Annotated in this window: 51 protein-coding genes and 2 tRNA genes; 50 read left to right on the top strand and 3 right to left on the bottom strand. The window is 37.7% G+C overall.

Features of this window, described 5'->3' with window-relative positions; translation table 11 throughout:
- Positions 1–196 precede the first annotated feature (196 nt).
- The 10 genes from SB717_RS29840 (at position 197) to rsmI (ending at position 7,180) form a co-directional block, all read left to right on the top strand.
- A complete protein-coding gene (locus SB717_RS29840) occupies positions 197–379 on the top strand; it encodes a sigma factor G inhibitor Gin (RefSeq protein WP_013054842.1) in 183 nt (60 codons plus the stop codon).
- A gap of 153 nt (positions 380–532) precedes the next feature.
- The gene (locus tag SB717_RS29835; protein ID WP_410906195.1) at positions 533–1,957 is read left to right on the top strand and encodes an aminotransferase class I/II-fold pyridoxal phosphate-dependent enzyme; all 1,425 of its coding nucleotides are present in this window, start codon (positions 533–535) and stop codon (positions 1,955–1,957) included.
- Positions 1,958–1,973: 16 nt separating this feature from the next.
- Positions 1,974–2,600, top strand: a complete 627-nt coding sequence (gene tmk, locus SB717_RS29830; protein WP_074683605.1) for a dTMP kinase — start codon at positions 1,974–1,976, stop codon at positions 2,598–2,600.
- A gap of 63 nt (positions 2,601–2,663) precedes the next feature.
- Positions 2,664–2,993, top strand: a complete 330-nt coding sequence (locus SB717_RS29825; protein ID WP_074683602.1) for a cyclic-di-AMP receptor — start codon at positions 2,664–2,666, stop codon at positions 2,991–2,993.
- A gap of 33 nt (positions 2,994–3,026) precedes the next feature.
- Positions 3,027–4,019: a DNA polymerase III subunit delta' gene (gene holB, locus SB717_RS29820; protein ID WP_410906193.1), complete on the top strand. Its 993-nt coding sequence runs from the start codon at positions 3,027–3,029 to the stop codon at positions 4,017–4,019.
- A gap of 4 nt (positions 4,020–4,023) precedes the next feature.
- Positions 4,024–4,851: a PSP1 domain-containing protein gene (locus SB717_RS29815; protein ID WP_028410357.1), complete on the top strand. Its 828-nt coding sequence runs from the start codon at positions 4,024–4,026 to the stop codon at positions 4,849–4,851.
- 14 nt (positions 4,852–4,865) lie between these two features.
- Complete coding sequence (gene yabA, locus SB717_RS29810; RefSeq protein ID WP_013054848.1) at positions 4,866–5,231, top strand: DNA replication initiation control protein YabA; 366 nt, start codon at positions 4,866–4,868, stop codon at positions 5,229–5,231.
- Between the two features lie 78 nt (positions 5,232–5,309).
- Complete coding sequence (locus tag SB717_RS29805) at positions 5,310–6,056, top strand: tRNA1(Val) (adenine(37)-N6)-methyltransferase (RefSeq protein WP_410906191.1); 747 nt, start codon at positions 5,310–5,312, stop codon at positions 6,054–6,056.
- The gene (locus SB717_RS29800; protein ID WP_074683594.1) at positions 6,043–6,330 is read left to right on the top strand and encodes a GIY-YIG nuclease family protein; all 288 of its coding nucleotides are present in this window, start codon (positions 6,043–6,045) and stop codon (positions 6,328–6,330) included. Before SB717_RS29805 ends, SB717_RS29800 begins: the two co-directional genes overlap by 14 nt.
- Entirely contained in the window at positions 6,308–7,180 is an 873-nt protein-coding gene (gene rsmI / locus SB717_RS29795) for a 16S rRNA (cytidine(1402)-2'-O)-methyltransferase (protein WP_144647132.1), read from the top strand. The genes SB717_RS29800 and rsmI overlap by 23 nt, the downstream gene beginning before the upstream one ends.
- 32 nt (positions 7,181–7,212) lie before the next feature.
- On the opposite strand, the gene abrB is transcribed toward rsmI, so the two are convergent.
- Positions 7,213–7,503, bottom strand: a complete 291-nt coding sequence (abrB, locus tag SB717_RS29790; RefSeq protein ID WP_170836841.1) for a transition state genes transcriptional regulator AbrB — start codon at positions 7,501–7,503, stop codon at positions 7,213–7,215.
- Positions 7,504–8,068: 565 nt separating this feature from the next.
- Between abrB and metG the strand changes: the two genes are divergently transcribed.
- From metG to SB717_RS29665, 25 genes are all read left to right on the top strand, one after another.
- Complete coding sequence (metG, locus tag SB717_RS29785; RefSeq protein ID WP_410906189.1) at positions 8,069–10,051, top strand: methionine--tRNA ligase; 1,983 nt, start codon at positions 8,069–8,071, stop codon at positions 10,049–10,051.
- Positions 10,052–10,122: 71 nt separating this feature from the next.
- A complete protein-coding gene (locus tag SB717_RS29780; RefSeq protein WP_074683588.1) occupies positions 10,123–10,893 on the top strand; it encodes a TatD family hydrolase in 771 nt (256 codons plus the stop codon).
- 223 nt (positions 10,894–11,116) lie between these two features.
- Positions 11,117–11,680, top strand: coding sequence for a ribonuclease M5 (rnmV, locus tag SB717_RS29775; RefSeq protein ID WP_074683587.1), 564 nt, complete (start codon positions 11,117–11,119; stop codon positions 11,678–11,680).
- Positions 11,674–12,552: a 16S rRNA (adenine(1518)-N(6)/adenine(1519)-N(6))-dimethyltransferase RsmA gene (rsmA, locus tag SB717_RS29770; protein WP_013054856.1), complete on the top strand. Its 879-nt coding sequence runs from the start codon at positions 11,674–11,676 to the stop codon at positions 12,550–12,552. Before rnmV ends, rsmA begins: the two co-directional genes overlap by 7 nt.
- Positions 12,553–12,629: 77 nt before the next feature.
- Positions 12,630–13,502, top strand: coding sequence for a sporulation peptidase YabG (gene yabG / locus SB717_RS29765; RefSeq protein WP_074683584.1), 873 nt, complete (start codon positions 12,630–12,632; stop codon positions 13,500–13,502).
- A gap of 273 nt (positions 13,503–13,775) precedes the next feature.
- Positions 13,776–14,009 (top strand): biofilm formation stimulator Veg, encoded by a 234-nt coding sequence (gene veg, locus SB717_RS29760; RefSeq protein ID WP_013054859.1) that lies wholly within the window; start codon positions 13,776–13,778, stop codon positions 14,007–14,009.
- Between the two features lie 194 nt (positions 14,010–14,203).
- Complete coding sequence (locus tag SB717_RS29755; RefSeq protein ID WP_057242729.1) at positions 14,204–14,374, top strand: small, acid-soluble spore protein, alpha/beta type; 171 nt, start codon at positions 14,204–14,206, stop codon at positions 14,372–14,374.
- Positions 14,375–14,572: 198 nt separating this feature from the next.
- Complete coding sequence (gene ispE, locus SB717_RS29750) at positions 14,573–15,442, top strand: 4-(cytidine 5'-diphospho)-2-C-methyl-D-erythritol kinase (protein ID WP_013054861.1); 870 nt, start codon at positions 14,573–14,575, stop codon at positions 15,440–15,442.
- Positions 15,443–15,498: 56 nt separating this feature from the next.
- Entirely contained in the window at positions 15,499–16,320 is an 822-nt protein-coding gene (purR, locus tag SB717_RS29745) for a pur operon repressor (protein WP_013054862.1), read from the top strand.
- A gap of 21 nt (positions 16,321–16,341) precedes the next feature.
- Positions 16,342–16,719, top strand: coding sequence for a RidA family protein (locus SB717_RS29740; protein WP_045294819.1), 378 nt, complete (start codon positions 16,342–16,344; stop codon positions 16,717–16,719).
- A 155-nt stretch (positions 16,720–16,874) separates the two neighbouring features.
- Positions 16,875–17,165, top strand: a complete 291-nt coding sequence (gene spoVG, locus SB717_RS29735; protein ID WP_013054864.1) for a septation regulator SpoVG — start codon at positions 16,875–16,877, stop codon at positions 17,163–17,165.
- A gap of 194 nt (positions 17,166–17,359) precedes the next feature.
- Complete coding sequence (gene glmU / locus SB717_RS29730) at positions 17,360–18,739, top strand: bifunctional UDP-N-acetylglucosamine diphosphorylase/glucosamine-1-phosphate N-acetyltransferase GlmU (protein WP_014462060.1); 1,380 nt, start codon at positions 17,360–17,362, stop codon at positions 18,737–18,739.
- 18 nt (positions 18,740–18,757) lie between these two features.
- Entirely contained in the window at positions 18,758–19,711 is a 954-nt protein-coding gene (locus tag SB717_RS29725; protein WP_013054866.1) for a ribose-phosphate diphosphokinase, read from the top strand.
- A gap of 186 nt (positions 19,712–19,897) precedes the next feature.
- Positions 19,898–20,527 carry a 50S ribosomal protein L25/general stress protein Ctc gene (locus tag SB717_RS29720; RefSeq protein ID WP_098623019.1) on the top strand — a complete coding sequence of 210 codons (630 nt, stop codon included), beginning with the start codon at positions 19,898–19,900 and terminating at the stop codon, positions 20,525–20,527.
- A 139-nt stretch (positions 20,528–20,666) separates the two neighbouring features.
- Positions 20,667–21,224: an aminoacyl-tRNA hydrolase gene (pth, locus tag SB717_RS29715; RefSeq protein WP_098623020.1), complete on the top strand. Its 558-nt coding sequence runs from the start codon at positions 20,667–20,669 to the stop codon at positions 21,222–21,224.
- A 59-nt stretch (positions 21,225–21,283) separates the two neighbouring features.
- The gene (gene fin, locus SB717_RS29710) at positions 21,284–21,514 is read left to right on the top strand and encodes an anti-sigma-F factor Fin (RefSeq protein WP_013054869.1); all 231 of its coding nucleotides are present in this window, start codon (positions 21,284–21,286) and stop codon (positions 21,512–21,514) included.
- 69 nt (positions 21,515–21,583) lie between these two features.
- Positions 21,584–25,114: a transcription-repair coupling factor gene (gene mfd / locus SB717_RS29705; RefSeq protein ID WP_410906185.1), complete on the top strand. Its 3,531-nt coding sequence runs from the start codon at positions 21,584–21,586 to the stop codon at positions 25,112–25,114.
- Positions 25,115–25,363: 249 nt separating this feature from the next.
- Positions 25,364–25,900: a stage V sporulation protein T gene (gene spoVT / locus SB717_RS29700; RefSeq protein WP_028412643.1), complete on the top strand. Its 537-nt coding sequence runs from the start codon at positions 25,364–25,366 to the stop codon at positions 25,898–25,900.
- Between the two features lie 229 nt (positions 25,901–26,129).
- Positions 26,130–27,734, top strand: a complete 1,605-nt coding sequence (locus SB717_RS29695) for a putative polysaccharide biosynthesis protein (protein WP_410906183.1) — start codon at positions 26,130–26,132, stop codon at positions 27,732–27,734.
- Between the two features lie 12 nt (positions 27,735–27,746).
- Positions 27,747–29,207, top strand: coding sequence for a bifunctional methyltransferase/pyrophosphohydrolase YabN (yabN, locus tag SB717_RS29690; RefSeq protein WP_074683568.1), 1,461 nt, complete (start codon positions 27,747–27,749; stop codon positions 29,205–29,207).
- A gap of 20 nt (positions 29,208–29,227) precedes the next feature.
- Positions 29,228–29,494 (top strand): RNA-binding S4 domain-containing protein, encoded by a 267-nt coding sequence (locus SB717_RS29685; protein WP_013054875.1) that lies wholly within the window; start codon positions 29,228–29,230, stop codon positions 29,492–29,494.
- Positions 29,495–29,593: 99 nt separating this feature from the next.
- Complete coding sequence (yabP, locus tag SB717_RS29680; RefSeq protein WP_013054876.1) at positions 29,594–29,899, top strand: sporulation protein YabP; 306 nt, start codon at positions 29,594–29,596, stop codon at positions 29,897–29,899.
- Positions 29,896–30,519 (top strand): spore cortex biosynthesis protein YabQ, encoded by a 624-nt coding sequence (gene yabQ / locus SB717_RS29675; protein WP_410906181.1) that lies wholly within the window; start codon positions 29,896–29,898, stop codon positions 30,517–30,519. Before yabP ends, yabQ begins: the two co-directional genes overlap by 4 nt.
- 4 nt (positions 30,520–30,523) lie before the next feature.
- Positions 30,524–30,895: an FtsB family cell division protein gene (locus tag SB717_RS29670; protein ID WP_013054878.1), complete on the top strand. Its 372-nt coding sequence runs from the start codon at positions 30,524–30,526 to the stop codon at positions 30,893–30,895.
- A gap of 88 nt (positions 30,896–30,983) precedes the next feature.
- Entirely contained in the window at positions 30,984–31,451 is a 468-nt protein-coding gene (locus tag SB717_RS29665; RefSeq protein WP_013054879.1) for a S1 domain-containing RNA-binding protein, read from the top strand.
- 119 nt (positions 31,452–31,570) lie between these two features.
- Here the strand turns inward: SB717_RS29665 and SB717_RS29660 are convergent.
- Both SB717_RS29660 and SB717_RS29655 read right to left on the bottom strand, forming a co-directional pair.
- Positions 31,571–31,642: transfer RNA gene (locus SB717_RS29660), tRNA-Glu, on the bottom strand.
- Between the two features lie 10 nt (positions 31,643–31,652).
- Positions 31,653–31,726 (bottom strand) — tRNA-Met (locus SB717_RS29655).
- Positions 31,727–32,038: 312 nt separating this feature from the next.
- Between SB717_RS29655 and spoIIE the strand changes: the two genes are divergently transcribed.
- The 15 genes from spoIIE to lysS all read left to right on the top strand — a co-directional run bounded on the left by spoIIE (position 32,039) and on the right by lysS (position 48,971).
- Complete coding sequence (gene spoIIE / locus SB717_RS29650) at positions 32,039–34,516, top strand: stage II sporulation protein E (RefSeq protein ID WP_013054880.1); 2,478 nt, start codon at positions 32,039–32,041, stop codon at positions 34,514–34,516.
- Positions 34,517–34,587: 71 nt separating this feature from the next.
- On the top strand, positions 34,588–35,328 hold the full coding sequence (locus tag SB717_RS29645) for a VWA domain-containing protein (protein WP_074683567.1): 741 nt from the start codon (positions 34,588–34,590) through the stop codon (positions 35,326–35,328).
- On the top strand, positions 35,297–36,262 hold the full coding sequence (locus SB717_RS29640) for a protein kinase domain-containing protein (RefSeq protein ID WP_074683565.1): 966 nt from the start codon (positions 35,297–35,299) through the stop codon (positions 36,260–36,262). The genes SB717_RS29645 and SB717_RS29640 overlap by 32 nt, the downstream gene beginning before the upstream one ends.
- A 96-nt stretch (positions 36,263–36,358) precedes the next feature.
- On the top strand, positions 36,359–37,735 hold the full coding sequence (gene tilS, locus SB717_RS29635) for a tRNA lysidine(34) synthetase TilS (RefSeq protein WP_074683564.1): 1,377 nt from the start codon (positions 36,359–36,361) through the stop codon (positions 37,733–37,735).
- 27 nt (positions 37,736–37,762) lie between these two features.
- Complete coding sequence (gene hpt / locus SB717_RS29630; RefSeq protein WP_013054884.1) at positions 37,763–38,302, top strand: hypoxanthine phosphoribosyltransferase; 540 nt, start codon at positions 37,763–37,765, stop codon at positions 38,300–38,302.
- Positions 38,303–38,395: 93 nt separating this feature from the next.
- Complete coding sequence (ftsH, locus tag SB717_RS29625; protein ID WP_013054885.1) at positions 38,396–40,306, top strand: ATP-dependent zinc metalloprotease FtsH; 1,911 nt, start codon at positions 38,396–38,398, stop codon at positions 40,304–40,306.
- A 217-nt stretch (positions 40,307–40,523) separates the two neighbouring features.
- Positions 40,524–41,291, top strand: a complete 768-nt coding sequence (locus tag SB717_RS29620; protein ID WP_013054886.1) for a type III pantothenate kinase — start codon at positions 40,524–40,526, stop codon at positions 41,289–41,291.
- Between the two features lie 12 nt (positions 41,292–41,303).
- Positions 41,304–42,182, top strand: a complete 879-nt coding sequence (gene hslO / locus SB717_RS29615; protein WP_074683563.1) for an Hsp33 family molecular chaperone HslO — start codon at positions 41,304–41,306, stop codon at positions 42,180–42,182.
- 201 nt (positions 42,183–42,383) lie between these two features.
- A complete protein-coding gene (gene cysK, locus SB717_RS29610; RefSeq protein ID WP_074683562.1) occupies positions 42,384–43,322 on the top strand; it encodes a cysteine synthase A in 939 nt (312 codons plus the stop codon).
- 97 nt (positions 43,323–43,419) lie between these two features.
- A complete protein-coding gene (gene pabB, locus SB717_RS29605; RefSeq protein WP_410906177.1) occupies positions 43,420–44,835 on the top strand; it encodes an aminodeoxychorismate synthase component I in 1,416 nt (471 codons plus the stop codon).
- 2 nt (positions 44,836–44,837) lie between these two features.
- A complete protein-coding gene (gene pabA, locus SB717_RS29600) occupies positions 44,838–45,419 on the top strand; it encodes an aminodeoxychorismate/anthranilate synthase component II (protein WP_013054890.1) in 582 nt (193 codons plus the stop codon).
- 4 nt (positions 45,420–45,423) lie between these two features.
- On the top strand, positions 45,424–46,287 hold the full coding sequence (pabC, locus tag SB717_RS29595; RefSeq protein ID WP_074683610.1) for an aminodeoxychorismate lyase: 864 nt from the start codon (positions 45,424–45,426) through the stop codon (positions 46,285–46,287).
- Between the two features lie 21 nt (positions 46,288–46,308).
- Positions 46,309–46,668, top strand: a complete 360-nt coding sequence (gene folB / locus SB717_RS29590; RefSeq protein WP_410906175.1) for a dihydroneopterin aldolase — start codon at positions 46,309–46,311, stop codon at positions 46,666–46,668.
- A complete protein-coding gene (folK, locus tag SB717_RS29585) occupies positions 46,669–47,214 on the top strand; it encodes a 2-amino-4-hydroxy-6-hydroxymethyldihydropteridine diphosphokinase (RefSeq protein ID WP_410906173.1) in 546 nt (181 codons plus the stop codon).
- 272 nt (positions 47,215–47,486) lie between these two features.
- Complete coding sequence (lysS, locus tag SB717_RS29580) at positions 47,487–48,971, top strand: lysine--tRNA ligase (protein ID WP_013054894.1); 1,485 nt, start codon at positions 47,487–47,489, stop codon at positions 48,969–48,971.
- Positions 48,972–49,298 lie beyond the last annotated feature (327 nt).

Genomic DNA, 49,298 nt, shown 5'->3' with positions numbered 1-49,298 from the left:
CTTTAGCGCCAATGGTAGTTGGGACTTTGTCCCTGTGAGAGTAGGACGTTGCCAGGCACCTGAAAAAGGACTAGCTAAAATAGCTAGTCCTTTTTTTATTATTCACAGAGTATAAGCTATCTACATAAAATGGGGTAAATGAACTGCATAAAGAAGTTACATTTTGTCGATACTTATTTAGTGGAGGTGGAGAGTAATGGAAAAACAAATTAAAACATGTTCCGTTTGTCATGAACAGCATACAAAGGGTATTGAGGTGTTTTCCAGCTTTATATGCCAACACTGCGAGGTAGAGATTGTAGAGGTGGATTCATCTCATTTTCGTTATCAATTGTTAGTAGATCAATTAAAGAGAATATCAGGAGCGTTTTCTTACTAAAAGCCCTTTTTTATAAGGGCTTCTTTATATGGCTCAAAAAAATCATCTAAGTTTGTTATAATGAAAGAAAAATGAATGTTAATAGGAAAAATACTTACATATTCTTTTATCAAGTTAACAATGTTATATTTACAAAAAGTAAGGAATGGATGTATGGATACATATTTACCTTTATATAACCGTTTAGTAAGGCATAGTGAAAAGAGGTCACTCTCTTACCACGTGCCCGGCCATAAAAATGGTCAAATTCTACCTTCACATATTCAGTCTTCTTACGCAGATTTTTTGCAATACGATCTAACAGAAATTAGCGGATTAGATGATTTACATGAAGCAGAATCTGTTATTAAAGAAGCACAAGAGTTAACGGCAAAGCTGTATGGAGTAGATGAAAGCTTTTTTTTAGTTAATGGTTCTACTGTAGGCAATCTCGCAGCAATTTTATCTCTTTGTCAAGAAGGAGATAAAATTGCTGTTCAGAGAGATTCTCATAAATCTATTTTTAATGCTATTGCTCTATCAAAGGCATCACCTATTTTTTTAGCTCCTGAAATAGATTCAAAAACACATCTTAGTACAGGTGTATCCATTGAAACAATTAAAGCGGCTTTAGAGCGTTCTGAGGATATAAAAGCATTTGTATTAACAAATCCTACTTACTACGGGGTGGCACGAGATTTAAAGGAGACCATTGACTTTATTCATAGCTACAATATTCCTATAGTTATTGATGAAGCTCATGGAGCCCATTTTATTTTAGGAGATCCTTTTCCTTCTTCAGCTGTTACGTATGGAGCCGACCTTGTCATTCAGTCAGCACATAAAACGCTGCCAGCTATGACAATGGGTTCCTATTTACATATGCAAGGAACATTAGTAAATAAGCAAGCGGTGCAGCATTACCTACAAGTACTGCAGTCAAGCAGTCCTTCATACCCTATTATGGCTTCTCTGGATGTGGCACGGTATTATCTGCAACAGTTTACACAGCATGATATCGATAGAATGACTGACAATATTCATTCGTTTGTTGAAAAAATTAATAAGATTGATACACTTTCAACTATTGATGTGGAAACAGATCAAACTGCTACCGACCTTTTGAAAATGACATTGACTTGTTCGGCGGCAACAGGATATCATTTGCAAAAGGAACTGGAAAAGCAAGATATTTATACAGAACTAGCTGACGTTAACTACGTATTGTTTGTTCTACCGTTAAGCAGCAGTTGGGATTTTAATGATACAATTAAGCGGGTTAGACAAGCAGTAGCGAATATACAGCGTAAGTCATATGAAAAACCACTAATCAAACCATTTCGTTTTTCAAGAGCAACGGTTCTCCTGTCTATGGAAGAAAGAAAATTAAGGACAAAGCATATGTGTTCGTTTGAAGAAGCGATTGGGTGTGTAAGCGCACAATCTATTATTCCATATCCTCCTGGAATTCCTATTTTAATGGAGGGAGAAACGATTACGAGCAATCATATTGACTATATTTTGCACATTCAAAGGTTAAATGGTCATGTTCAAGGCGGCTCTTGTATGGGAGAAGGAAAGATAGAAGTATTTAAATAGAGAAAGGAATTTATACATGTCAGGAACGTTTATTACATTCGAAGGGCCAGAGGGTGCTGGCAAGACAACCATCATTCATATGGTTCAACAAAAATTAATACAAGATGGTTATAACATTGTATTAACAAGAGAGCCTGGAGGCATACGAATTGCTGAACAAATTCGTGAAATCATCTTAAATCCATCGAACACGGAAATGGATGCCAGAACCGAAGCACTCCTTTACGCTGCGGCTAGGAGACAACATCTTGTAGAAAAAGTGATTCCTGAGCTAAATAAAGGGAATATAGTATTATGTGACCGTTTTATTGATAGCTCACTTGCTTATCAAGGAAATGCGCGGGGTATAGGTGTAGAAGATATTTTTGCTATCAATCAATTTGCTATTGAGCAAACAATGCCACAGGCCACTTTATATTTTGATATTGAGCCTGAGGTAGGATTAGAAAGAATTAATAAAGGTCGAAAAGATGAAATTAATCGATTAGATTTAGAATCCTTAGACTTTCATTACAAAGTACGAGATGGATATTTATCTCTTTTGAGTGAATTTCCAGAACGTATTCGCCGAATTGATGCAAATCAATCCGTTGAAAAAGTCTGTGCCGAAGCTTATAAACAGATACAATCGATTTTAAAATAAATACACATGATCGTTATTCTTGCTATACTATTCTTAACAAAAAAGTAAAATGAGGTGTTATTCATGAAATTAGTAATGGCTGTTATTCAAGATTCAGATAGCTCAAAGCTTTTAAATGCACTTGTGGAAAGAGGGTTTCGTTCAACCAAATTATCAAGTACGGGCGGATTTTTAAAATCAGGGAATACAACAATTATGATTGGTACAGATGATCATAAAGTAGATGAAGTACTTGAAATTATTAAGGGCCAATGTGAAAATCGCAGACAGATGATTTCTCCTGTGGCACCGATGGGCGGTAATGCAGATTCATACATTCCGTACCCTGTTGAAGTTGAAGTGGGCGGAGCTACAGTATTCGTACTACCAGTAGATCAATTTCATCAATTTTAAGAGAGAAGATTTTAAATAGAAAGTGATGATTGAATGGGAAACACATGGGAACAGCTTGAAGATCTTCAGCCGAACGTATTAAAGATTTTGCAAAACAGCTTACTTAAAGAGCGAGTTGCTCATGCCTATTTATTTGAAGGAAGCAAAGGAACAGGTAAAAAACAAATTAGTTTTTTGTTTGCTAAAGCACTGTTTTGCCAAAATCCAGTTAATCATAGGCCCTGCCATGAGTGCAGTAATTGCCGGCGAATTGATTCAGGTAATCATCCAGATATTCACTTGATTGAGCCAGCTGGTTTATCGATTAAAAAAGAACAAATTCAATTCTTGCAATCAGAATTCACAAAAACCGGTGTTGAATCTAATAAAAAGTTATATATTGTGAATCATGTTGATAAAATGACAGTAAGCGCAGCAAATAGTTTACTGAAATTTTTAGAAGAGCCTGGCAACGGGACTTATGCAATTTTATTAACAGAAAATATACATCGCTTATTAGATACGATTATCTCACGTTGCCAAGTAATATCATTTCGATCTCTTACACCAGAACAGTTAGCTGAAAAACTAGTAGAAAATGGCCTTTCCGCAGTAGATGCGTCCATCTTGTCTAATTTAACAAACAGCATTGATGAAGCAATTGGACTAAGTAAAGATGAATGGTTTGGACTTGCAATAAAGTTAGTGATACAATTATATGAAGTGTTAACAACAAGACCTCAACAAGCTCTTCTTTTTATTCATGAAAAGTGGGTAACACATTTTAAAGAAAAAGAACAAGCTCATATTGGTTTAACTTTATTGATGCTTCTTTATCGTGATTTGTTGACGCTGCAAGTTGGACAAGAGTCTAAAATCGTCTATCGTCATAAAATAGAAGAATTAAAACAGCAAGCTCTTCAGACAACGCAGGAAAAAGCGATTTATCGCTTAGAGGTTATCTTGAAGGCCAAAAATAAATTAAATTCAAATATGAATCTACAGTTATTAATGGAACAGCTGGTGTTGGATTTGCAGGAGGGATAAAAGCTTGTATGATGTAGTAGGCGTTCGCTTTAAAAAAGCGGGAAAAATATATTATTTTGACCCTGGAGAACTTACAATTCCAGATGGTGAGTTTGTTATTGTAGAAACAGTTCGTGGTGTTGAATTTGGCAGAGTGGTTATTAACAAAAAGCAAGTAAGTGAAAACGATGTCGTACTTCCTTTGAAAAAAGTAATCCGCATTGCCGAACAAAAAGACAGGCTGATTGTGGATGAAAATAAACAAGCTGCTAGAGAAGCGTATGACGTATGCGTGCAAAAAATTCAATCACACGATTTAGATATGAAGTTAGTAGATGTAGAATATACGTTTGATCGTAATAAAGTCATTTTTTATTTTACAGCAGACGGCCGTATTGATTTTAGAGAGTTAGTTAAAGATTTAGCTGCTATTTTCCGTACGCGAATTGAGCTTCGTCAAATTGGTGTACGAGACGAGGCAAAACTGTTGGGCGGGATAGGTCCTTGTGGACGTATGCTATGTTGCTCAACGTTTTTAGGTGATTTTGAGCCGGTTTCTATTAAGATGGCCAAAGATCAAAACCTATCGCTTAATCCAACGAAAATTTCTGGTTTATGCGGACGTTTGATGTGTTGTTTAAAATATGAAAATGATGAGTATGAAACGGCAAAAGAACAGCTTCCTGATATAGGCTCAACAATTAAAACTTCAGATGGTTCAGGACGTGTAGTGGGTTTGAATATTTTGGAAAGAATTATTCAAGTGGAACTGTCAGATCACGAACAAATTTTAGAGTATACTCTGGATGAGATCAATAATGAAGGTGCTGTTTCGTTTCAAGCCACAGATTAACGAGGTGGGCAAAGGTGGATAAAAAAGAGATTTTTGATTCGGTGACAAACATGGAGGAACAAATCGGTCATTTATATAAGCAGTTAGGTGAATTGAAAGAGCATCTTGCTGAGCTAATTGAAGAAAATCATCATCTGCAAATAGAAAATGATCATTTGCGCCGTCGCCTTGACCAGACAAACTTCGAAACGAAGCTGAAAAATAGACATTCAAAAGCAAGCGCTCAAACAAAGGAGCAAAAACAAATTGATATCGGAGAAGGATATGACAATTTGGCTCGCCTTTACCAAGAGGGTTTTCATATTTGTAACATTCATTATGGAAGTGTGCGTAAAGATGGAGACTGTTTGTTTTGCTTGTCATTTTTAAATAAAAAGTAACAACACCTCTCCCTTTTGGAGAGGTTCTTTTTATGAGTAAAAGATGTAAATAATAGATGTACAAGGAGAAGAACGATTATGTTTGAGTTATATGGAGATGAACGTTTAGATTATCTATTAGCCGATGAGGAAATGCGCATTATTCAAAGTCCGTCTGTCTTTTCCTTTTCATTGGATGCTGTGCTTTTATCTCACTTTGCTTATGTCCCAATTCGTAAAGGCAACTTGGTTGATTTATGTTCAGGAAACGGTGTAATCCCACTGTTTTTATCTAAACGAACAAAGGGAAAAATCATTGGTGTAGAAATTCAAGAGCGGCTACACAGTATGGCACAAAGAAGTATTGCGTATAATCAGCTGGATGGGCAGATTAAAATGATACAGGGTGATTTAAAACATGCACCTCAAGAACTGGGTTATGGAAAATATGATGTTGTAACATGCAATCCTCCTTACTTCACCACATCCAATAAAGAAGAGATAAATGAAAACGAACACTTTGCAATCGCTCGCCACGAAATTCATTGTTCGTTGGAAGATGTGATTAGAGCCAGCAGTCAACTAGTGAAACAAGGCGGAAAAGTGGCATTAGTTCACCGTCCAGGAAGACTATTAGATATCGTTACGTTAATGAGGCAATACCGTTTAGAGCCAAAAAGACTTCAGTTTGTTTATCCTAAAGATGGGAAAGAAGCAAATACACTTTTAATTGAAGGTACGAAGGATGGAAGTCCAGATTTGAAGATTCTTCCTCCGCTGGTGGTCTACCAAGATAACGATGAATACACCGATGAATTAAAAAGGATTTTATATGGAACAAAATAATCATTATTTTTACGTAGTTGAATGCAAGGACTGCACGTATTACGCTGGTTACACGAATAATTTGCAAAAACGTATTTCTGCCCATAATGAAGGAAAAGGGGCAAAATATACGAGAGCAAGAAGGCCTGTTTCTTTAATTTGGCATGAGGTGTTTACTTCTAAAACAGAAGCTATGCAAAAAGAGTATTGGTTCAAACAGTTAAGCAGAGTACAAAAACAGGCTTATATTCGAAGGGAGCAAGAAAAGCAGAATGAAATCACAAAAAAGTTATGATGTATCGAATGAACGAGGCGTTTTATATTTAGTTCCTACTCCTATTGGAAACTTAGAGGATATGACATTTCGTGCGATTCGAATTTTAAAAGAAGTTGATTATATTGCCGCAGAAGATACGAGACAAACGAAAAAACTATGTAACCACTTTGAGATCGATACGCCTATTACAAGTTATCATGAACATAATAAGCATACAAAAAGTGAACAGCTGTTAAGCGACTTAGACAGTGAAAAAAATATTGCTTTAGTAAGCGATGCGGGTATGCCTTGTATTTCAGATCCTGGTTATGAGTTAGTGGTAGCTGCCGTTAAAGAAGGATATACGGTTGTTCCGCTACCGGGGCCTAACGCAGCATTAACAGCTTTAATTGCTTCTGGTTTACCTACGGGGCAGTTTTATTTTTATGGATTTTTAAACAGAAATAAAAAGCAGCGTAAAGAACAGCTTCAAGAGCTTCAGTATATTAAGGAAAGCATGATATTTTATGAAGCCCCTCATCGATTAAAAGAAACGCTAAAGAGTATAGAAGAAATTTTAGGGAACCGATCTATTGTGTTATGTAGAGAGTTAACAAAACGCTATGAAGAATTTTTAAGAGGAAGCGTATTAGAAGCAATTGAATGGACAAATGCCACAGATATTAGAGGCGAATTCTGCTTAATTCTTGAAGGGACAAGTGAAGAAGCGCCAGATGAAAGCAATCTATGGTGGGAACAGCTCACCATTATCGAGCACGTTGATCACTATGTAGAAGAAGGACTTTCAAACAAAGAAGCTATTAAGCAAGTGGCAAAAGATCGAGATGTATCAAAACGAGACATTTATAGTGAATATCACGTACATTAAAAAAAGCTGTCTATCATAGACAGCTTTTCGTTTTATTTAGAAGCTTGTAAAGAATCTTGAAGTTCTTTCATGATTTGTTCTGCACCTTCACGGCTTAGAATTAATTTGCCGCTAGCAAGTTGAATGTTATCATCAGATACTTCACCTGTTACTTGGCAAGTCATGTTTGGTTTATATTTTTTTAAGATGATGCGCTCTTCATCTACATAGATTTCTAGAGCATCTTTCTCTGCAATTCCTAATGTACGACGTAATTCAATTGGAATTACTACGCGTCCTAATTCATCAACTTTACGAACAATACCTGTAGATTTCATGTTAATCGTTCTCCTCTCAATAATCATTTTTCTATGTTATTACTTTCGTCATTATTCGACAATTTCAACGTACTTTCATAATACCAGCGTTTCCAAAACTAGTCAATCATTTTATATGTAAAAAAATGTAGCTGGGAAAAAATTTTTTCTCGACTTGTTTATAAGCTAATTGTGACCGTCAGTCAAGGAATGACAAGGGGTTTCATTGGAAAAAAGATTAATCACCTAAATAGCTTGATATTAACTATTTTGAAGATAGGGTAAATATAATTCGACATAAAACGACAAAATTAGACCTATTTGTCGTTTTTATCAAAGTGACTTTTTGAATGGGGGTATATTTTATATAAAAATAGGGCGAAGCTGATACAATTAACAGGATTATTTTTTAGGAAAATAACGATTATTTAAAAATGAAGTGAATCCGTCATATTCCTGTGTATATAGGAAGAGAATGTTTTGAAATTATCATGTAAAATAGTATGATAGATAGTAGAATAAGAAGACAGGGTTTATATGATTACATCCATATAAATTAAAATGTTGAAATGGAATGTTGGAGGTTATGAACATGGCAGATGGAAATAATACATTTTACATTACTACGCCGATTTATTATCCGAGTGGTAAATTACATATAGGGCACGCATACACGACGGTAGCGGGAGATGCAATGGCTCGTTATAAACGTTTGAGAGGGTTTGACGTACGTTATTTAACAGGTACGGATGAACATGGTCAAAAAATTCAGCGAAAAGCAGAAGAGAAAAACGTGACGCCTCAGCAATACGTAGATGATATTGTCTCTGGAATCAAAGAGCTGTGGGATAAGATGGATATCTCTTATGACGATTTTATCCGTACAACAGAACCAAGACATAAAGAAATCGTGGAAAAGATTTTCGCGCGCCTTTTAAAACAAGGTGATATTTATCTTGATGAGTATGAAGGTTGGTATTCAGTTCCCGATGAGACGTACTATACAGAGCATCAACTAGTAGATCCAATCGTTGAAAATGGAAAAGTTGTAGGCGGAAAAAGCCCGGATAGCGGACACCCTGTAGAGCTCGTTCGAGAAGAGTCCTATTTCTTTAAAATGGGGAAATACGTAGATCGTTTACTAGCTTTTTACGAAGAAAACCCTTCATTTATTCAACCGGAGTCCCGTAAAAACGAAATGATCAATAATTTTATTAAGCCTGGCCTTGAAGACTTGGCTGTTTCTCGTACGACGTTTGATTGGGGGGTAAAAGTTCCAGGTAACCCAAAACACGTTATTTACGTATGGATTGATGCGCTTTCTAACTATATCACCTCTCTTGGGTATGATACAGAGAATGATGAAAACTATCGAAAATACTGGCCGGCTAACGTACATTTAGTAGGAAAAGAAATCGTACGTTTCCATACCATTTATTGGCCAATCATGTTGATGGCCCTTGATTTGCCACTTCCTAAGAAAGTATTTGCTCACGGGTGGTTATTAATGAAAGATGGAAAGATGTCGAAGTCAAAAGGGAATGTAGTAGACCCAGTGACATTGATTGACCGCTATGGATTAGATGCCCTTCGTTACTACTTACTTCGTGAAGTTCCATTCGGTTCAGACGGTGTATTCACACCAGAAGCGTTTGTTGAACGTATTAACTTTGACTTAGCAAATGACCTTGGCAACCTAGTTAACCGTACAGTGGCGATGATTAATAAGTATTTTGATGGTGTTATTCCGACTTATGAAGGAAATGTAACAGAGTTTGATGCACTTATCGTACAAGCTCAAAAAGATACAGTGAATAAATATGAAGAAGCGATGGAGGATATGGAGTTTTCAGTGGCTCTTGCTTCTATCTGGCAATATGTAAGCCGCACGAATAAATACATTGATGAAACACAGCCTTGGGCGTTAGCAAAAGATGAGAATAAGCGTGCAGAACTTGCTTCTGTTATGACACATCTAGCTGAATCAATTCGTCACATTGCGGTATTACTACAGCCATTCTTAACACGTACACCTGAGAAAATTTTTGCTCAGATTGGTGTAAAAGAAGATGTGTTAAAAACGTGGGAAAGCACGACGCGCTTTAATATGCTTAAAGAAGGCACAAAAGTAGAAAAAGGTGAGCCGATGTTCCCTCGTCTAGATCGCGAAGAAGAGGTAGCGTTTATTAAAGAGCAGATGCAAGGAAGTTCTCCAAAAGAAGAAAAACCTGTTGCGAAGGAAGAGCCTTCTGAAGAGATTACGATTGATGATTTCATGAAAGTAGAGCTTCGTGTAGCGCAAGTTACGCAAGTAGAACCAGTTAAAAAGGCAGATAAACTATTAAAGCTGCAGCTTGATCTTGGCTATGAAAAACGCCAAGTTGTATCAGGTATTGCCAAGTTTTATAAGCCTGAAGAATTAGTAGGTCGCAAAGTAATTTGTGTAACCAACTTAAAACCTGTAAAACTGCGCGGTGAACTATCACAAGGAATGATTTTAGCGGGTGAAGATGAGAATGGTCTTTCACTAGCAAGCGTAGATCAAAACTTAGCAAACGGCACGAAGATAAAATAAGTATAGGTAAAAGGGGTGTTTCACGTGTAACATGCGAGGACCCCCTTTTATTCATGGAAAGGATCGATTAGATGTTATTTGATACACATGTTCATTTAAACGCAGAACAGTATGAAGACGATTTGCAAGAAGTAATTAATCGTGCGTTAGAAAAAGGTGTTCAAAACATGGTGGTTGTTGGGTTTGATGAACCTACCATCAAAAAAGCTATTCAAATAGCTGAAACGTACGACTTTATCTATGCTAGTGTAGGATGGCATCCAGTAGATGCAATTGATATGACGGATGAGCACTTAGCTTGGATTGAAGAGTTAGCTCAGCATCCTAAAGTTGTGGCTTTAGGAGAGATGGGATTAGACTACCATTGGGATAAATCACCTAAAGAGGTTCAAAAGGACGTATTTCGCCGTCAAATTCGCTTAGCTCGCAAAGTGAAATTACCTATCATTATTCATAATCGTGATGCAACGGAAGACGTGGTAACCATTTTAAAAGAAGAGCACGTAGAGGAAGTAGGCGGGATTATGCATTGCTTCACGGGCAGTATTGAAGTAGCGAAGCAGTGTATGGATATGAATATGTATATTTCGTTTGGTGGACCTGTTACTTTTAAAAATGCGAAAAAACCAAAAGAAGTTGCTGCAGAGCTTCCTTTAGATAAACTATTAATTGAAACAGACTGTCCTTATTTAACTCCTCATCCATTCCGCGGCAAGCGCAATGAACCTGGTTATGTTTCATACGTAGCAGAGCAAATTGCAGAGTTAAAAGGGATAACGTATGAAGAATTAGCTGATATTACAACGGCTAACGCTAAAAAGCTATTTGGCATTAATGATTAAAACTTTTTCTCATATAACAATCATTTTCGTGTTAAAGTAAAGATAGGCGCAGAGGAGAATGTTATCCTCTGCCTTTTTCAGTTAAAATAACAGGTAGATGTTTTTTAATTTAGTGGATAATAAGATAAAACGTTGATTTCATAGAAGAAAAATGATGTGCGCAACGAGCATTTCATTTTTACTGAAAAGCAAATGAACAAAACTGAATGTTTTGGAGGAAGTAATGAAGATTAAAGAAATTATTGTAGTAGAAGGCCGAGATGACACTGTAGCAGTTAAACGTGCAGTGGATGCGGATACCATTGAGACAAATGGATCAGCTGTAAATGAAGAAACCATTGAGAAAGTAAAATTAGCTCAAAAAACACGAGGCGTGATTATTTTTACAGATCCAGATTATCCAGGACAGCGAATTCGAAATATTGTTTCAGAACGTGTTCCCGGATGTAAACATGCATTCTTAGATAAAGAAGAGGCTCGCCCTAAAAATGGCAAAGGTATTGGAGTTGAACATGCTTCTATTGCATCTATTCAAAAAGCACTAAAAGATGTGAAGCAAGAGTGGATGGGGGCAGCTATGGAGATTTCTCAAGAGGATTTAATCGTAGCTCGTTTGATAGGAGATAGTAAAGCCAAGTCTCGACGTGAAAGAATAGGGAAGTTATTAAAAATTGGTTATGCCAACGGAAAGCAGCTCCACAAACGATTACAGATGTTCCAAATTTCAAAAGAGGACTTTATCAGAGCTGTTGAGCAGATAAATAAGGAGGAAAAGGGATCGTGTTAAAAGATATTGCAACGCCTAATCGAACCAAGGAAATTTTAAAGAAATACGGTTTTACATTTAAAAAGAGTTTGGGACAAAATTTTTTAATTGATACGAACATTTTACATCGTATTGTTGATCATGCGGAAATAACAGAAGAAACGGGAGCTATTGAGATTGGACCTGGTATCGGAGCCTTAACTGAACAGCTAGCAAAGCGCGCAAAAAAAGTGCTGGCATTTGAAATCGATCAGCGTTTGCTTCCGATTTTAGCTGATACTCTTTCTCCTTACTCAAATGCAAAAGTTATTCATCAAGATGTGTTAAAAGCGGATTTAAAAGGGACGCTCGAACAAGAATTCGAAAATATAGAAGATTTAATGGTCGTTGCGAATTTACCGTATTACGTGACGACACCCATTTTGATGAAATTATTAGAAGAGCAAATTCCCGTACGTGGAATCGTTGTTATGCTTCAAAAAGAAGTTGCTGACCGTATAGCAGCTAAACCGGGAACAAAAGAGTACGGTTCACTTTCTATTGCTATCCAATACTATACAGAGGCTGAGACGGTTATGATTGTGCCTAAAACAGTGTTTAATCCGCAACCTAATGTAGACTCAGCTGTTATTCGATTGTTAAGAAGACCGAAGCCAGCGGTAGAAGTCCAAGATGAAGCATTCTTCTTCCAAGTTGTACGAGCAAGTTTCGGACAGCGTCGAAAAACAATTTTAAACAATCTAGTGAACAACTTGCCAAATGGAAAGCAGAAAAAAGCGGACATTGAGCAAGCACTTTCAACTGCTGAAATTGATCCGAAACGAAGAGGCGAAACGTTATCTATTCAAGAATTTGGAAAGCTAAGTGATCAACTTTTAAAATCATTTCGCTAAATTATCACATTTTTATCATGAAGTCATAGGCTATGAAGAGAATTTATTTTTGAAGTAGCAAAGACGGAGTGAAGCATATGAACATCAAAATTGGTGATATAGTTACACGACCTTCTTATCAAAGAGATTTGCTTTTTCGTGTTATAGCTATTAATGACAGCGAAGCGGGGAAATATGCGACTTTAATAGGAGAAGACGTTCGGTTGATTGCGGACGCTCCTTGTACAGATCTAGAGGTTGTGGATGCTAAAGAACAGGATCAAAGAAAAAAACAAGAAGAAGAACTTTTAGAAAGATCCTTGGAGCTTATTCAACAGGATTATCGGCTCGTTCGAGAGAAAACTGAATATAGCATGACAAATGGATACAGCCATTCACATCGCTTATTTCAAATTCCAGGAAAGGTCCTGCACGTAGACGGAGACCCTAATTATTTACGTAAATGTTTGTTGGTTTACGAAAAAATTGGTGTTCCTGTTTATGGTGTTCATTGCGTTGAGTCAGAAATGCCTGAGAAGGTTGGAAAGCTAATTGAGGAAGTAAGACCCGATATTCTAGTGCTGACAGGTCATGATGCCTATTCCAAAGGAAAAGGAAATAAAGATGATCTCCTTGCTTATAGACATTCCAAGCACTATATTCAAACAGTCCAAGAAGCAAGAAAAAGAGTTGGTAATTTAGATCAGCTGGTGATTTTTGCAGGTGCCTGTCAATCGCATTTTGAATTATTGATTCAAGCTGGAGCAAACTTTGCTAGTTCACCTTCACGTGTAAATATTCATGCTCTTGACCCTGTGTATGTAGTAGCAAAACTAAGTTTTACTCCTTTCACGGATCGTATTAATGTATGGGACGTCTTACGTAATACATTAACGGGTGCTAAAGGTTTAGGAGGAGTAGAAACAAAAGGGCTGCTTCGCACGGGCATGCCTTATGAAAGCGATGAGTAGAAATAAAAACAACTGGTTACAGCATGTACACGCATGATGTGCAACCAGTTGTTTTTTCGTATGAAGCCAAAGTATACGCTTAATTACACAAAATCATTTTCAATATTTGCTAAAGATATACATATTTCGTTGAAAAACGAGCATACTAACAGCGAAATGTAGATTCATGTTGAAAATTATTTATTGACACAATTAGAGATAGATTGTTATAATTTTATGTTTTTGACTATTTTTCTAACATGTGTTACACTATACATAGTGAGGTGGACCAATATGGCGAAAACTTTGTCTGATATTAAGCAAGCGCTGGATTTGCACCTAGGCCAACGATTAACTTTAAAAGCAAACGGTGGTCGTAGAAAAACAGTAGAACGTTCAGGTGTATTAACAGAAACGTACCCATCTGTTTTTATCGTTGAATTAGATCAAGAGGAAAACTCTTTGGAGCGCGTTTCGTATAGTTACGCAGATGTGTTAACGGAAACAGTGCAACTAAAATTTTTCTAAGAATGACATAGGCAATATAGCAAGTGGTGATGAGCAGTGGACATTGGTTTACTGCTTTTTTATTGGTCTTTTTTTCAAATTATATATGCATTATTTTTTATACATACTATACATATCGTCCTCGCATTTCTTATGTAAAAGAGCGAGGAGATTCAGGTTGAAATTTCATTTTATACGTAAAGGAGCCATGTGCAATGTCAAGGCGTAGAGGGATTATGTCATCGAAGCTGAAAGAAGAACTGGCTAAAGAACTTGGTTTTTACGATACTGTACAAGCAGAAGGCTGGGGCTCTATTCGGGCAAAAGACGCAGGCAATATGGTGAAGCGAGCTGTAGAGCTTGCACAGCAGCAGCTAAAGCAATAGCATAGTGAAAATCAATGCTTATACGACTATTTAAAGTGAAACGAGGAAAACCGAAGTGTATAACCGCTTCGGTTTTTTTGTCCCAAAATGAAAGATAAAACAGAGGATTAAACAAAGATGTTTAAATGAACAGCTATATCTTGTTCATTTTATGATAAAATAGCGTTAAACTCGATAAGATGAAGTAGGTGAAGTAAGTTGAAATTAATGGTGAAAGCACCGGCTAAAATAAATTTGTCACTTGATGTGTTACATAAACGTCCAGATGGTTACCATGAAGTTAAGATGATTATGACAACAATTGATTTAGCGGACAGAATTGAACTTTCTGACCGTGAAGATGGACGAATTGTTATCTATTCTCATAATCGCTTTGTTCCAGATGACCAGCGAAATCTCGCTTATCAGGCAGCGCAGATTTTGAAGCGACGTTATAACATTTCAAAAGGTGTAAATATATTAATTGATAAACATATTCCAGTAGCTGCTGGATTAGCTGGAGGCAGCAGTGACGCGGCTGCTACATTACGCGGTTTAAATACGTTATGGGAATTAGGTTTATCATTAGACACACTTGCAGAAATAGGGGCTGAGATTGGCTCTGACGTATCTTTTTGCGTGTACGGAGGGACAGCTCTTGCTACAGGACGCGGAGAGATTGTAGAGCATATTGAGGCACCTCCAAGCTGCTGGGTGATTTTGGCTAAGCCTGAAATAGGTGTTTCTACAGCAGATGTATATCGAAACTTAAAAATTGAAGAGATGGATCATCCTAAAGTAGATGAGATGGTTCACGCCATACAATCAGGAAATTATGATCAAATGTGTAGCCTTGTAGGAAATGTATTGGAAGCAGTAACGCTGAAAATGCATCCGGAAGTAGCTCTCATTAAAGAACAAATAAAGCGTTTTGGCGCCGATGCTGTGCTCATGAGCGGCAGTGGGCCAACTGTATTTGGACTTGTACAGCATGATTCACGTATGCATCGCATTTATAATGGATTACGTGGCTTTTGTGATAAAGTTTATGCAGTTAGGCTACTAGGTGAACGAATAACGCTTGAATAAATCCGTATGTTAATGTTATATTTACATTACAATATTCGGATTTTCAGGAGGATGTTATGAAGTTTCGACGTAGTGGACGATTAATTGATATGACCAACTATTTCATTCAAAACCCTCAGCGCCTTATCCCTCTTACGTATTTTGCAGATAAATATGATTCCGCAAAATCATCGATTAGCGAAGATATGGCGATTATTAAACAAACTTTTGAACAGCAGGGTATCGGAACTTTGGTTACGCTACCAGGGGCTGCCGGCGGAGTTAAATTCATTCCAAAGATGACGAATGAAGAAGCTGGTCAGCTTGTTCAAGAATTATGTGGGTTGATTGAAAAACCTGAGCGTTTATTGCCAGGTGGATATTTATATTTAACTGATATTTTAGGGAACCCCCGCGTTGTGAATAAAATCGGTCGCTTGTATGCATCGCTTTTTGCTAACCGCAAAATCGATGTTGTGATGACTGTAGCAACAAAAGGTATTCCTATTGCGTATGCAGTTGCTCAGTATTTAGACGTGCCCGTTGTTATTGTGCGCAGAGACAGTAAAGTAACTGAAGGATCGACCGTTAGTATTAACTACGTGTCAGGCTCATCTAAGCGCATTCAAACGATGCTGTTAGCTAAAAGAAGTTTAGCGGTGGGGTCAAATGTACTCATCATTGATGATTTCATGAAAGCTGGCGGCACTGTAAATGGAATGGTTAGTTTGCTTGAAGAGTTCGATGCAACTGTTGCTGGTATTGGAGTTTTAGTAGAATCAGAAGATATTGAAGAACGTTTAGTGGATGAGTATGTGTCTCTTGTACAATTAACAGATGTAAATATTAAAGATAAACAAATTCGTGTACAAGAAGGCAATTACTTAAAATATATTTGATCAAGTAAGGGAGAGGAACATATGTTACAGGTTCAAACAAAAAATGCACCGCAAGCTATTGGTCCATATTCACAGGGAATTGTTGTGAATAACTTGTTTTACAGTTCAGGTCAAATTCCACTTCGTCCAGATGGTACGTTGGTCGAAGGCGATGTTCAAGTACAAGCTACTCAAGTATTTGAAAATCTAAAAGCAGTTCTTGAAGAAGCTGGAGCTTCTCTAAATACAGTTGTAAAGGCAACCGTGTTCATTAAAGATATGAACGACTTCACAGCGTTAAATGAAGTCTATGGTGACTACTTCGGGGACCATAAGCCAGCACGTTCATGTGTAGAAGTAGCGAGACTACCTAAAGATGTACTGGTTGAAATTGAAGTTATTGCGCTTGTTAAAGGGTAATTAAATTAACAAATTTCTAATAAAAAGCAAGTAACTTCCAATTGTTCACTTTTTTTGCGAAAATTTTCTAAAATTTTTTTCTGAATAGCAGGAAAATACAAAATTCTGTGGAATTAAGTATGTAAAGCTTCGCATAGAAAAAGGTGGTGAACAAGATGGAAGTAACTGACGTAAGATTACGCCGCGTGAACACTGAAGGACGTATGAGAGCGATTGCTTCAATCACATTAGATGGTGAATTTGTTGTTCATGATATTCGTGTGATTGATGGTAATAATGGCTTATTTGTAGCCATGCCAAGTAAACGTACACCGGATGGTGAGTTCCGTGATATTGCACATCCAATCAATTCAAATACTCGCGGAAAGATTCAAGATGCTGTGTTAGCAGAATATCATCGTTTAGGTGAGGTAGAAGTTGAATTCGAAGAAGCGGGTGCTTCGTAAACATATGATACATTAAGAGTCTACTGAAAAGTAGGCTCTTTTCTTTTTGATTACCACTTATATAATTTAACACCTTTGTAAAACTTTAGCATTACCAAAAAATAAAATTCATGACTTATAAATGATTCCTTGAAATGCTGTCATTTTTGATATAATATTCTTAATGGATAAAAAGGTAAAATTGGAGGCCTGTTATGTCAAAAAGATATGCAGTCATATTGGCAGCTGGTCAGGGTACACGTATGAAGTCATCTTTATACAAAGTGTTACACCCTGTGTGTGGCAAACCGATGGTGCAACACGTAATTGATCAGTTATCACGCTTAGATTTAACAAATTTAATTACAGTTGTAGGTCACGGTGCCGAAAAAGTGAAATCACATGTCGGAGATAAAAGCTTATTTGCTTTACAAGAAGAGCAGTTAGGAACAGCTCATGCAGTAATGCAAGCAGAATCTTTACTTGCACATGAAAAAGGTACGACAATTGTTGTATGTGGAGATACTCCGCTTATTACAGCTGAAACAATTGAATCTTTATTAAAGCATCATGAAGCAACAAATGCAATGGCAACTATTTTAACGGCTCATGCAGAAGATCCAACAGGATATGGACGTATCATTCGAAATGAACAAGGCTCTGTTGAAAAGATTGTTGAACATAAAGATGCGACAGAACAAGAGCGTCTTGTACAGGAAATTAATACTGGTACGTATTGTTTTGATAATGAGAAATTATTTGAGACACTTTCAAAAGTTTCAAATGATAATGTACAGGGAGAGTACTATTTACCTGATGTTATCGAAATTCTAAAAAATGAAGGTCAAATTATTTCTGCATATCAAACATCCGATTTTGCTGAAACATTAGGCGTTAATGATCGATTTGCTCTGTCTCAGGCAGAAGAAACAATGAAAAAGCGCATCAACAAGCAGCATATGTTAAATGGAGTGACGATTGTGGATCCTTCTAACACGTACATTTCAGCAGATGCTGTCATTGGCAGAGATACGGTTATTTATCCTGGTACGGTTATTCAAGGAACAGTTGTAATTGGAGAGAATTGTGAAGTAGGACCTAACAGTGAAATTAAAGACTGCAAAATAGGTAATAATACTTCTATTCGCCATTCTGTTGCTCACGATAGTGAAATTGGTCACGAAGTCACAATTGGCCCATTTGCACATATTCGTCCTCAATCATTAATTGGAGATGAAGTGCGCGTAGGAAACTTTGTAGAAATTAAAAAAGCATCTTTTGGCAAAGGTAGCAAAGCTTCTCATTTAAGTTATATTGGAGACGCAGAGGTCGGAAAAGGTGTAAACTTAGGGTGCGGATCTATTACAGTTAACTACGATGGGAAAAATAAATTTTTAACAAAGATTGAAGATGGGGCATTCGTAGGATGTAACTCAAACTTAATTGCACCTGTAACAATTGGTGAAGGCGCCTATGTTGCAGCTGGTTCAACCGTAACGGATGATGTGCCAGGAAAAGCATTATCAATTGCTCGTGCGAAACAAGTAAATAAAGAAAACTATGCTGAAAAGCTTGATATTAATAAAAAATCCTGACGGAGGTTTCACAATAAAATGTCAAATGTATATGCTGATGAAAATTTAAAGTTATTTACGCTAAATTCAAACAAGGCTTTAGCTGAAGAGATCGCAAAAGTAATTGGTGTGGAATTAGGTAAATGTTCGGTTGATCGTTTTAGTGACGGTGAAATTCAAATTAACATTGAAGAAAGTATCCGTGGTTGTGATGTATTTATCATTCAATCAACAAGTGCTCCAGTTAACGAACACTTAATGGAATTATTAATTATGATTGATGCATTAAAACGTGCATCAGCTAAAACAATTAACATCGTTATGCCTTACTATGGCTATGCTCGTCAGGATCGTAAAGCTCGTGCACGTGAACCAATCACTGCCAAGTTAGCAGCAAATATCATTGAAAAAGCGGGAGCTACTCGTATTATCACATTAGATTTACATGCTCCTCAAATTCAAGGTTTCTTCGATATTCCAATTGACCATTTAGTAGGTGTTCCAATTTTAGGTGAATACTTCAAGAGTAAAAACCTTGATGACGTTGTTGTTGTATCTCCGGATCACGGTGGCGTAACGCGTGCTCGCCGTTTAGCGGAACGTCTAAAAGCGCCGATCGCTATCATTGACAAACGTCGCCCACGTCCAAACGTAGCAGAAGTTATGAACATTGTTGGACAAGTGGAAGGAAAAACAGCAATCTTGATTGATGACATGATTGATACAGCTGGTACAATTACAATTGGTGCAAGTGCATTAATTGAAGCAGGTGCAAAAGAAGTATATGCTTGTTGTACACACCCAGTGCTTTCAGGCCCTGCGATTGAGCGTATTCAAAATTCTACAATCAAAGAGCTAGCTGTAACAAACTCTATTGCTTTAACAGAAGATAAGAAAATTGATAAAGTAACAGAACTTTCAGTAGCTCCGTTAATCGGTGAAGCGATTATTCGTGTTCACGAAGAGCAATCAGTTAGTACATTATTTGATTGATAAACAGAACCTCTTTCCATTTGGAAAGAGGTTTTTTTGAAAAAATTTAAATGTGCCAACCCTTGATTTTAAAGCGCTTTGGATGGAATGAACAGAGATATATTACTGTTCAAACTGAGTTTCATGTTTAGCAACCTTCTAAAAAGGGTACATTTTAAGTAGAAAACATACTGGAAGGTGAATAAAATGAGTATTTCAATTCAAGCAAATAAAAGAACGGATTTCAAAAATTCTACAAATAGAAAGATTCGCGACGAAGGAAACTTCCCAGCGGTTGTTTACGGAAATAAAACAGAATCCACACCTATTTACTTAAACAGTGCTGATTTTATTAAGACTATTCGTGAAGCAGGACGCAATGGAGTGTTAACATTACAAGTGGAAAAGCAAAAATATTCCGTAATGTTACATGATATTCAAACCGATCCATTAAAAAACGAAATTGTCCACGCCGATTTCCAAGTGGTCGACATGAAGAAAGAAATTGATACTGAAGTTTCTTTATCTCTAGTAGGAGAAGCAAAAGGAACAAAAGAAGGCGGCGTATTACAGCAGTCTCTATATGAAATTTCATTAAAAGGCTTGCCGCAAGATATCCCATCATCTATTGATGTAGATGTATCAGATTTGGGAATTAATGATACAATCACAGTAGGGGATATTAAGGTAGATAAGAAGCTAGAAATTACGCATAATGCAGAAGATACAGTTGCTTCTGTACTACCTCCTCAACAGGAAGAAGAGCCAGACAGCGGCGAAGTTCAGGATGCTGAAGGCGATGTTGAAGCAACAAAAGAAAAAGATAACGAAGAATAATATAAAAAGACGTAACCAAAAGGTTACGTCTTTTTGTGTGAATTGATTATAATAAAAGTGATACTATATAGTAATGTAAAACATTAAAGACATTTACCTATTATGTACAACTTACATAGAGTGGAAAGGAGTATCTATTTTGAAATTAATCGTTGGTTTAGGGAATCCTGGAAAAGAATATGACCGTACCCGTCATAACATAGGATTTATGGCAATTGATAAAATTGCTGAACAGTTTATGATTTCATTAGATAAAACAAAGTTTAACGGAATATATGGAACAGGTATAATAAAAGGAGAAAAAGTCATATTATTAAAGCCTCTAACATATATGAATTTATCAGGAGAAAGTATTCGCCCGTTAATGGACTATTTTGATATAGACGTCGAAGACTTGCTTGTTATTTACGATGACTTAGATTTACCGTGCGGAAAAGTAAGATTGCGTACAAAAGGAAGTCCGGGTGGCCATAACGGAATAAAATCAATTATTCAGCATTTAAAAACCCAAGAGTTTAACCGAATTCGTATTGGAATCGATCGTCCGAAAAACGGTATGAAAGTAGTTGATTACGTACTAGGGCGCTTTACAGAAGATGAAATGGTTCATATGGAAGAAGCGATGAAAACGTCTGTACAAGCGAGTGAAGATTTTTTAGGTAAACCGTTCTTAGAAGTAATGAATCGCTATAATTAAGTAGAATAAAATTTCTCTCAATCGTCCATACTAACACTAAAAGATTTGGGAGGATTTGTATGTCTATTCATTATTTCTGTAGACATTGTGGCGCAAAAGTCGGTATGATAGAAAAGACAGCTCACAATACAGAAGCACTCGGTTTTAATCACCTAACCGCAGATGAACGAAAAGACTTTATTCACTACCATAATAGTGGAGATATCGTGGTTAAAATTATTTGTGAAGATTGTCAAGAAGCGCTAGAACGAAATCCAGACTATCATCAGTACGAAACATTTATACAATAAAAAGCTTTGGTCTCAAACCAAAGCGTTTTTCTGTTTAGTTTAGACATATCATGGGAGGAGGGAATTCCTTTGCGAGGGATTAGACAGCAATTTGAAGAAAATAAAGAAATTGGAGCTGTTGTCAGCAGTTTAGAAGAAGGTTTGAAAGAACAGTTAGTAACGGGAATTTCCGGTTCAGCTCGATCTGTATTAATGGCACTCTTAAATGAGGATAAAAAATACCCCTTATTAGTAGTGACTCATAATTTATATCAAGCTCAAAAAGTGTATGAAGACCTTTTACATCTTTTACCGGAAAAAGACGTTTTCTTATACCCTGTTAACGATTTAGTTGCTACAGAGGTGGGGATTGCAAGTCCAGAATTAAAGGCTCAGCGAATTGAAGTCCTCAATTATTGGAGTCAACATACAGGTGGAGTAGTTGTAACACCGCTTGCAGGAATTCGAAAGCTGCTGCCTCCTAAAGCAAGATGGGAGCAAACACAGCTGCCGTTTCAAATGGGAATTGACATCGACGTTGATCATTATTTAAAAAGGTTAGTTGAGTTGGGCTATGAGCGGGCATCGATGGTTTCAGCTCCGGGTGAGTTTAGTGTGCGCGGAGGAATCATTGACATTTATCCGTTAACAGAAGAGCTACCTGTCCGAATTGAACTATTTGATACGGAGATTGATTCCATTCGTACTTTTACAATCGAGGATCAACGCTCTCAAGAGCAGTTAAAAGAAATTTCAATCGGTCCTGCTACGGAAATCATTGTGAACCAAAATGAAGTGGCCCAAGGAATTGAAGAACTAGAAGCACAGCTGGCTTCGACGCTGCAACAAGTAAAAAACGCAGCGCTAAAAACTACCTTAACAGAAAATATTAAAGGTGAAATCGAACAGCTGCGTCAAGGTCAGCTTCTTGAAAATATGTTCAAGTATTTATCATTCTTCTACGAATCGCCTGCTAGTTTACTAGATTATTTACCGGAAGGCGGCCTTGTCATCTTTGATGAAACCACTCGAATTCAAGAAACGTCTGATCAGCTTGAAACAGAGGAAGCTGAATGGATAACCGAATTATTAGGACAGGGGCAAATTGTTCGAGACGTTCAATTATCTCATAAGCTCCCATCTCTTATTCAGCGAGCAAAACATCAGTTTTTATACTTATCGTTATTTTTGAAGCACGTATCGTATACGAGTCCGCAAAATATTATTAATATTTCATGTAAGCAGATGCAGCAGTTTTACGGCCAAATGAACTTATTAAAAAGTGAAATTGAACGTTGGAAAAATGCTAATTATACGGTAGTCCTCTTAGGAGCAGATAAAGAGCGCGTGAAAAAACTTGAAGGTGTGCTAGCAGATTATGATATTGATTCATCTATTTTAGATGGAAATGGTCAGCTTGTGCCAGGTCTTGTTCAAATTATTGAAGGCGATTTACAAATGGGCTTTGAACTGCCGATGCAAAAATTAGCTGTTTTAACCGAGGAAGAATTGTTTAAAAAACGGGTAAAGAAATCAAAGCGTCGTCAAAAGCTTTCCAATGCAGAACGTATTAAAAGCTATTCAGAGTTAAACGTAGGTGACTATGTCGTTCACGTGAACCACGGTATTGGCCGTTATTTAGGAATGGAAACGTTAGAGATTAACGGTAATCATAAAGATTATATCCATATCAAATATGAAGGCTCTGACAAGCTGTACGTTCCTGTTGAACAGATTGATCAAGTACAAAAATATGTAGGCTCTGAAGGGAAAGAGCCAAAAGTATATAAACTTGGCGGAAATGACTGGAAGAAAGTGAAACGAAAAGTTGAGTCTTCTGTTCAAGACATCGCTGATGACTTAATTAAACTGTATGCAGAGCGTGAAGCAAGTAAAGGTTATGCATTTTCCCCGGATGGCGATTTACAAAGAGAATTTGAAACAGCTTTCCCTTATCAAGAAACCGAAGATCAGCTTCGTTCTGTACAAGAAATTAAAAAGGATATGGAACATGAAAGACCAATGGATCGTTTGCTTTGTGGAGACGTTGGATATGGAAAAACAGAAGTAGCCATTCGTGCTGCATTTAAAGCTGTGACAGATGGAAAACAAGTGGCTATTTTAGTGCCAACCACTATTTTAGCTCAGCAGCACTATGAAACCATCCGTGAGCGTTTTCAAGACTATCCAATAAACATTGGGCTATTGAGCCGCTTTCGCAGTCGTAAACAGCAGCAAGAAACAATTAAAGGGCTAAAAAATGGGACCGTAGATGTGGTGATTGGTACACATCGTTTACTATCTAAAGACGTGATTTATAAAGATTTAGGATTGTTAGTTATCGATGAAGAGCAGCGTTTTGGTGTAACGCACAAGGAAAAAATTAAGCAAATGAAAGCAAACGTTGATGTCCTTACACTTACAGCAACACCTATTCCACGAACATTACATATGTCTATGTTGGGCGTAAGGGATTTGTCTGTTATTGAAACGCCTCCTGAAAATCGTTTTCCGGTTCAAACATATGTAGTGGAGTATAATCCGGTTTTAGTTCGTGAAGCGATTGAGCGTGAGTTAGCGCGTGATGGCCAAGTTTACTTTTTATATAATCGCGTAGAAGATATTGAACGAAAAGCAGAAGAAATTTCGATGCTCGTCCCTGATGCTAGGGTAACGTATGCCCACGGAAAAATGAATGAAACCGAACTCGAAGCGGTTATCTTAAGCTTTTTAGAAGGCGAATATGACGTGATTGTGAGTACAACCATTATCGAAACGGGAGTAGATATTCCAAATGTAAATACGCTCATTGTCAATAATGCTGATAAGATGGGATTATCACAACTGTATCAATTAAGAGGGCGCGTAGGTCGTTCAAATCGCGTGGCATATGCGTACTTTACGTATCATAAAGACAAAGTACTGACAGAAGTAGCTGAAAAGCGTCTGCAAGCTATTAAAGAATTCACCGAATTAGGTTCTGGTTTTAAAATTGCTATGCGTGATCTTTCAATACGTGGCGCTGGAAACTTACTGGGTGCTCAGCAGCATGGATTTATCGATTCTGTCGGTTTTGATCTCTACTCACAAATGCTTAAAGAAGCGATAGAGGAAAGACGCGGGTCTGATGGAGAAAGTGTAAAATTTAATGTGGAAATGAATCTGGACTTAGATGCGTATATTCCTGATCAGTACATTACAGACGGCCGCTTGAAAATTGAGATGTATAAGCGCTTTAGAGGAATTGAAGCACTAGAGGATATTCAAGAATTGCAGGATGAAATGATTGATCGTTTTGGAGAGTATCCGGCTGAGGTTGAGTATTTGTTTAAAGTAGCTGAAACAAAAGTATATGCAACGCAGAACTTAGTAGAATCTATTCTTCAGTCAAAACAAGAAATTTCTATTCTGCTGTCTGAAGAAGCGAGCTCAACGATAGACGGCCAAAAATTATTCATGCTAGGTGATCAATTTGGCAGAATGGTCAGCTTAGGTATGGAAGGCAAGAAAGTAAAATTAGTGGTTAACGTAAAAGGACTTGCTCAAAAAGAATGGCTCAATATTGTGTATCAGTTAGTAAAAGGAGTAGCGACTGTTAAAAAAGAACAAGTTACGAATTAAAAAGAAGGCTCATTTTTGAGCCTTCTTTTTATATAGCCGAAATAAAAATACCCAAATCCCCATGTTTTGGCGGTTTTTTGGACATTTTTTTAATAAAAGCACACTTTTTAACAAAAAAAGAGATGGTTGGTGAATAGAAGTTGTAGAGTGAAGAATACTAACCTCAACAAAGGTGAACCTTTTATCATATAGCCATCAGTGATATTCACCAACTATTTTAATCATCATATGAAAGAGAGGCTTCAATGAATGAAAGCAACAGGTATTGTTCGTCGTATTGATGATTTGGGTCGCGTTGTGATTCCAAAAGAAATTAGAAGAACACTTCGCATCCGAGAGGGAGACCCGCTAGAGATTTTCGTCGATCGCGATGGAGAAGTTATTTTAAAGAAATATTCGCCAATTAGTGAACTGGGAGATTTTGCAAAAGAGTATGGCGAAGCGCTATACGATAGCTTAGGTCATCCTGTGCTTATTTGTGACCGCGATGTATTTATTGCGGTAGCAGGAAGCTCTAAAAAAGAATACTTAAATAAAAACATTAGTTCTTTAGTAGAATCTGTTATGGAAAGTCGCAGTTCTTCTTTAGTAACTGATGGGAAAAACCTTGAATTTGTCGATGGATACGAAGAAAATATTTCTTCTTACACAATCGGTCCGATTATTGCAAATGGAGATCCGATTGGAGCCGTTGTCATTTTCTCAAAAGAGAAGTCTCTTGGTGAAGTAGAGCATAAAGCAGCCGAAACGGCAGCTAGCTTCTTATCTCGTCAAATGGAGCAGTAAGCGTAATTATCTTTATTTTACATTATTTAATGAAAAGGTAGCAGTTTCTGCTGCCTTTTTTCATGCTGTCTTACCTTAGAAATAAAGAGAACATGATATAATGGTACGGTATTTTATTTATTGGAAAGTGCAGGATGTTTTATAAGAACAAAGCTCTATCCTATTGCGGTTAGCGGCTAATAAAAAGAGCTGTTCACATAATTACAAGCTGCAGGTGAAAGGTGTAGGAATGCAGAAACAATCAAAGCTCTATTCTATTTTTAACGGCGCTATTATTTTAACGCTCGCAGGTTTATTTACGAAAATCTTAAGTGCCACTTATCGTATTCCATATCACCATATTGCGGGAGATATAGGGTTTTATATCTATCAGCAAGTTTATCCGCTATATGGAATTGCGCTACAGCTAGGTACATATGGTTTCCCTGTAATTATCTCAAAGTTAGTAGCTGAGTATGCAGTAACAAATCGGAGAAAGGAAATCCGAGGAATACTTCAAGTTTCATTTGCTTTTTTGTTTGTAGTAGGCTGCACGATATTTGCGTTTGAATATATTTTCGCAGAAACGATTGCCGAGTGGATGGGAGATCGTAAGTTAACGGTTCTCATTCAAATTATTTCATTTTCCTTTTTACTTATTCCGTTTATTGCTGTTATTCGTGGTTATTATCAAGGATTACATAATATGTTTCCTACAGCGTTGTCTCAAATCGCAGAACAAGTTGTACGGGTAGGGACTATTTTGTATCTGTCTATTTTCTTGATCCAACATGGTTATGATTTATATACTGCAGGGGCGGGAGCTATTTTTGGTTCTATAACAGGCGGTATAACATCCCTTATTATTTTATTTTTATTTGTTTTTAGAACAAAGACAAACTCTAAGGGGATATTTCAACGCATAAAAAAAGCAGACATCAAGAGAATATTTAAAATCCTTGTTATTCAAGGCTTATTAATTTGTATTAGCGGTATGGGTCTGCTGTTTATCCAGCTTATTGACTCTTTTACTTTATATTCTAGTCTGACGGCGCACGGCATGGCTGAAGAAGAAGCGCAAATTTTAAAAGGTATTTACGACCGCGGGCTTCCGTTGATTCAACTAGGTACAGTAGTAGGTACAGCTTTTTCGCTTTCACTTGTACCTGTTATTTCTTCAGCCATTGCGAAAAAGAACCTGTCATTTGTGGTTGAAAAAGTTCAGCTGTCTCTCCGTCTATCGCTTGTAGTCGGAGTTGGAGCAGCTTTTGGCTTGATTGCGCTGATGAAACCCATTAATATGCTTTTATACGGTGACTCCCACGGAACGGACGTTTTACAAATTTTGAGCTTGTTAGTTATATTTACAACCGTAGCAGCAACTGCTGGAGCTGTGCTTCAGGGGATGGGAGCTGTTTTCGCACCTGTAATAGCCGTCATCGCTGGCATGACGGTTAAACTGATATTGAATCTTTGGCTAATACCAGATTTTCAAACCGTAGGAGCAGCCATTGCTTCCTCAGCTGGATTCGCTATCGTTGCAGCAATCAATCTATTTTGTCTGTATAAAAAGCTTGCTGTACCTCTTGTTCCGAAAAAGGCAAGTGGAGGTATTTTTATAACGGGCATAGCAATGGTCGTTCTTTTGCAAAGCTATTTATTTTGTTTACATCACTTTGTATGGTCTAATGGTTTAGATACAAGCAAACAAGTGGTTGAAACAGGAGCTGGTGTTTTAATAGGTGGTTTGTTTTATTTGTTTATCATTATGAAACAACGTATTTTTACCGAAGAGGAATTACGTTTACTTCCAATGGGAAGTGTTTTAGCTAAATACGTATTAAAAAATAAATAAGAAGGTGAAGCAATGACAGGTAAAGTAACAGTTATTGGTTTAGGAGCAGGCGATTTAGAACAGCTACCTGTAGGCATTTATCGCTTGCTACAGCAGGAAAAGCATATTTATATGCGCACAAAAGAACATCCTGTAATCAAAGAGTTAGAAAGTGAAGGCTTGACGTATGTATCCTATGATGACGTATACGAATCTCATGATGCATTTGAAGAGGTATATGAACATATATCAAATGATTTAATCGATAAAGCTTCAATAGAAGAAGTGGTGTATGCCGTTCCCGGGCACCCTTTAGTGGCGGAACGTACGGTTCAATTACTTTTACAAAAAGGAAAAGAACGCAGCATTCCTGTTGAAATTAAAGGGGGACAAAGCTTCTTAGACCCAATTTTTGGCGCACTAAAGATTGATCCTATTGAAGGGTTTCAGCTACTAGACGGAACAGATTTAAAGCGAAGCGAAATAGAATTAACGGGTCATGTTCTAATTGCTCAAGTATACGATCAGTTCGTTGCTTCAGAGGTAAAGCTAACGTTGATGGAACACGTTCCTGATGATTATCTCGTTTACATTGTAACGGCAGCGGGAAGCAGTGAAGAAAAAATCCAGCCGGTCAAGCTGTATGAATTAGATAGAGAAATGTCGCTCAATAACTTAACGACTATCTATGTCCCTCCAGTAGCGGACGAAACAATTTTATACCATCAATTTGACGCATTCAGAAGGATTATTGCCACGCTCAGAGGGCCAAACGGATGTCCTTGGGATCAAAAACAAACGCATGAATCGCTCAAGCGCTATTTGCTAGAAGAGTCTTATGAGTTATTAGATGCAATTGACCGCCAAGATGACGATAATATGATTGAAGAGCTCGGTGATGTACTGCTGCAAGTATTGCTTCATGCACAAATCGGTCAAGATGAAGGAATGTTTTCAATTGATGATGTCATTCGCAGTGTTTCAGAGAAAATGGTAAGACGCCATCCGCATGTATTTGGAGAAGTGAGCGTGAAGGATGCAGATGAGGTCTTAAAAAATTGGGATGAAATCAAAAAAGAAGAAAAAGGAGAGGAACCTTCTTCTTTATTAGCTTCTGTACCTGGAGCTATGCCTTCTTTAATGAAAGCGCACGGGTACCAAAAACAAGCTGCAAAAGTTGGTTTCGATTGGTCAGAAGTTGAACCTATGTGGGAAAAAGTACAGGAAGAACTTGCTGAATTCCAAGAGGAAGTACAGCATGCTGATAAAGAAAAAATGAGCGATGAATTTGGAGATATTTTATTTGCTTTAGTGAATATTGCAAGATTTTATAAAATTGACTCTGAAGCTGCATTAGCTAAAACGAATACAAAGTTTTTAAATCGATTTCAATATATTGAAGAAAAAGTGAGAGCTTCTGAAAAACCATTTGAATCTTTTTCGTTAGAAGACTTAGATGAATTTTGGGAAGAAGCCAAAAAAACAGGTTTGTAAAACAGAAAGGTGAGGGAATTATGAGGTTAGATAAATTTTTAAAAGTATCACGTTTAATTAAGCGCCGTACATTAGCAAAAGAAGTCTCAGACAAGGGCCGTATTACCATTAATGGTATCGTTGCAAAAGCAAGCACAAATGTGAAAGTAGGAGATGAATTAGCGATCACATTTGGCACGAAGAAAATTACCGTTAAAATAGAGGCTCTTCAAGAAGCAGCTAAAAAAGAAGAAGCAGCTAATTTGTACTCAATTGTCAAAGAAGAGCGTATTTCATCTGAAGTATAACTGATGAAGGCTTGTTCTAAATCACCTTTCTTATTCATATGTTTTAAACAACAGATAACAAGAGCGAATGCTCTTAATGAATGAGGTGGGGATGAAGATATGAGCCAATTTTACGAAACAAGCAATTCAAACAAAGACCATACTCCAAATCATGATTTAGTGATGAAGGGTCGGCGTCTCTTAGATATCACGGGTGTGAAGCAGGTAGAGAGCTTTGACAATGAGGAATTTTTACTTGAAACAGTGATGGGTTTCTTGTCAGTTAGAGGGCAAAATCTGCAAATGAAAAATTTAGACGTTGATCAAGGAATTGTATCGATAAAAGGAAAAATCTTTGATATAGTTTACTTAGATGAGAACCAATCGGAGAAGGCTAAAGGATTCTTTAGTAAGTTGTTTCGATGAGTTTAAACATTCAGCTCTATACAATGCTTGCGATGGTATCGATGGGAAGCGGTTTAGGCGCTTCTCTCGATACTTATCGTTACTTTGTTAATCGCTCTAAATCACGCCCATGGTTTGTATTTGTGAATGACGTATTGTTTTGGATGGTGCAAGCTCTTCTCATTTTTTATGTGTTGTTTTTAGTGAATGAAGGAGAACTGCGTTTGTATGCGTTTCTTGCTTTGTTTTGCGGCTTCGCCGCGTATCAAAGCTTATTTCAATCACTGTATTTAAAAGTATTAACATTTACTGTCTCGAGCGTATTAAGTTTATATCGAGGTGTTTTAACGCTTAGTAATATTTTTTTGGTCAAGCCTATCCGCTTCTTTATTCATATTCTACTTGTAGTCGCTTTAGGGATCTACCGAGCTGTTCATAAGCTGCTCGTATTCTGTCTAAAGCTTATTTACGTACCGGCCAGGTGGGTTCTTTTCGTATTTTGGAGAATGTTGCCTAAACCTGTAAAACGATTTTTACATATGGGTTTTTGGTATATAGAAGGAATTTACAATCGGGCAAAGAATATGATAATGAGAGTCGTTGCATGGGTGAACACTTTAAAAAACAAGGGGGACGACTAATTCAATGAGTGCGGTACGAAAAAAAAAGGTCGCGAAGTTAAATACTGATTATAGCCATAAACAAGAGCAAATTAAACAAAATACAGATCGAAAGCGTATCGGTTTAATTAGGCGTTTGACTGTTTTCGGAGTGTTGGCCTTAATCATTGGTGGATTGATGGTATCAGCTTTAATTACGCAAACCTCAGCTATTGAGAACAAAAAAGCTGAGAAGGTGAAATTAGAACAGCAGCTGACAAAATTACAAAGCAAGCAAAAACAGTTAAAAGGTGAAATCGTCAAGTTAAATGACGATGATTATATTAAAAAGATTGCCCGCAGAGATTATTTTTTATCAGAAGACGGGGAAATTATCTTTAATGTAAAAAAAGACTAAACGTATGGTTCGTTGACAGTGTATTTTTGCTTTTTGTATAATATAATAAATTGATTTCTTTTATCATTTAAGGAGGAGCATTTTTTTTATGTCAATCGAAGTAGGCAGCAAGTTACAGGGAAAGGTAACAGGTATTACGAACTTTGGAGCTTTTGTTGAGTTACCAGGAGGTTCAACAGGCTTGGTTCATATCAGTGAAGTAGCTGATAATTACGTAAAGGACATTAACGACCATTTAAAAGTGGGCGATGAAGTTGAAGTCAAAGTAATTAACGTTGAGAAAGATGGTAAAATTGGTCTTTCAATTAAGAAAGCGGTAGACAAACCAGAACGTCCAGAAAGACCAGAGCGTCCTGCAAGAGCGCCACGCTCAGACCGTCCACGTGATTCACGCCCACAACGTAATAACAATCGTGGTGGCGGTAATGATTTCCGTACAAAAGAAACATTCGAACAAAAAATGAATCGTTTCTTAAAAGACAGTGAAGAACGTTTATCTTCCCTAAAGCGCCATACCGAATCAAAACGCGGTGGACGCGGTGCAAAACGCGGTTAACTTGCTGCTTATATCAAATAGATAGCGAGTTTTTGGAAAGTACCTTTTATCTAAAAGGTGCTTTTTTATATGTAAAAAAGAGTAGAAAAAAAGCATGTACTGTTGTACATGCTTTTTGATGACCCGTACGGGATTCGAACCCGTGTTACCGCCGTGAAAGGGCGGTGTCTTAACCGCTTGACCAACGGGCCGTTATTCGAGTAGCGGCGGAGGGGATCGAACCCCCGACCTCACGGGTATGAACCGTACGCTCTAGCCAGCTGAGCTACACCGCCATTATACGTTCTCTAAAAGACATTTATAATAATATAAAAAAGCAGAGTTATTGTCAATAATTTTTTTGTTATTTTTATAGACTTTTATTTGCTTTTAAAAAAGAATGATGAGCATAGGCCTTCTCCGTGGCGAACAGTATCTCTCATATTTTTTAAATCGCTATGTAAGATTGTACATCTTTTTGTATAGTTTTCAATATAATACTAGAAAATAGTCGAACGATTATAGGTATTTTGCTAGTCCGTTTGACAAAATTTCACCTTCCGCCGCGATATAATAACGAATAAGTATAATTAGCGGGTGGTGGGAGAATGCAAAAGACGGAAAGAGATTTTGCCAGTCCAACAACAGAGGCGGTATTTAACCGAACTAGATTAGAAATGTCCCGTGTATTTACAAAGGCGGGTATGAAAACGGAAAAGGTGTTATTTCAATGGGGATTGTTGCTGCTAGTCGTAGGTTTTTTATTAGGACGAGCGTTAATTTTAATGAAAATCATGCCATTTGCTTTGCCATTCTTTGCAGCCGTAATGGCTATAAAGAAAGAAAAAGCACCGTTAGCAAGTTTAGCCGTATTGGCAGGGGCATTTAGTGTTTCCATTCAAAATGGAGGTACCGTATTTGCTACACTATTTGTTTTCTTACTAATTCATCGATTTAGCGGCATATTGACAATGGATCCGTTAAAGAAGCTGCCGTTCACTGTATTTAGCGCAATGTTACTTACAAAACTAACTATTTTTTATGTGTTTACCAAGGAATTCACCATGTATGACTTTACATTTGTGGCAGTAGAAGCAGGGTTGAGCTTTATCTTAACAATGATTTTCTTACAAAGCGTGCCTTTAATTTCATACCGAAAGCGAAAACAATCATTAAAAACAGAAGAAGTGATTTCCCTTATTATTTTGTTGGCATCTGTTATGACCGGGACAATAGGGTGGATGATTTACGGCCTTTCGGCTGAACATATATTATCTCGTTACTTAGTATTAGTTTTTGCGTTTGTATCTGGCCCTACGATAGGAGCTACGGTAGGGGTCGTAACCGGTTTAATTTTAAGTTTCGCGAATGTTTCTAGTTTGTACGAAATGAGTTTACTCGCTTTTTCTGGCTTGCTTGGAGGACTTTTAAAAGACGGTAAAAAGCTAGGAGCAGCTCTGGGGTTGGTTGTTGGCTCATTGCTAATTGGCCTATATGCTCAGGCAGATCAAGGACTAACGACTAATTTGTATGAATCACTGACGGCCGTTGTCCTATTTTTATTAACCCCATCTTTTGTGTTGAAAAACTTAAGTAAACTAGTACCAGGGACATCTGAAAATATGCTTGAACAACAGCAGTACGTGCGTAAGATCCGAGATGTAACAGCGAATCGCGTAGAACAGTTCTCAAATGTTTTTCAAGCACTTTCCAAAAGCTTTACGCAAAATGGATTTTATGATGAAAAGCCAAGTGCGGATAAAGAAGTTGATTATTTCTTAAGCAGCGTTACCGAAAGGACGTGCCAATTTTGTTTTAAAAAAGAACAATGCTGGGCACAGCAGTTTGATACAACCTATGAATATATGAAGGAAATTATGCTTGAAGTTGATAATGGCACTCTTGAACAAAATCCAAGGCTAATCCGAGAGATGGACAAACATTGTGTGAAATCGAAAAAAGTCATCGATGTGATTGAGCATGAACTTACGTATTTTAAAGCCAACCAGCACTTAAAAGCCCAAATTCAAGAAAGTAGAAGGATTGTAGCAGAACAGCTTCACGGTGTCTCTGAAGTCATGGGGAATTTTGCAAAAGAAATTAAGCGAGAGCGCGAAAATTTAAACGTACAAGAAGAACAGATTTTAGAAGCTCTTCGCAACTTTGGGATGGAAATCAATCAAATTGAAATTTATAGCTTAGAACCTGGAAATGTAGATATTGAAATGTGGGTGCCATATTGTCACGGAAGAGGAGAATGCGAGAAAATTATTGCGCCAATGCTTACAGATATTTTAGGTGAAAGTATTGTAGTAAAGAACGAAGAATGTGCTAAATATCCTCAAGGCTATTGCCACGTTTCGTTTGGTTGTACAAAAGCATACGTTGTTGATACAGGCGTAGCACATGCTGCTAAAGGTGGAGGGTTTGTATCGGGTGACAGCTATTCCATGATTGAGCTAAATGCCGGTAAGTATGCACTAGCTATTAGTGATGGCATGGGAAATGGAGAGCGTGCCCACTATGAAAGCAGCGAAACGCTTCAGTTGTTAAAACAAATTTTACAAACAGGAATAGAAGAGACAATTGCAATTAAATCGATTAACTCTATTTTGTCGCTGCGTACAAACGATGAGATCTTTTCTACGTTAGATTTAGCGATGATTGATTTACAAGATGCCAATGTAAACTTCTTGAAAATCGGTTCTACGCCAAGCTTCATCAAACGCGGAGATAAGGTTATTAAAATACAGGCAAGCAATTTGCCAATGGGCATTATTGAAGAATTTGAAGTGGATGTTGTGAATGAACAAATGAAGGCGGAAGACTTATTAATTATGATGAGCGACGGCGTATTTGAAGGACCGAAACACGTTGAGAACTATGAAATGTGGATGAAGCGAAAAATTGGCGAGCTTCAAACAAACGATCCACAAGAAATTGCAGACTTAATTATGGAAGAAGTTATTCGAACAAAATCAGGTTTAATTGAAGATGATATGACGGTAGTTGTGGCAAAACTTCAGCACAATACTCCGAAATGGTCATCGATTCCTTCTTACGCTTATCGTAAAAAAGCACAATAGTTAGATAGAAGTATATTTTATCTCCTCCTCGTCTATCATGTTAATACTGATAATGAGGAGGGGATTTTTTTATGAAAAAAGGTACATTGAAACAGATGTTGGTAATTACGGACGGTGGTTCGAATACAGGTGAAGATCCGGTAGCAATGGCAGCACTAGCTAAAGAACAAGGGATTAGTGTAAACGTTATTGGTGTGATGGAAGAGGACACAATTGATGAGCAAAGCACGAATGAAATAGAAGGCATTGCCATGTCAGGCGGTGGCGTTAGCCAAATTGTTTACGTGAAACAGCTGTCTCAAACTGTTCAAATGGTTACAAGGCAGGCAATGACGCAAACACTTCAAGGTGTTGTAAATAAAGAACTTCAGCAAATTCTAGGTTCCTCTAATTCAAGATTAGAAGAGTTATCTCCTGAGAAGCGAGGAGAAATCATGGAAGTTGTTGATGAGCTTGGCGAAACGGTTGACTTAGAGATTCTTATTTTAGTTGACATGAGCGGAAGCATGAAAAATAAGCTTCCTACTGTAAAGGAGTCGCTGTTAGATTTATCGTTAAGCTTGAATGCTCGCATGGGGCATAATCAATTTTCAATCTTTTTATTTCCTGGGAAAAAGAAAGATGTAGAGAAGCTAATGGACTGGAATCCAAAATTAGAGTCGCTTTCAACGATTTTCCCAAAACTAACAGCAGGAGGTATTACGCCTACTGGACCGGCTATCAAAGAGGCTACTCATTATTTCACCAAAAAGCGCTCATTGAGAGGGTTGTTAAAAAATAATGAACAATACATTGAAGAATCAGGTATGTAACCTATCTCCGGGAACAGAAATTCAAGGGAAATGGCATCACGTCCATTATAAAATTCTTGAGAAATTAGGCGTGGGAGCAACTGGAGTTGTCTACTTGGTTCAATTAGTCAACGGAACGCTAGCGGCGTTAAAAATAAGCTTTTCCAACATGTCCGTTACAGCAGAAGTGAATGTATTAAAAAAGTTGTCTCAAGTCAAAGACAAAGTGCTAGGACCGTGCTTGCTGGATGTAGATGATTGGAGCTATGGTTCTCACGCTCTTTCTTTCTATGTAATGGAGTATGTGAAAGGGCAGCCTCTCCTTTCTTTTATCTCAACAAGAGGGACAGAATGGCTGCAAGTATTTGCAAGTCAGCTCTTAACAGACTTAGAAAACCTTCATGAAGAAGGGTGGGTATTTGGCGATTTAAAACCAGAAAACCTGGTCGTAACATCTAACCCTGTAAAAGTTCGATGGATTGACGTTGGGGGAACAACTCTGCAAGGGCGGTCAATAAAAGAATTTACCGACTTTTATGATCGAGCGCACTGGGGGCTTGGCTCCCGAAAAGCAGAACCGACCTATGATTTGTTTGCCGTATCCATGGTTTTGATTCACGCAGCTTATGGCAAGCGAATTAATAAAACAGACAAACCGGCTGAACAATTAAAACAATTTATATTAACAACAAAGCAGTTGGAACCTTTCGGAGACGTTTTGTATCAAGCGGTTACGGGAAAGTATAAGTCAGCTAAAGAAATGAAAACAGAGGTGTTATCGATCGAAAAAAGAAGAGGGGCAAAAAGTAAAGGAACAAAGCCTCAAAACGTTCGTCAACCGTCTGCCCCTCGTGTTAAAGTAAAGAAGAAGCGTTCTCACGTGTTAGAGACGCTACTACTTTGTACGTCTGTAATGTTGATTTATATTTTGTATCTATTTATTCAAGTGCTATAAAGTTTGGAGAAATTGTGAAACTTTCCTTATAGTCATTCGTATAAAGTAAATTAATGATACATTATTGCGTGTACATTATAAGGATGAGTCATTCCTATGGAAAAGCAAGTGAACAATTTTATGACAAAACATCAGTTATTATCCGCAGGCTCTACGGTGGTTGTAGGTATTTCTGGTGGTCCTGATTCTTTGGCACTGCTGCATTTCTTATGGAGTCTGAAAGAGCAAAAATCTCTCACGATTATTGCTGCGCATGTTGATCACATGTTCCGGGGCAAAGAGTCACAGCAAGATATGGAATATGTGCAGAACTACTGCAAACAATTGAATATTAAATGTGAGGCGAAGCAGATTGATGTTACTGCCTATCAGAAGGAAAGAAAGTTATCTTCTCAAGTAGCAGCCAGAGAATGCCGCTATACATTTTTTACTCATGTTATGAAGAAGCACAAAGCAAATATTCTTGCATTAGGACATCACGGAGATGATCAGATTGAAACGATGTTAATGCGAATGGTCCGAGGTAGTACGATGAGTGGATACGCAGGGATGCAGCCCAAGCGGCCATATGCGGATGGATTTATTATTAGGCCATTCCTAGCCGTAACGAAAGAAGAAATCAATCGCTATTGTAAGCTACATGGGCTTACCCCTCGGATTGATCCGAGTAATGAGAAAGACTCGTACACGAGAAATCGGTTTCGCCATTACGTTTTGCCATTTTTAAAGCAAGAAAACGCAGCTGTACATGAAAAGTTTCAACAATTTAGCGAGAACTTGCATGAAGATCAAGCATACTTAGAGGAATTAACGACCGATGTGATGAATAAAGTAATGAGAAAGAAATTGCAAAATGAAATTCTCATCGATAGAGATTGTTTTCTAAGGATACGCAAGCCTTTACAAAGGCGTGGTATTCAACTAATATTAAACTATCTCTATAAAGAAATTCCTCCAACCCTTTCCTCAGCGCATGTTGACACGTTAGTAGGATTTTGTCAAAGTGACAAACCGTCTGGGACGCTTGACTTTCCAAATGGTTTACGTATTATCCGATCTTACAACGACTGTCTTTTCACCTTTAATGAGGGGAACATCGAGCCATATGAATTTATTGTTCCGATTCCAGGGGTCGTCGAGCTTCCAAATGGTCACCAGCTTATTTGTGAAATACATAATAAAGTCGAAGATATAAAAGGAAACGATGTTTTTCTTTTAGATGAAGCTCACGATTTACAATCATTAAAGGTAAGGACACGAAAAAATGGCGATAAAATGCGAGTAAAGGGCATGAAGGGACATAAAAAAGTAAAGGATATTTTTATCGATGAAAAAATCCCTTTACACTTCAGAGATCATTGGCCGGTAGTGGAAGATAGCCAAGGAACTATTTTGTGGCTACCTGGTTTGAAAAAATCTGCTTATGAACTGCATACACATAAGTCCAGATATGTTATTTTATACTATAAGTAGCGAAAACTTCTAGGAGGCAAGTAAGGAATGAAGCAGGATATTCAAGAAATTTTGATTTCAGAAGAAGAAATACAACAGAAAGTAAAAGAATTGGGTAAGCTATTATCTGAGGAATACGCTGACCGTTTTCCTTTGGTAATCGGTGTATTAAAAGGTGCTATGCCTTTTATGTCTGATCTAATTAAGCGTGTTGATACATATTTAGAAATGGATTTTATGGATGTATCAAGTTATGGCAATGCGATGGTTTCTTCTGGTGAAGTAAAAATCCTAAAAGATTTAGATACATCAGTTGAAGGTCGAGACATTCTTATCTTAGAGGATATTATCGACAGCGGCTTAACGCTTAGCTATCTTGTAGAGTTATTCAAGTACCGTAAAGCTAAGTCAATTAAGATTGTCACACTCTTAGACAAACCAACAGGTCGTAAAGCATCTATTAAAGCAGATTACGTTGGATTTGAAGTGCCTGATGCATTCGTAGTAGGGTATGGATTAGATTATCAAGAAAAATATCGTAACCTGCCGTATATTGGGGTTCTTAAACCGCAAGTATACAGCAATTAATAAGCACATATCCAAGTGCAATTTATTGGATAGGATAAATGTTCTATGTTAGTATTGAATACAGTATTTGTTTATCGTGGGAGGAGGTAAGAAATGAATCGGATCTTCCGTAATACCATCTTTTATTTACTTATATTTTTAGTCATTATCGGCGTGGTAAGCTTCTTTAGTGGCTCTAATCAAAAAGCAGAACCAATGAGATACGATACATTTGTTCAACACTTAGACAAAGGTGATGTGAAATCACTCTCTATGAAGCCTGAAAGAGGCGTGTATGTTGTGCAAGGAAAGTTAGATTCTTATAAAAAGGATCAAACGTTCCAAACTTACATCGTAGATGGTGACAAAGCACTTGATCGTATTGACGCTGCTTCAGAAAATAATCAAGTAGAAGTTGATTTTAAACCTGCTGATGAAACAAGCGGCTGGGTAACGTTCTTTACGTCAATCATTCCGTTTGTTATTATTTTCATCCTATTCTTCTTCTTACTGAACCAAGCTCAGGGTGGTGGAAGCCGCGTTATGAACTTCGGTAAAAGTAAGGCTAAGCTTTACAGTGAAGAAAAGAAAAAGGTTAAATTTAAAGACGTAGCTGGTGCAGACGAAGAAAAGCAAGAACTTGTGGAAGTTGTTGAGTTCTTAAAAGATCCTCGTAAATTCGCAGAGCTAGGTGCAAGAATTCCGAAGGGCGTCTTACTTGTGGGACCTCCTGGTACTGGTAAAACATTATTAGCAAGAGCTGTTGCTGGTGAAGCAGGCGTTCCTTTCTTCTCTATCAGTGGTTCAGACTTTGTTGAAATGTTTGTTGGGGTCGGTGCTTCTCGTGTTCGTGATTTATTCGAAAATGCGAAGAAAAATGCTCCATGTATTATCTTTATTGATGAAATCGATGCTGTAGGTCGTCAACGTGGCGCAGGTCTTGGTGGCGGACACGATGAGCGTGAACAAACATTGAACCAATTGCTTGTTGAGATGGATGGTTTTGGTGCTAACGAAGGTATCATTATCATTGCAGCAACAAACCGTCCGGACATCTTAGATCCAGCGTTATTACGTCCAGGCCGCTTCGACCGTCAAATTACGGTAGATCGTCCAGATGTAAATGGCCGTGAAGCAGTACTTAAAGTACATGCTCGCAATAAGCCTTTAGATGAATCAGTAAACTTAAAAGCAATTGCTATGCGTACGCCAGGTTTCTCAGGTGCAGATTTAGAAAACTTGTTAAACGAAGCTGCCTTAGTAGCTGCTAGACAGGACAAAAAGAAAATTGAAATGGTCGATATTGACGAAGCAACAGACCGCGTAATTGCAGGTCCAGCTAAGAAAAGTCGAGTTATTTCTAAAAAAGAACGCAATATTGTTGCTTATCATGAAGCAGGACATACAATTATCGGTGTCGTATTAGACGAAGCTGATATGGTACATAAAGTAACCATTGTTCCACGTGGGCAAGCTGGTGGATATGCTGTTATGTTACCAAAAGAAGATCGCTACTTTATGACGAAGCCAGAGCTGCTGGATAAAATTGTTGGATTGCTTGGTGGTCGCGTAGCTGAGGAAATCATTTTCGGCGAAGTGAGTACAGGTGCTCACAATGACTTCCAGCGTGCAACAAGCATCGCTCGTAAAATGGTAACAGAATACGGTATGAGTGAAAAGTTAGGACCGATGCAATTCGGTCAATCACAACAAGGCCAAGTATTCTTAGGTCGTGATTTACACAGTGAACAAAACTACAGTGATGCGATTGCTCATGAAATTGATAATGAAATCCAACGTTTCATTAAAGAAAGCTATGAGCGTGCGAAGCAGATCTTAACGGAAAACCGTGACAAGTTAGAGCTTGTAGCTCAAACATTGTTAGAGGTAGAAACGTTAGATGCTGAGCAGATCAACCACTTGGTAGATCATGGAACTCTTCCAGACCGTTCTAGTCACGTAACAGACGAAGATGTTAAAGTAAACATCCAAACAAAGACAGACGATGAAGAGCCAAAAGCATAAGACAATAAAGATCAGTGGAGATATTCTCCACTGATTTTTTAATGGGCAAAAGTTAGGTTTGGTAAAAGATTTTCGTATATATGGTGGATAAGTAGGATATCCACTAGAGAATCGTGTCATTATATTCCTATTTTATCTAGAATATACACGTCTATTTACCAGTTATGGTATGATGGTTTCAGTGTGAATACTGAATTTATATAAAGTGGTGATTGAAATGATTTTTGTATTAGATGTTGGAAATACGAATACGGTATTAGGTGTATACGATGGAGATGAATTAAAGTACCATTGGCGTGTAGAAACAAGCCGTAATAAAACTGAAGATGAGTATGGCATGACAATCAAAGCCTTGCTTGAGCACGTTAGTTTATCTTTTAAAGATATTCATGGTATTATTATTTCCTCTGTTGTTCCTCCTATTATGTTTGCATTGGAGAGAATGTGTCAAAAGTATTTTCATTTAAAGCCGCTTGTTGTTGGTCCTGGAATTAAGACGGGTTTAAATATTAAATATGAAAATCCGCGTGAAGTGGGAGCAGACCGTATTGTAAATGCTGTTGCTGGAATTCAGCTATACGGAAGCCCTTTAATTATCGTTGATTTTGGTACCGCAACCACGTATTGCTATATTGATGAAAATAAGCAATATATGGGTGGTGCGATTGCCCCTGGTATTAATATTTCGACAGAAGCTCTTTATTCAAGAGCATCTAAGCTTCCGCGAATTGAAATTGCGCGACCAAATAGCATTGTGGGAAAAAATACAGTATCTGCGATGCAAGCAGGTATTTTATATGGATACGTTGGACAAGTAGAAGGAATTGTAGCAAGAATGAAAGAGCAAGCAACAGTAAATCCTAAAGTTATTGCTACTGGAGGACTCGCAACATTGATTGCTAAAGAGTCGGATATTATTGATATTGTGGATCCGTTTTTGACTTTAAAAGGATTGCAAATAATTTATACAAAAAATATGGAGTAAGAGGTGTATATTATGGGTGACTATTTAGTAAAAGCATTAGCTTACAATAGTCAAGTTCGCGCTTATGCAGTAAAAACAACGGATACAGTTGGAGAAGCGCAGCGCCGTCACTATACATGGCCTACAGCCTCTGCAGCATTGGGGCGTTCAATGACTGCGGGAGTCATGATGGGGGCTATGCTAAAGGGTGAGCAAAAGCTAACAATTAAAATTGAAGGCCGCGGCCCAATTGGCGTTATTTTAGTAGACAGCAATGCTAAAGGGGAAGTGCGTGGATATGTAACGAATCCACAAACGCACTTCGATTTAAATCAGCATGGGAAATTAGATGTAGCACGTGCTGTAGGTACAGATGGCACGCTAAGTGTCGTAAAAGATATCGGAATGCGTGATCAATTTAACGGACAAGTACCTATTGTATCGGGAGAATTAGGAGAGGATTTCACGTATTATTTTGTGACATCTGAACAAGTCCCATCTTCAGTAGGTGTAGGTGTACTTGTTAACCCTGATAACACGATCTTAGCTGCGGGCGGATTTATCATTCAGCTTCTGCCGGGAACAGATGATAAAACGATTACAGCTATTGAACAACGATTACAGACGATTGAACCAATTTCAAAACTGATTCAAAAAGGTCTTTCTCCTGAGGAAATCCTAGAAGAAGTTCTTGGAAAAGAAAATGTGAAGTTTCTGGAGACAATGCCTGTAGAGTTCAAATGTCAGTGCTCAGAAGAAAGAATTGCCAATGCTATTATCAGCTTAGGACAAGAAGAGATTCAATCGATGATTGAGGAAGACGGCCAAGCTGAAGCCCAGTGTCATTTCTGTAATGAGACCTATCATTTTGATAAAAAGCAGCTTGAAGAAATGAAACAACAAGCAATTTAAATGAAATAAAAGCTTCTTAAAAGGCGTCATTTTATAAATGAACGCCTTTTTTTATAGATATTAAGTTCTATTTCTGTATATATTGATCTAAAAATATAACAAAATTAGGTAAATGGAAAGACAAAATGATTGACAATTTAGAAAACATCTGATAAATTGTATACAAAATCAATAAAATTAGTTGGTATTAGGAGTGGTCATATGGTACGTATTGCAAATTCAATTACAGAGTTAATTGGTCAAACACCAATCGTAAAACTAAACCGTCTAGTTGAAGAAGATATGGCGGATGTATATTTAAAATTAGAATTTATGAACCCAGGAAGCAGCGTAAAAGATCGTATCGCATTAGCGATGATTGAAGATGCGGAAGCAAAAGGTGTGTTAAAACCTGGCGATACAATCATTGAACCAACAAGTGGTAACACAGGAATTGGCTTAGCAATGGTAGCTGCAGCAAAAGGATACCGTGCTATTTTAACAATGCCTGAAACGATGAGTATTGAGCGTCGTAATCTGCTTCGTGCTTACGGTGCAGAGTTAGTGTTAACACCAGGTCCAGAAGGAATGAAAGGGGCGGTTAATAAAGCAACTGAGCTTGCAAAAGAGCACGGCTATTTTATTCCTCAGCAGTTCCAAAACGAGGCGAACCCAGAAGTGCACCGTCAAACAACGGCTAAAGAAATTATCGAGCAGTTTGGCGATCAGCTAGATGGATTTGTGGCAGGTATCGGTACTGGCGGTACTATTACAGGTGCTGGTGAAGTGTTAAAAGAAAAGTATCCAAATATCAAAATTTATGCCGTAGAGCCAGCTGATTCTCCGATTTTAAGCGGTGGTCAACCAGGACCTCATAAAATTCAAGGAATTGGTGCAAACTTTGTTCCGGATACGCTTAACACGGAAGTATATGACGAAGTGGTTGCTGTTCAAAACGACCAAGCTTTTGAATACGCCCGTAAAGTAGCAAAAACAGAAGGTGTACTAGTAGGTATCTCTTCTGGGGCCGCGATTTATGCTGCGTTAAAAGCTGCAAAACAGCTTGGAAAAGGTAAAAAAGTGTTAGCGATTATTCCAAGTAACGGTGAGCGCTACTTAAGTACTCCATTGTTCCAATTCGAGGAACAAACACAAGCATAAAAATGATAAAAAAACAGCTTCTATATGAAGCTGTTTTTTTTCATCTGAGAATCATGTAAAATGAAAGCAGGTGATTTATTTTTAGGAGAGTGAACAAATGCAGCAAAGAATGACTTGGGGCGAATCTATTTCTATCTCTAAAAACCAATGGTTCAAAAAATATCAAGAGTTGTCAAAAGAGGAACCGAATCATATCCTGCTTGAAAGCGGCCGAGGCGGAAAGTTTCAAATGATGGGATTAAAACCTGTAGCCATTTTGCGAGGCGAACAAAACGAGCTTCATATCAAAACGGATGGCCAAGCTACTGTTCAAAAAGGTAATCCGCTTCATCTTATGCGTGACTGGATGAAGAAGTTTGAAGCAGAGGTGAATCCAGATCTTCCTCCTTTTCAAGGTGGAGCAATTGGCTTTATTAGCTATGATTATATCCGCTATGTAGAAACCATACCTGATCTTGCTGAAGATTCATTGAAAACGCCGGACGTTTATTTCCTTATTTTCGATGACGTATTTGTATACGATCAAGAAAAGGAAAAGCTCTGGATTATCGTTAATGACGAAGCAGATTGTAAAGAGCAGGCACATAAGCGTATTGATCAATACAAAAAGGACTGGATGAAGGCAAGTGCTGAAGGACTCTCATATGAGCGGATTCATCGTGTTGCCGAAAAGAGTGAGGTTTCGATGTCTGAAGCTGCTTTTTCAGATGCCACTACTCGCGTACATGAGTACATCGGGCAAGGCGATGTGTTTCAAGTGAATTTATCTGTTCGACAGTCTCAACAGCTTCAAACTCATCCTATGCATATCTACGAACAGGTACGAAAAATCAACCCATCTCCTTACATGTCTTATATGCAGACAGAAGAATTTCACATTGTGAGCTGTTCACCAGAACTATTAGTGAAAAAAGCCGGTGACGAAATCAGCACGAGACCGATTGCGGGAACGCGCTCTCGCGGTAAGGATGATCAAGAAGACCAACAGTTAGCGGATGAGCTTATTCATAACGAAAAAGAGCGTGCAGAGCATGTAATGCTTGTTGATTTGGAGCGTAATGATCTTGGTAGAGTAAGCGAATATGGTACCGTGCATGTTGACGAGTTTATGGTTATTGAAAAGTATTCACATGTGATGCATATTGTGTCTAATGTAAAAGGTAAGCTCGCACGCAATAAAGATTTTGTAGATATTGTAGATGCGGTTTTTCCTGGAGGAACGATTACTGGAGCACCTAAAGTTCGTACAATGGAAATCATTGAAGAACTTGAACCTGTAAGGCGGGGAATTTATACAGGATCGATTGGTTGGATTGGGTTTAATGGAGATATGGAATTAAATATTGCGATTCGCACTATGATTATTCAAGACGGCCAAGCTTATGTGCAGGCTGGTGCGGGTGTTGTGATTGATTCAAATCCGAAACACGAATACAAAGAATCACTGAAAAAAGCAATTGCACTATGGAAAGCAAAAGAGCAGAGCGAAAATGAGCTGAGTGAGGGTGAGTAAAGATGATATTAATGATTGATAATTATGATTCTTTTACGTTTAATTTAGTACAGTATTTAGGTGAGCTAGGGCATGAGCTTCTTGTAAAAAGAAATGATGAAATTACACTTTCTGAAATTGAAGTGCTAAATCCAGATTTCTTAATGATCTCCCCGGGACCATGCAGTCCTAACGAAGCGGGAATCAGTCTAGAAGCCATCGAATATTTTGCAGGTAAGATTCCAATATTCGGCGTATGCTTAGGGCATCAGTCGATTGGGCAAGCTTTTGGAGGGAATGTGATTCGTGCGGATAAATTAATGCACGGTAAAACATCTGAAATGCATCATGATGGCCGTACTATCTTTAAAGGTCTTGATAATCCGTTCACGGCAACGCGATATCATTCTTTGATTGTAGAAAAAAGTTCACTGCCGGATTGCTTTGAAATTTCAGCGTGGACAGCAGAAGATGAAATTATGGCGATTCGCCATAAATCATTACCTATTGAAGGAGTACAGTTCCATCCTGAATCTATTATGACTTCTTACGGTAAAGAAATGCTGAAGAATTTTATTGAAACTTACGAAAAAAAGCGAGTGTAATGATATGTATATATACGTAAATGGCGAAGTAAAGCCTGCGTCTGAAGCCACTATTTCTCCGTTTGATCACGGATATATGTATGGCCTAGGGCTGTTTGAAACGTTACGAGTTTATGAAGGTCATCCATTTTTAGTGGAAGATCATCTGGATCGACTGCGTAGCAGCTTACGTGAATTAAATATTGTATGGGACTATTCCACACACGACGTGTTAGGAATCATTAATAGTCTGTTAATGAAAAACAATGAGAGAAATGCGTATGTTCGATTAAATGTCTCAGCAGGAAATGGCGGAATTGGCTTGCAGGTGGAAGAATACGACAAGCCATCTACAATCGTATATATGAAATCAATGCCTCATCCATCGAGCCCCCTTGTAAAAGAGGGGCTTATTCTTGAGACGAAACGAAATACGCCTGAAGGAACCATGAGGTTGAAGTCTCATCATTATTTAAATAATGTACTAGCTAAACGAGAAGTCGGTTCAGACTTAAATAAAGAGGGTATCTTTTTAACAAAAGAAGGATTCTTAGCCGAAGGTATTGTGTCAAATTTATTTTTTGTAAAAGATGATTGTGTATATACACCGTCTCTTGAAACAGGTATCTTAAATGGAATTACGAGACAGTTTATCTTTACGCTTTTACAAAAGAAAAACATAGAGGTTGTAGAAGGTTTATTTACGGTGGAACAGCTCTTGGAGGGTGATGAAGCTTTCGTTACAAATTCCATTCAAGAAATTGTACCTCTTCGAAGTATAAAGAATAAGCAGTTTTCAGTAGGAGACGATGCGCTGACAGCTCAGTTGCAAAAAGAGTATCGCTCTTATACGATGTCGCTAATGAGTCGACACGAACTACATGTATAAAAGTGAAAGGAGAGGCTAAAGATGGATAAAATTTATGTGAATGATATGCGTTTCTATGGATATCATGGCGTATTTCCAGAAGAAAATAAATTGGGGCAGCGTTTTCACGTGGATTTAGCTGTAGAACTGGATTTAAAACAAGCTGGTACTACGGATAAGTTAGAATACTCAGTGAGCTATGCAGATTTATACCAAACATGCCAGGAAGTTGTAGAGAAGCGCACGTTCAAGTTAGTTGAAACGGTGGCCGAAACGATTGCATCTGAATTGCTTGCTAATTACGAACTCGTGCAGGCTTGTACAGTAAAGGTATATAAGCCAGATCCGCCAATTCCCGGTTATTATCAATCGGTAGCAATTGAAATTAAAAGGAGCCGTTGAATGATAACAGAAGCATATATTGCATTAGGATCAAATATTGAAAATCGAATGGAACATTTGAAGTCAGGAGTTACTGGCTTAATGAAACACTCTGAAGTTAAGGTAGTGGCTGTTTCATCTGTTTATGAAACGGCTCCGGTCGGGTATACGAATCAAGCAAGTTTTTTAAACATGGTAGTAAAAATACAAACAACGTATTCGTCAGAGCACCTTTTAGATTGTTTGCAAGCCATTGAACAAGCGGCAGGTCGAAAAAGAGAGATTGTATGGGGACCTAGAACTCTTGATTTAGATATCTTACTTTATAGTAATGAAATCATTCATACGGATAGACTGAGCGTCCCTCATCCCCGAATGTTTGAACGAGCATTTGTGATGGTTCCTCTAAAGGAACTAGCTCCATCTCTTATTCTCCCTGTAGCAGAAGAAAAAGTTGAAACCATCACAACACGTTTATCGGATTTAAAAGATGTAAAATTATTTCGAGAGCAAACAAGTGGTATACTAGATGTGTTCGAAAATAATAGTAATGATTTACATAAGTAAAAACGAATCTTATTAGTTGATTCATTTTTATATTGGCGTAAAGTAGAGTTCAGAGTAAAAAATTTGAGCTTTGAGTTCGCAGGTTGTTGGTTTATTCGGTAGCTTGTTAGAGAAATCAAAGAAAAAGAGAAGCGAAGCAAGAATAAAGCGATTTGACATAGAGAAACGACTGAACCTATAATAATTTTAAAGAAACGTAGTAGTTGCCAGTAAACATGCTGGCCTTTTTTCTGTTTCGGAAAACTTAATTATACGATGGAGATGAGTAAACGATGAGTCATGAAGAATTAAATGATCAATTTCTCGTTCGTCGCGAAAAAATGAGCAACCTACGAGATCAGGGTATTGATCCGTTTGGTCAACGTTTTGAACGTACACATACATCACAGCAATTAATTAGTGAGTATGACGAGTTAACAAAAGAACAGTTAGAAGAAAATGAAGTGCCTGTGTCACTAGCTGGTCGTATTATGACAAAGCGTGGAAAAGGAAAAGCTGGTTTCGCTCACGTTCAAGATTTAACAGGACAAATTCAGCTTTATGTACGTAAAGATGCAATTGGCGAAGAACAGTACGAAATCTTCAGCAGCGTAGATATCGGTGACTTGGTAGGGGTTGAAGGTGTTTTATTCAAAACAAAAGTTGGCGAACTTTCTATTAAAGTAAAAGATTTTACGTTACTAACAAAAGCGCTTCGTCCACTTCCGGATAAATATCATGGTTTAAAAGATATTGAACAGCGTTACCGTCAACGTTACTTAGATTTAATTACAAACCCAGAAAGTAAACAAACATTTATCTCAAGAAGCCGTATTATTCAATCGATGCGCCGTTACTTAGATAATCATGGATATTTAGAAGTTGAAACACCGATGATGCATTCAATCGCAGGTGGAGCAGCAGCTCGTCCGTTTGTGACACACCACAATGCGCTTGATATGGAACTTTATATGCGTATTGCGATTGAACTTCATTTAAAACGTTTAATCGTAGGTGGATTAGAAAAAGTATATGAAATTGGCCGTGTATTCCGTAATGAAGGTGTATCTACACGTCACAATCCTGAATTTACAATGATTGAATTGTACGAAGCGTATGCGGACTACAAAGATATCATGGCTTTAACAGAGAACTTAATTGCACATATTGCGCAAGAAGTACTTGGCACAACAAAGATTCAGTATGGCGATCAAGAGGTAGATTTAACTCCAGAGTGGACAAGACTTCATATGGTCGATGCTATTAAACAATATACGGGCGTAGACTTCTGGGGAGAAACATCTGTTGAAGAAGCTCGTGCTTTAGCGAAAGAACACGGGGTAGAAATCACTGAACATATGCAATATGGACATATTGTAAATGAATTCTTTGAACAAAAAGTAGAAGAGCAATTAATTCAACCAACGTTCATTTACGGACATCCTGTAGAGATCTCTCCACTTGCTAAGAAAAATGCGGAAGATCCACGTTTTACTGACCGTTTTGAGCTGTTTATCGTTGCACGTGAACACGCGAACGCATTTACAGAGCTAAATGATCCAATTGACCAACGCGAGCGCTTTGAAGCTCAGTTGAAAGAGAAAGAACAAGGAAACGATGAAGCGCATGAAATGGACGATGACTTCATTGAGGCATTAGAATATGGTATGCCACCTACAGGTGGTTTAGGAATCGGTATTGACCGCCTTGTTATGTTACTAACAAATGCACCGTCAATTCGTGATGTGCTATTATTCCCACATATGCGCCAACGCTAAAAAAGAGATGGCTACGGCCATCTTTTTTTAGTTGTTAATATTAGAAAATTTAAACTTTTAATTTACCCCTTGTTTTTATAATAATGATTTGGTATATTTATATCTGTTGCTAACGCAGATAAGCGAAAACAACAAAAATAAATAAAAAAGTTGTTGACATTACGTTGATAACTTGATAAGATAGTAAAGTCGCTTAAGAGCGGCGGTTGAACTTTGAAAACTGAACAAAGCGACAAACGTCAACGTTAATTTTTTATTTTTAAATGAGCAAGTCAAACATTTCTTCGGAGAGTTTGATCCTGGCTCAGGATGAACGCTGGCGGCGTG

The sequence above is a fragment of the Priestia sp. SIMBA_032 genome (assembly GCF_046535215.1).
GTDB lineage: Bacteria > Bacillota > Bacilli > Bacillales > Bacillaceae_H > Priestia > Priestia aryabhattai.
Note: the sequence above shows the minus strand (reverse complement) of the source record. Positions and strands in the feature narration are given on the sequence as shown.

What these genes read in the sequence shown, in the direction of transcription:
- SB717_RS29840 (WP_013054842.1), top strand. Translation starts at nt 197, where the DNA reads ATGGAAAAACAAATTAAAACATGTTCCGTTTGTCATGAACAGCATACA.
- SB717_RS29835 (WP_410906195.1), top strand. Translation starts at nt 533, where the DNA reads ATGGATACATATTTACCTTTATATAACCGTTTAGTAAGGCATAGTGAA.
- tmk (WP_074683605.1), top strand. Translation starts at nt 1,974, where the DNA reads ATGTCAGGAACGTTTATTACATTCGAAGGGCCAGAGGGTGCTGGCAAG.
- SB717_RS29825 (WP_074683602.1), top strand. Translation starts at nt 2,664, where the DNA reads ATGAAATTAGTAATGGCTGTTATTCAAGATTCAGATAGCTCAAAGCTT.
- holB (WP_410906193.1), top strand. Translation starts at nt 3,027, where the DNA reads ATGGGAAACACATGGGAACAGCTTGAAGATCTTCAGCCGAACGTATTA.
- SB717_RS29805 (WP_410906191.1), top strand. Translation starts at nt 5,310, where the DNA reads ATGTTTGAGTTATATGGAGATGAACGTTTAGATTATCTATTAGCCGAT.
- SB717_RS29800 (WP_074683594.1), top strand. Translation starts at nt 6,043, where the DNA reads ATGGAACAAAATAATCATTATTTTTACGTAGTTGAATGCAAGGACTGC.
- rsmI (WP_144647132.1), top strand. Translation starts at nt 6,308, where the DNA reads ATGAAATCACAAAAAAGTTATGATGTATCGAATGAACGAGGCGTTTTA.
- metG (WP_410906189.1), top strand. Translation starts at nt 8,069, where the DNA reads ATGGCAGATGGAAATAATACATTTTACATTACTACGCCGATTTATTAT.
- SB717_RS29780 (WP_074683588.1), top strand. Translation starts at nt 10,123, where the DNA reads ATGTTATTTGATACACATGTTCATTTAAACGCAGAACAGTATGAAGAC.
- rnmV (WP_074683587.1), top strand. Translation starts at nt 11,117, where the DNA reads ATGAAGATTAAAGAAATTATTGTAGTAGAAGGCCGAGATGACACTGTA.
- yabG (WP_074683584.1), top strand. Translation starts at nt 12,630, where the DNA reads ATGAACATCAAAATTGGTGATATAGTTACACGACCTTCTTATCAAAGA.
- veg (WP_013054859.1), top strand. Translation starts at nt 13,776, where the DNA reads ATGGCGAAAACTTTGTCTGATATTAAGCAAGCGCTGGATTTGCACCTA.
- SB717_RS29755 (WP_057242729.1), top strand. Translation starts at nt 14,204, where the DNA reads ATGTCAAGGCGTAGAGGGATTATGTCATCGAAGCTGAAAGAAGAACTG.
- purR (WP_013054862.1), top strand. Translation starts at nt 15,499, where the DNA reads ATGAAGTTTCGACGTAGTGGACGATTAATTGATATGACCAACTATTTC.
- SB717_RS29740 (WP_045294819.1), top strand. Translation starts at nt 16,342, where the DNA reads ATGTTACAGGTTCAAACAAAAAATGCACCGCAAGCTATTGGTCCATAT.
- spoVG (WP_013054864.1), top strand. Translation starts at nt 16,875, where the DNA reads ATGGAAGTAACTGACGTAAGATTACGCCGCGTGAACACTGAAGGACGT.
- glmU (WP_014462060.1), top strand. Translation starts at nt 17,360, where the DNA reads ATGTCAAAAAGATATGCAGTCATATTGGCAGCTGGTCAGGGTACACGT.
- SB717_RS29725 (WP_013054866.1), top strand. Translation starts at nt 18,758, where the DNA reads ATGTCAAATGTATATGCTGATGAAAATTTAAAGTTATTTACGCTAAAT.
- SB717_RS29720 (WP_098623019.1), top strand. Translation starts at nt 19,898, where the DNA reads ATGAGTATTTCAATTCAAGCAAATAAAAGAACGGATTTCAAAAATTCT.
- fin (WP_013054869.1), top strand. Translation starts at nt 21,284, where the DNA reads ATGTCTATTCATTATTTCTGTAGACATTGTGGCGCAAAAGTCGGTATG.
- spoVT (WP_028412643.1), top strand. Translation starts at nt 25,364, where the DNA reads ATGAAAGCAACAGGTATTGTTCGTCGTATTGATGATTTGGGTCGCGTT.
- SB717_RS29695 (WP_410906183.1), top strand. Translation starts at nt 26,130, where the DNA reads ATGCAGAAACAATCAAAGCTCTATTCTATTTTTAACGGCGCTATTATT.
- yabN (WP_074683568.1), top strand. Translation starts at nt 27,747, where the DNA reads ATGACAGGTAAAGTAACAGTTATTGGTTTAGGAGCAGGCGATTTAGAA.
- SB717_RS29685 (WP_013054875.1), top strand. Translation starts at nt 29,228, where the DNA reads ATGAGGTTAGATAAATTTTTAAAAGTATCACGTTTAATTAAGCGCCGT.
- yabP (WP_013054876.1), top strand. Translation starts at nt 29,594, where the DNA reads ATGAGCCAATTTTACGAAACAAGCAATTCAAACAAAGACCATACTCCA.
- yabQ (WP_410906181.1), top strand. Translation starts at nt 29,896, where the DNA reads ATGAGTTTAAACATTCAGCTCTATACAATGCTTGCGATGGTATCGATG.
- SB717_RS29670 (WP_013054878.1), top strand. Translation starts at nt 30,524, where the DNA reads ATGAGTGCGGTACGAAAAAAAAAGGTCGCGAAGTTAAATACTGATTAT.
- SB717_RS29665 (WP_013054879.1), top strand. Translation starts at nt 30,984, where the DNA reads ATGTCAATCGAAGTAGGCAGCAAGTTACAGGGAAAGGTAACAGGTATT.
- spoIIE (WP_013054880.1), top strand. Translation starts at nt 32,039, where the DNA reads ATGCAAAAGACGGAAAGAGATTTTGCCAGTCCAACAACAGAGGCGGTA.
- SB717_RS29645 (WP_074683567.1), top strand. Translation starts at nt 34,588, where the DNA reads ATGAAAAAAGGTACATTGAAACAGATGTTGGTAATTACGGACGGTGGT.
- SB717_RS29640 (WP_074683565.1), top strand. Translation starts at nt 35,297, where the DNA reads ATGAACAATACATTGAAGAATCAGGTATGTAACCTATCTCCGGGAACA.
- tilS (WP_074683564.1), top strand. Translation starts at nt 36,359, where the DNA reads ATGGAAAAGCAAGTGAACAATTTTATGACAAAACATCAGTTATTATCC.
- hpt (WP_013054884.1), top strand. Translation starts at nt 37,763, where the DNA reads ATGAAGCAGGATATTCAAGAAATTTTGATTTCAGAAGAAGAAATACAA.
- ftsH (WP_013054885.1), top strand. Translation starts at nt 38,396, where the DNA reads ATGAATCGGATCTTCCGTAATACCATCTTTTATTTACTTATATTTTTA.
- SB717_RS29620 (WP_013054886.1), top strand. Translation starts at nt 40,524, where the DNA reads ATGATTTTTGTATTAGATGTTGGAAATACGAATACGGTATTAGGTGTA.
- hslO (WP_074683563.1), top strand. Translation starts at nt 41,304, where the DNA reads ATGGGTGACTATTTAGTAAAAGCATTAGCTTACAATAGTCAAGTTCGC.
- cysK (WP_074683562.1), top strand. Translation starts at nt 42,384, where the DNA reads ATGGTACGTATTGCAAATTCAATTACAGAGTTAATTGGTCAAACACCA.
- pabB (WP_410906177.1), top strand. Translation starts at nt 43,420, where the DNA reads ATGCAGCAAAGAATGACTTGGGGCGAATCTATTTCTATCTCTAAAAAC.
- pabA (WP_013054890.1), top strand. Translation starts at nt 44,838, where the DNA reads ATGATATTAATGATTGATAATTATGATTCTTTTACGTTTAATTTAGTA.
- pabC (WP_074683610.1), top strand. Translation starts at nt 45,424, where the DNA reads ATGTATATATACGTAAATGGCGAAGTAAAGCCTGCGTCTGAAGCCACT.
- folB (WP_410906175.1), top strand. Translation starts at nt 46,309, where the DNA reads ATGGATAAAATTTATGTGAATGATATGCGTTTCTATGGATATCATGGC.
- folK (WP_410906173.1), top strand. Translation starts at nt 46,669, where the DNA reads ATGATAACAGAAGCATATATTGCATTAGGATCAAATATTGAAAATCGA.
- lysS (WP_013054894.1), top strand. Translation starts at nt 47,487, where the DNA reads ATGAGTCATGAAGAATTAAATGATCAATTTCTCGTTCGTCGCGAAAAA.